Source organism: Oceanimonas marisflavi (assembly GCF_003049725.1).
Lineage (GTDB): Bacteria > Pseudomonadota > Gammaproteobacteria > Enterobacterales > Aeromonadaceae > Oceanimonas > Oceanimonas marisflavi.
The window spans coordinates 1-57,671 of record NZ_QAGM01000006.1 but is presented as its reverse complement, the minus strand read 5'-3'; the positions used below and the strand labels follow the sequence as shown (position 1 = coordinate 57,671).

General features: G+C 55.9%; 51 protein-coding genes (1 of these 51 running past the window's edge). 35 read left to right on the top strand and 16 right to left on the bottom strand.

The genetic code is table 11. The features are described 5' to 3' along the window. Positions 1-467 carry the 5' portion of a CvfB family protein gene (locus tag DA373_RS05560; RefSeq protein WP_107851343.1) on the bottom strand. The gene continues 367 nt to the left of window position 1, outside the view, so 467 of the gene's 834 nt are visible here — the first part of the coding sequence; the start codon lies at positions 465-467; its stop codon lies beyond the left edge, outside the window. Between the two features lie 250 nt (positions 468-717). Between DA373_RS05560 and DA373_RS05555 the strand changes: the two genes are divergently transcribed. Together DA373_RS05555 and DA373_RS05550 are read left to right on the top strand one after the other, a co-directional pair. Next, positions 718-2,598: an SLC13 family permease gene (locus tag DA373_RS05555; RefSeq protein ID WP_107851342.1), complete on the top strand. Its 1,881-nt coding sequence runs from the start codon at positions 718-720 to the stop codon at positions 2,596-2,598. A gap of 14 nt (positions 2,599-2,612) precedes the next feature. Next, the gene (locus DA373_RS05550; protein WP_107851341.1) at positions 2,613-2,879 is read left to right on the top strand and encodes a DUF3081 domain-containing protein; all 267 of its coding nucleotides are present in this window, start codon (positions 2,613-2,615) and stop codon (positions 2,877-2,879) included. Between the two features lie 164 nt (positions 2,880-3,043). Here the strand turns inward: DA373_RS05550 and dbpA are convergent, their stop codons facing one another. From dbpA to glnD, 3 genes are all read right to left on the bottom strand, one after another. Continuing rightward, positions 3,044-4,423 (bottom strand): ATP-dependent RNA helicase DbpA, encoded by a 1,380-nt coding sequence (dbpA, locus tag DA373_RS05545; RefSeq protein ID WP_107851340.1) that lies wholly within the window; start codon positions 4,421-4,423, stop codon positions 3,044-3,046. Positions 4,424-4,586: 163 nt separating this feature from the next. Continuing rightward, the gene (gene dapD, locus DA373_RS05540) at positions 4,587-5,618 is read right to left on the bottom strand and encodes a 2,3,4,5-tetrahydropyridine-2,6-dicarboxylate N-succinyltransferase (RefSeq protein WP_107851339.1); all 1,032 of its coding nucleotides are present in this window, start codon (positions 5,616-5,618) and stop codon (positions 4,587-4,589) included. A gap of 52 nt (positions 5,619-5,670) precedes the next feature. Next, positions 5,671-8,301, bottom strand: a complete 2,631-nt coding sequence (gene glnD, locus DA373_RS05535) for a bifunctional uridylyltransferase/uridylyl-removing protein GlnD (protein ID WP_107851338.1) — start codon at positions 8,299-8,301, stop codon at positions 5,671-5,673. A gap of 116 nt (positions 8,302-8,417) precedes the next feature. On the opposite strand from glnD, the gene DA373_RS05530 reads away from it, so the two are divergent. Continuing rightward, positions 8,418-9,011 carry a YqaA family protein gene (locus DA373_RS05530; RefSeq protein WP_107851337.1) on the top strand — a complete coding sequence of 198 codons (594 nt, stop codon included), beginning with the start codon at positions 8,418-8,420 and terminating at the stop codon, positions 9,009-9,011. Positions 9,012-9,446: 435 nt separating this feature from the next. On the opposite strand, the gene cspD is transcribed toward DA373_RS05530, so the two are convergent. Then, positions 9,447-9,662: a cold shock domain-containing protein CspD gene (gene cspD / locus DA373_RS05525; protein WP_107851336.1), complete on the bottom strand. Its 216-nt coding sequence runs from the start codon at positions 9,660-9,662 to the stop codon at positions 9,447-9,449. Between the two features lie 328 nt (positions 9,663-9,990). Here cspD and clpS point away from each other — a divergent pair, with 328 nt between their 5' ends. Both clpS and clpA read left to right on the top strand, forming a co-directional pair. Beyond that, a complete protein-coding gene (clpS, locus tag DA373_RS05520) occupies positions 9,991-10,308 on the top strand; it encodes an ATP-dependent Clp protease adapter ClpS (protein WP_019934184.1) in 318 nt (105 codons plus the stop codon). A gap of 48 nt (positions 10,309-10,356) precedes the next feature. Then, on the top strand, positions 10,357-12,609 hold the full coding sequence (gene clpA / locus DA373_RS05515) for an ATP-dependent Clp protease ATP-binding subunit ClpA (protein WP_107851335.1): 2,253 nt from the start codon (positions 10,357-10,359) through the stop codon (positions 12,607-12,609). A 243-nt stretch (positions 12,610-12,852) separates the two neighbouring features. Here the strand turns inward: clpA and infA are convergent, their stop codons facing one another. The 4 genes from infA to DA373_RS05495 form a co-directional block, all read right to left on the bottom strand. Continuing rightward, positions 12,853-13,071, bottom strand: coding sequence for a translation initiation factor IF-1 (gene infA / locus DA373_RS05510; protein ID WP_014291892.1), 219 nt, complete (start codon positions 13,069-13,071; stop codon positions 12,853-12,855). Positions 13,072-13,140: 69 nt separating this feature from the next. Next, positions 13,141-13,851: an arginyltransferase gene (locus DA373_RS05505; RefSeq protein WP_107851334.1), complete on the bottom strand. Its 711-nt coding sequence runs from the start codon at positions 13,849-13,851 to the stop codon at positions 13,141-13,143. Further along, positions 13,848-14,546, bottom strand: coding sequence for a leucyl/phenylalanyl-tRNA--protein transferase (aat, locus tag DA373_RS05500; RefSeq protein WP_107851333.1), 699 nt, complete (start codon positions 14,544-14,546; stop codon positions 13,848-13,850). The genes DA373_RS05505 and aat overlap by 4 nt, the downstream gene beginning before the upstream one ends. A 14-nt stretch (positions 14,547-14,560) precedes the next feature. Next, positions 14,561-14,731 carry a CopG family transcriptional regulator gene (locus tag DA373_RS05495; protein ID WP_107851332.1) on the bottom strand — a complete coding sequence of 57 codons (171 nt, stop codon included), beginning with the start codon at positions 14,729-14,731 and terminating at the stop codon, positions 14,561-14,563. Between the two features lie 107 nt (positions 14,732-14,838). On the opposite strand from DA373_RS05495, the gene dauA reads away from it, so the two are divergent. Then, positions 14,839-16,578, top strand: coding sequence for a C4-dicarboxylic acid transporter DauA (dauA, locus tag DA373_RS05490; RefSeq protein ID WP_107851331.1), 1,740 nt, complete (start codon positions 14,839-14,841; stop codon positions 16,576-16,578). A 153-nt stretch (positions 16,579-16,731) separates the two neighbouring features. On the opposite strand, the gene trxB is transcribed toward dauA, so the two are convergent. Then, a complete protein-coding gene (trxB, locus tag DA373_RS05485) occupies positions 16,732-17,685 on the bottom strand; it encodes a thioredoxin-disulfide reductase (protein ID WP_107851330.1) in 954 nt (317 codons plus the stop codon). Between the two features lie 601 nt (positions 17,686-18,286). On the opposite strand from trxB, the gene lrp reads away from it, so the two are divergent. From lrp to purF, 7 genes are all read left to right on the top strand, one after another. Continuing rightward, the gene (gene lrp, locus DA373_RS05480; protein ID WP_019935522.1) at positions 18,287-18,790 is read left to right on the top strand and encodes a leucine-responsive transcriptional regulator Lrp; all 504 of its coding nucleotides are present in this window, start codon (positions 18,287-18,289) and stop codon (positions 18,788-18,790) included. Positions 18,791-18,936: 146 nt separating this feature from the next. Next, positions 18,937-21,501 (top strand): DNA translocase FtsK, encoded by a 2,565-nt coding sequence (locus DA373_RS05475; protein ID WP_107851329.1) that lies wholly within the window; start codon positions 18,937-18,939, stop codon positions 21,499-21,501. A 3-nt stretch (positions 21,502-21,504) separates the two neighbouring features. Further along, positions 21,505-22,113 carry an outer membrane lipoprotein chaperone LolA gene (gene lolA / locus DA373_RS05470; protein ID WP_107851328.1) on the top strand — a complete coding sequence of 203 codons (609 nt, stop codon included), beginning with the start codon at positions 21,505-21,507 and terminating at the stop codon, positions 22,111-22,113. A gap of 123 nt (positions 22,114-22,236) precedes the next feature. Beyond that, positions 22,237-23,568, top strand: a complete 1,332-nt coding sequence (locus DA373_RS05465) for a replication-associated recombination protein A (RefSeq protein WP_107851327.1) — start codon at positions 22,237-22,239, stop codon at positions 23,566-23,568. A gap of 110 nt (positions 23,569-23,678) precedes the next feature. Beyond that, complete coding sequence (gene serS / locus DA373_RS05460; RefSeq protein WP_107851326.1) at positions 23,679-24,977, top strand: serine--tRNA ligase; 1,299 nt, start codon at positions 23,679-23,681, stop codon at positions 24,975-24,977. 283 nt (positions 24,978-25,260) lie between these two features. Next, positions 25,261-25,749: a CvpA family protein gene (locus tag DA373_RS05455; protein WP_107851432.1), complete on the top strand. Its 489-nt coding sequence runs from the start codon at positions 25,261-25,263 to the stop codon at positions 25,747-25,749. A gap of 20 nt (positions 25,750-25,769) precedes the next feature. Beyond that, positions 25,770-27,290 (top strand): amidophosphoribosyltransferase, encoded by a 1,521-nt coding sequence (gene purF / locus DA373_RS05450; protein ID WP_107851325.1) that lies wholly within the window; start codon positions 25,770-25,772, stop codon positions 27,288-27,290. Positions 27,291-27,447: 157 nt separating this feature from the next. Here the strand turns inward: purF and DA373_RS05445 are convergent, their stop codons facing one another. Beyond that, positions 27,448-28,047 carry a Yip1 family protein gene (locus tag DA373_RS05445; RefSeq protein WP_107851324.1) on the bottom strand — a complete coding sequence of 200 codons (600 nt, stop codon included), beginning with the start codon at positions 28,045-28,047 and terminating at the stop codon, positions 27,448-27,450. A 280-nt stretch (positions 28,048-28,327) separates the two neighbouring features. Here DA373_RS05445 and DA373_RS05440 point away from each other — a divergent pair, with 280 nt between their 5' ends. After that, the gene (locus tag DA373_RS05440; protein ID WP_107851323.1) at positions 28,328-30,592 is read left to right on the top strand and encodes a putative bifunctional diguanylate cyclase/phosphodiesterase; all 2,265 of its coding nucleotides are present in this window, start codon (positions 28,328-28,330) and stop codon (positions 30,590-30,592) included. A 197-nt stretch (positions 30,593-30,789) separates the two neighbouring features. Here the strand turns inward: DA373_RS05440 and DA373_RS05435 are convergent, their stop codons facing one another. Further along, entirely contained in the window at positions 30,790-31,398 is a 609-nt protein-coding gene (locus tag DA373_RS05435) for an REP-associated tyrosine transposase (RefSeq protein ID WP_198650242.1), read from the bottom strand. Positions 31,399-31,720: 322 nt separating this feature from the next. Here DA373_RS05435 and DA373_RS05430 point away from each other — a divergent pair, with 322 nt between their 5' ends. Further along, the gene (locus tag DA373_RS05430; protein ID WP_107851322.1) at positions 31,721-33,433 is read left to right on the top strand and encodes a proline--tRNA ligase; all 1,713 of its coding nucleotides are present in this window, start codon (positions 31,721-31,723) and stop codon (positions 33,431-33,433) included. Positions 33,434-33,513: 80 nt separating this feature from the next. Here the strand turns inward: DA373_RS05430 and DA373_RS05425 are convergent, their stop codons facing one another. From DA373_RS05425 to rcsF, 3 genes are all read right to left on the bottom strand, one after another. Next, the gene (locus tag DA373_RS05425) at positions 33,514-33,873 is read right to left on the bottom strand and encodes a four helix bundle protein (protein WP_107851321.1); all 360 of its coding nucleotides are present in this window, start codon (positions 33,871-33,873) and stop codon (positions 33,514-33,516) included. 93 nt (positions 33,874-33,966) lie between these two features. Further along, positions 33,967-34,671, bottom strand: coding sequence for a tRNA (N6-threonylcarbamoyladenosine(37)-N6)-methyltransferase TrmO (gene tsaA / locus DA373_RS05420; protein WP_107851320.1), 705 nt, complete (start codon positions 34,669-34,671; stop codon positions 33,967-33,969). Positions 34,672-34,926: 255 nt separating this feature from the next. Further along, positions 34,927-35,295, bottom strand: a complete 369-nt coding sequence (rcsF, locus tag DA373_RS05415; protein WP_232821201.1) for an Rcs stress response system protein RcsF — start codon at positions 35,293-35,295, stop codon at positions 34,927-34,929. 402 nt (positions 35,296-35,697) lie between these two features. Here rcsF and DA373_RS05410 point away from each other — a divergent pair, with 402 nt between their 5' ends. From DA373_RS05410 to DA373_RS05320, 20 genes are all read left to right on the top strand, one after another. Further along, the gene (locus tag DA373_RS05410) at positions 35,698-36,489 is read left to right on the top strand and encodes a Wzz/FepE/Etk N-terminal domain-containing protein (RefSeq protein WP_107851319.1); all 792 of its coding nucleotides are present in this window, start codon (positions 35,698-35,700) and stop codon (positions 36,487-36,489) included. Positions 36,490-36,522: 33 nt separating this feature from the next. Next, positions 36,523-37,773 (top strand): MATE family efflux transporter, encoded by a 1,251-nt coding sequence (locus DA373_RS05405; RefSeq protein WP_157953687.1) that lies wholly within the window; start codon positions 36,523-36,525, stop codon positions 37,771-37,773. An 18-nt stretch (positions 37,774-37,791) separates the two neighbouring features. Further along, entirely contained in the window at positions 37,792-38,982 is a 1,191-nt protein-coding gene (locus DA373_RS05400) for a UDP-N-acetylglucosamine 4,6-dehydratase (RefSeq protein ID WP_107851317.1), read from the top strand. A 7-nt stretch (positions 38,983-38,989) separates the two neighbouring features. After that, positions 38,990-40,135, top strand: coding sequence for a LegC family aminotransferase (locus DA373_RS05395; RefSeq protein WP_107851316.1), 1,146 nt, complete (start codon positions 38,990-38,992; stop codon positions 40,133-40,135). A 1-nt stretch (position 40,136) separates the two neighbouring features. Next, positions 40,137-41,291 carry a UDP-N-acetylglucosamine 2-epimerase gene (neuC, locus tag DA373_RS05390; RefSeq protein WP_107851315.1) on the top strand — a complete coding sequence of 385 codons (1,155 nt, stop codon included), beginning with the start codon at positions 40,137-40,139 and terminating at the stop codon, positions 41,289-41,291. Further along, positions 41,288-42,361: an N-acetylneuraminate synthase gene (gene neuB, locus DA373_RS05385; RefSeq protein WP_107851314.1), complete on the top strand. Its 1,074-nt coding sequence runs from the start codon at positions 41,288-41,290 to the stop codon at positions 42,359-42,361. The genes neuC and neuB overlap by 4 nt, the downstream gene beginning before the upstream one ends. Beyond that, on the top strand, positions 42,354-42,992 hold the full coding sequence (locus DA373_RS05380; protein ID WP_107851313.1) for an acetyltransferase: 639 nt from the start codon (positions 42,354-42,356) through the stop codon (positions 42,990-42,992). Before neuB ends, DA373_RS05380 begins: the two co-directional genes overlap by 8 nt. Positions 42,993-43,001: 9 nt before the next feature. Next, positions 43,002-44,051 carry a nucleotidyltransferase family protein gene (locus DA373_RS05375; protein ID WP_107851312.1) on the top strand — a complete coding sequence of 350 codons (1,050 nt, stop codon included), beginning with the start codon at positions 43,002-43,004 and terminating at the stop codon, positions 44,049-44,051. 9 nt (positions 44,052-44,060) lie between these two features. Next, positions 44,061-45,035 carry a Gfo/Idh/MocA family protein gene (locus DA373_RS05370; RefSeq protein WP_107851311.1) on the top strand — a complete coding sequence of 325 codons (975 nt, stop codon included), beginning with the start codon at positions 44,061-44,063 and terminating at the stop codon, positions 45,033-45,035. A 4-nt stretch (positions 45,036-45,039) separates the two neighbouring features. Further along, entirely contained in the window at positions 45,040-45,726 is a 687-nt protein-coding gene (locus DA373_RS05365) for an acylneuraminate cytidylyltransferase family protein (RefSeq protein ID WP_107851310.1), read from the top strand. Positions 45,727-45,733: 7 nt separating this feature from the next. Next, positions 45,734-46,498, top strand: coding sequence for an oxidoreductase (locus DA373_RS05360; protein WP_107851309.1), 765 nt, complete (start codon positions 45,734-45,736; stop codon positions 46,496-46,498). Positions 46,499-46,545: 47 nt separating this feature from the next. After that, positions 46,546-47,655: an N-acetyl sugar amidotransferase gene (locus tag DA373_RS05355; protein ID WP_107851308.1), complete on the top strand. Its 1,110-nt coding sequence runs from the start codon at positions 46,546-46,548 to the stop codon at positions 47,653-47,655. 62 nt (positions 47,656-47,717) lie between these two features. Next, on the top strand, positions 47,718-48,977 hold the full coding sequence (locus DA373_RS16280) for a hypothetical protein (RefSeq protein WP_157953686.1): 1,260 nt from the start codon (positions 47,718-47,720) through the stop codon (positions 48,975-48,977). A 12-nt stretch (positions 48,978-48,989) separates the two neighbouring features. Further along, positions 48,990-50,528 carry a hypothetical protein gene (locus tag DA373_RS16275; protein ID WP_157953685.1) on the top strand — a complete coding sequence of 513 codons (1,539 nt, stop codon included), beginning with the start codon at positions 48,990-48,992 and terminating at the stop codon, positions 50,526-50,528. Positions 50,529-50,574: 46 nt separating this feature from the next. Beyond that, a complete protein-coding gene (locus tag DA373_RS05345) occupies positions 50,575-51,609 on the top strand; it encodes a polysaccharide biosynthesis protein (protein ID WP_107851306.1) in 1,035 nt (344 codons plus the stop codon). Between the two features lie 2 nt (positions 51,610-51,611). Continuing rightward, the gene (gene wbjC / locus DA373_RS05340; RefSeq protein WP_107851305.1) at positions 51,612-52,730 is read left to right on the top strand and encodes a UDP-2-acetamido-2,6-beta-L-arabino-hexul-4-ose reductase; all 1,119 of its coding nucleotides are present in this window, start codon (positions 51,612-51,614) and stop codon (positions 52,728-52,730) included. Positions 52,731-52,752: 22 nt separating this feature from the next. After that, the gene (gene wecB, locus DA373_RS05335) at positions 52,753-53,883 is read left to right on the top strand and encodes a non-hydrolyzing UDP-N-acetylglucosamine 2-epimerase (RefSeq protein WP_107851304.1); all 1,131 of its coding nucleotides are present in this window, start codon (positions 52,753-52,755) and stop codon (positions 53,881-53,883) included. Further along, positions 53,883-55,046 carry a glycosyltransferase gene (locus DA373_RS05330; protein ID WP_107851303.1) on the top strand — a complete coding sequence of 388 codons (1,164 nt, stop codon included), beginning with the start codon at positions 53,883-53,885 and terminating at the stop codon, positions 55,044-55,046. Before wecB ends, DA373_RS05330 begins: the two co-directional genes overlap by 1 nt. A gap of 1 nt (position 55,047) precedes the next feature. Continuing rightward, the gene (locus DA373_RS05325; RefSeq protein WP_107851302.1) at positions 55,048-55,992 is read left to right on the top strand and encodes a UDP-glucose 4-epimerase family protein; all 945 of its coding nucleotides are present in this window, start codon (positions 55,048-55,050) and stop codon (positions 55,990-55,992) included. After that, positions 55,976-56,524 carry a sugar transferase gene (locus DA373_RS05320; protein WP_107851301.1) on the top strand — a complete coding sequence of 183 codons (549 nt, stop codon included), beginning with the start codon at positions 55,976-55,978 and terminating at the stop codon, positions 56,522-56,524. Before DA373_RS05325 ends, DA373_RS05320 begins: the two co-directional genes overlap by 17 nt. 94 nt (positions 56,525-56,618) lie before the next feature. Here DA373_RS05320 and DA373_RS05315 read toward each other — a convergent pair. Further along, positions 56,619-57,671 (bottom strand): IS3 family transposase (locus DA373_RS05315; protein WP_157953684.1); only part of this gene is annotated, 1,053 nt, incomplete at its 5' end.

The window sequence follows — 57,671 nt, the reverse complement described above, 5'->3', positions numbered from 1 at the left end:
GTGCCGGCCACGATCAGCAGGCTGACCTCATCGCCGGCCCGGTAGCGGGGAGTGTCCTTGTCAAGAAAGGGCTCCAGCTTGCTGGTGGCCACCATGCGGCCCTCGTGATCCAGCGACAGGCGCACCACATAGTGCCGGCCTACCTGCATGGGCTGGGCCTGATTGCGGGCGGGCACAAAAATGTCTTTCTTCATGCCCCAGTCGAGAAAGGCCCCCAGACGGTTGACCGTGACCACTTTCAGTGAAGCAAACTGGTTCACCCGGGCCTTGGGGCGGCTGGTGGTGATCACCGGCTCCAGATCGGCATCCAGGTAGACGAACACCTCCACCTCGCCACCGGGACGACAGCCGGCGGGCAACTGGCTTTTGGGCAGAAACAGCTCACCGAAGTCGCCGCCGTCCAGCCAGCCGCCCTTGTCGTCGAGCCGCAGCAGGGGCAGGGAATTGTTGTCACCAAGCTTGATCATGAGGTCACCGTCATCGTCAAAAACAGCGATCTTAGCCTGCCCGTGTCACAAACACCACGACGATGGCAACCGCGATTACGTTAATCCGTTTTACGCCTTTATATTCAAGCTATTATCATTTTTCTGTTGTCAGCCGCCGGGGCCGGGCTGCTACACTCGGGCAAAATCTGTCGGTGTTCCGGTTCCGGTTAAAGGGAAGGTTCCGGTCGCCATGGTGGCACGGGATGTGCCCATTTCAGGAGCGGAAATCATGGATCAGGCGCAGATCACCATTCTTGCCATTCTGGTCGCCACCGTGGGCATGTTTTTGTGGGGACGCTGGCGGCACGATATGGTGGCCGCCGGCGCGCTGCTGGCCTGTATTCTCACCGGCCTGGTGCCCGCCGAGGTGGCCTTTGAGGGACTGTCTCATCCGGCGGTGATCACCGTGGCCTGTGTGCTGGTGCTGAGCAAGGGGCTGCAAAGCTCGGGGGCGGTGGATGTGCTGGCGCGTACCTTTCTGCCCAGTCAGTCCGGCCCCGTGCTGGCCATGGTGGCCCTGACCGGGCTGGGGGCTGTGCTGTCGGCCTTTATGAACAATGTGGGGGCGCTGGCGCTGCTGATGCCGGTGGCCCTGCAAATGGCCCGTCGGCAGCAGTTGCCGCCGGGCCGTATTCTGATGCCCCTGGCCTTTGGCACCATACTGGGGGGCATGACCACCCTGATCGGTACCCCGCCCAATCTGATTGTCTCCGGTTTTCGCCAGGCCAGCGGCGCCGAAGGTTTTGGCATGTTCGATTACACGCCGGTGGGGCTGGCGGTGGCCGCTCTGGGGGTGGCCTTTGTGACGCTGGTGGGCTGGCGGCTGGTGCCCGAGCGCAAGCAGGCGGGCATCGAAGGCTTTGAGTCCGGCGCCTACATTACCGAGGCCCGGGTGCCGGTGGGCTGCAAGGCGGAAGGACTTACGCTGCGGGAGCTGGAGCTGGCGCTGGTGGAGGCCGATGCCCAGGTACTGGGGCTGGTGCGTAACGAGGTGCGGGTCATGACACCCAGCCCGCGCCGGCGCATCCGGGCCGGCGATATTCTGATGCTGGAAGCCGAGGCCGACACCCTGTCCCATGCCCTGTCCAGCCTGGGGCTGAAGCTGGAAGAAGCCCAGGCCACCAAGGAAGAACGACAAAAGGAAAAAGAGAAAGAGAAAGAAAAGGACAGCGCCGGTGCTGATACGGCTGTCGAAAACAACAGCGAAGAAAAGCCCCAAAAAGACAGGAAGGAAAAAAAGGACGACGGCTCCGACGAAGTGATGCTGATGGAGCTGGTGATCCTGCCCAGCTCCGAGCTGCTGGGGCGCACCGCCCGGGGCATTCAGCTGCGTTCCCGCTTTGGCGTCAACCTGCTGGCAGTATCCCGTCAGGGCCAGCGCTCCTTCAAGCGGCTGCGGGCACTGGCCTTTCGCGCCGGGGATCTGCTGCTGATGCAGGGTTCGCCCGAGCTGATTGCCGAATTTGCTTCGGCCACCGGCTGTGTGCCCCTGGCGGAGCGGGATCTGCGTATTCCCGACAAGAAAAAGGCGCTGACCGCGGCCGGCATCATGGCGGCCTCGGTCACGGTGGCGGCCCTGGGCTGGCTGCCGGCGGCGGTGTCTTTTGCCGCCGGGGTGCTGGCGTCCATGGTGTTTCGCACCGTGCCACCCCGCTCGGTATACAACGCGGTCGACTGGCCGGTGGTGGTGCTGCTGGGAGCGCTGATCCCGGTGGCGGATGTGATGGAGACCAGCGGTACTGCCCGTCTTATCGCCTCCCTGTTGCTTGATGGCATTGCCCAGGGCAGTGCGCTGGTGGCCCTGGTGCTGATCCTGGTGGTGACCATGACGCTGTCGGATCTGATGAACAACGCCGCCACGGCCGCGGTCATGTGCCCCATTGCGCTGGGGGCCGCCAACCAGCTGGCGGTCAGCCCGGATCCCTTTTTAATGGCGGTGGCCATTGGCGGCTCCTGTGCTTTTCTTACCCCCATCGGCCATCAGAACAATACACTTATTCTGGGACCAGGTGGTTTTCGCTTTGGTGATTACTGGCGGCTGGGGCTGCCCCTGGAGCTGCTGGTGGTGGCTGTCAGCGTGCCCATGTTATTGTGGGTATGGCCGCTTTAAACAAGGAGAAACAGATGCAGAACGAACTGGACAACCGCGTTATTCTGGAAGTGTTCGACAAAATCCGCCGCTTTGGCGAGCCCTATGAAGACGGCCATATGCTGGAAGGCATAGTGGCCAAAAGCGACTTCGACGGTTACAGCGTGGTGCTGGAAGGCAGCGGCGTGACCCTGCAGCTCAATTTTCACCAGAGCTACCACTTCGACTACGCCACCAATGGCCTGAAGGAGCAGTTTATGGCCAAGGTAGACTATATTCACCGCAACTTTAACGAGTCATAACGCCCCCCGGCGTTAAACCAGACCCTTGAGGTCTTTTGTAGCTGCCGCTTTAGCCGGCAGGGCCTGTGCAACAGGCCTTGAATACACCGTTGTTTGCGAATTTGCGCCGGCTAAAGCGGCGCCTACAGGCCCGGCAGGCAATAAGTGCATGATTAACCCGGCGGTCAGCCCAGGCGGCTGGCCCGCACGCTGCGGCCCTTTATTTTGCCCTGCTGCAAATGCCGCAGCGCCTGCCGGGCCACGCTTTTGTGTACCGCCACGTAAGACTGCATTTCGGTGATGTCGATCTTGCCCACCTGATCACCGGCAATGCCGGCATCCCGGGTGAGGGCGCCGAGAATGTCGCCGGCGCGGATCTTGCTCTTGCGGCCGCCGGCAATATTCAGGGTGACCATCTCCGGCTGGCGCGGCGCGGCCCGGTCATTCAGGGCGTCCAGTGATCCCTGCGCCATGGGCGCCTGCTGATATTCCTCGATCATATTGACCCGAAAGGCTTCCTGCGGGCTGTACAGGCTCAGCGCCAGTCCCTGCTCACCGGCGCGGCCGGTGCGGCCAATGCGATGCACATGCACTTCGGGATCCTGGGTGATGTCGTAGTTGATCACCGCCGCCAGCTCCTTGATGTCCAGGCCACGGGCGGCCACGTCGGTGGCCACCAGAATATTGGCGCTGCCGTTGGCAAAGCGCACCAGCACCTGATCCCGCTCCCGTTGCTCCAGATCCCCGTTCAGCGCCAGGGCGGCAAAGCCCAGGCCGTTAAGGTGATCGGCCACTTCCTGACAGGCCCGCTTGGTATTGCAGAACACCACCGCCGAGGCAGGGGCGTAATGAGCCAGCAGGGTGGCCAGCGCGGCCTTGCGCTGCTCAAGGGTGGTTTCAAACAGCAGCTCCACGATATTGTCGCGGTTGTGCTCATCGGCCACCGTTATGGTGTGTGGCTGACGCTGCAGGCCCCGGCTCAGTTCGGCAATGCCCTCGGGGTAGGTGGCGGAAAACAGCAGGGTCTGGCGTTCGGCGGGGGCAAAGGCCACCACCTTGCGGATATCGTCGGCAAAGCCCATGTCGAGCATGCGATCCGCCTCGTCCAGCACCAGGGTGTGGAGGGCATCCAGGTTCAGGCTGCCCTGTTGCAGGTGCTTGAGCATGCGTCCCGGGGTGCCCACCACGATATGCGCACCAAACCCCAGAGTGGCGGTCTGGGCCGCGGTGGGCGAGCCGCCGCACAGCGACACCAGCTTGACGTTGGCCATGGCCCGGGCCAGCTTGCGCAGCTCCCGCGCGACCTGATCCGCCAGCTCCCGGGTGGGGCACAGCACCATGGCCTGCACCTGGTTCAGGCTGACGTCCAGCCGTGACAGCAGGCCCAGACCAAAGGTCAGGGTCTTGCCGCTGCCGGTGCTGGCCTGGGCGATCACATCCTGGCCACTCAGCACCAGAGGCAGGCCTTGAGCCTGAATGGGGGTCATGCGGGTGTATTCCAGGCTGGTCAGGTTATCGAGCAGGGTCGGCCCCAGGGGCAGGGTGGAAAAATCGGTATTGGTCACGGAAGGCTTCGCTGTATCAGGAAATAAATAGTGCCGGAATGGCGGGCGCGCATCATAGCAGAAAAGTGCGGCGAGTGGTGGTTTTGTGGGCGGCGAAGACAAAAACGGCGCCGTACCAGACAGCGCCGTTTGTTCCGTTACCCTTGCGCTCCGGAAACGGGGATCAGTTATGCTTGTGCAGCTCGGCGTTCAGCTCGATGGCGGACTTGTTGGTCTTCACCTCAATGCGGCCGGTCTGGGAGTTGCGACGGAACAGCAGATCCGGCTTGCCGGCCAGATCGGCGGCCTTCACGGTCTGCACTTCATTGTTCTGATCGTCCAGCACGGTCACCTTGGCGCCGGCGGTGATATACAGACCGGACTCGATGGTGCAGCGATCACCCAGCGGAATGCCCAGGCCGGCATTGGCGCCCAGCAGGCTGCCTTCACCCACGGAAATGACGATATTGCCGCCACCGGACAGGGTGCCCATGGTGGAGCAGCCGCCACCCAGATCGGAACCGTTGCCCACTACCACACCGGCGGAGATACGGCCTTCCACCATGCTCACACCCAGAGTACCGGCGTTGAAGTTGATAAAGCCTTCGTGCATCACGGTGGTGCCTTCACCCACGTGGGCGCCCAGACGAATGCGGGAAGCATCGCCGATGCGTACGCCGGCGGGGACCACGTAGTCGGTCATCTTGGGGAACTTGTCCACGGAGTTCACGCTGATGGTGCGGCCCTGAGCACGGGCCTGCAGCTGGCGCTGGGCCAGCTCGTCCACGGCAATGGCGCCTTCGCTGGTCCAGGCCACGTTGGGCAGCAGACCGAACATGCCGGACAGATCCAGACCGTGGGGCTTGACCAGACGGTGCGACAGCAGCGCCAGCTTGAGGTAGACCTCGGCGGTGCTGGCGGGAGCGGCGTCGGTTTCCAGAATGGTAACCACCAGCGGCTGGCTGGTGCCTTCCAGGGTGTCGGCGATACTGGCCTGCTGTTCGGCGCCGGCAGCGCGGAAGGCCGCGGCCAGGTCGCTCAGCTGAGCGGCATCGAGTTCGATGGCGGCATTGCCACCCTGGTAGCCGGTCTTTCCGGCAACGGCCTTGATCAGTGCCTCGCTGGCGTTCAGCAGCGGCTGGTTATAATAAACCTCCAGCCATTCTCCCTTGGCGGACTTGGTGCCCACGCCCAGACCGAAAGCAAAGTTTGCCATGGTGTTCACTCCGTTAATTTTGTTGCTTTTCCTGAAATTGATGCACCTTTTATCACATTTTGTCCTCGTGGTTGAGCTCATCCACCAACTTTTCTCGCAATTGCGCCTGCTCCTGTTCAGTTAATGGCCGATCCTCGCTGTTGGTGAGACTGAAAAAGTCTTCCACCCGTTCGCCGATGGTGGTGATCTTGGCGGCGTGAAGGTTCAGCCCCAGGTGACTGAATACGGAGCCAATACGGGCCAGCAGGCCGGGGGTGTCGAGGGCAATCAGCTCCATCAGGGTGCGTTTGCTGGGGCGGGCCGGCTCCAGAAAATGCACCCGGGTGGGCACATGAAACTCCCGGTGGCGGCGTGATGGCGGGCGAATGCGCACCACGGGGGCGGTGTTGCTGTCCAGTGCCAGCGCCAGATCCTGGCACAGCTCGCTCAGCCGGTCGCCGCTCACCGGCTGGCCGTCGGGCTCCAGCACAATAAAGGTATCCAGCGCAAAACCGTCTTTTGAGGTCATGATCTGGGCATCGTGAATATTGAGGTTCTTCTGGCCCAGCGCCGCCGCTACCCGGCCAAACAGGTTGGGAGAGTCGGGGCTGTAGATAAACAGCTCACTGCCGCCCCGGCCCGGCTGCTGGCTGATCTGCACCAGCGGCAGGCGGCTGTCGCCATGGGCCAGAATATGCCGGCTGTGCCAGGCGATCTGCTCCGGACTGTGACGCAGAAAATAATCGGCGGGAAAGCGGGTCCACAGCGGCTTGACCTGCTCATAGGGGGTGTCCAGATGATCCAGCAGCCGGCGGGCCTGCTGCTGGTTTTCGCGAATGCGCAGGCGCAGATCCGGCGGGTTTTCCAGCCCCCGGCGCAGGGCCTTCTGGGTGGCAAAATACAGTTCCCGCAGCAGGCTGCCCTTCCAGTCGTTCCACAGGGTGTCGTTGGTGGCGCAGATATCGGCCACGGTCAGGCAGTAGAGAAAGTCCAGATGCAGCTCGTCCCGTACCTGAGTGGCAAACTCGCGGATCACCTCCGGGTCGTGAATGTCCCGGCGCTGGGCGGTGACCGACATCAGCAAATGCTGGCGCACCAGCCAGGACACCAGGCGGGCGTCGGAGCGGTCGAGATCGTGCTGCAGGCAAAAGGCCAGCGCATCGTCGGCGCCCAGATCGGAATGATCGCCGCCCCGGCCCTTGGCAATATCGTGAAACAGACCCGCCAGCAGCAGCAGCTCGGGCCGGCGCAAGCGGTTGCTGATCTCATGGCAAAGGGGATGGCTGCGCCTGCGATCCGCATCGCGGAACCGGCCGATGTTCTTCAGCACCCGGTGGGTGTGCTCGTCCACCGGGTAGGCGTGAAACATGTCGAACTGCATCTGGCCGACAATCTTGTTCCACTGGGGAAAATAGGCCGCCAGCACGCCGTAGCGGTGCATCAGGGTCAGCGCCAGCCGGCCGCTGCCGGGGTGGCGGAGCAGCATCATGAACAACCGGCGGCAATCGGCCCGCTCGCACAGATAACCGCTCAGGCCGCGGCGGGCCTCGCGCAGCTGACGCAGGCTGGTGGAATAGATGCCGGTGATCTGGGAGTGGACGGCCATCTGGTAAAACAGCCGCAAAATGGCCGCCGGCTCCCGCAGAAACAATTCGGGATCGGCCACGTCAATCAGTCGCCCGCGCAGCCGGAACTCCGGGGTCAGGCTTTTCACATCCATGGCAATGTGGCCGAGAATGGCCTCGTCAAACAGCTGCAGCAGCAGCTCGTTGAGTTCGGCCACCCGGCGCACCGTCTGGTAATAGCGCTTCATCATGCGCTCAATGGGCTCATTGCCCTCGCCGGCATAGCCCAGGGCGGTGGCCACGGCGCGCTGACGATCGAACAGCAGCCGGTTGTCGGGCCGGCGGATCACGGTATGCAGGGCAAAGCGCAGCTTCCACAAAAAGGTCTGGCAGTCCTGCAGCTCCTCGTATTCCGCCTCGCTGAGAAAGCCGTGGCTGACCATTTCTCCCAGGGTGGTGGCGCCAAAGTGACGGCGGGCCACCCAGCTGATGGTCTGAATGTCGCGCAGACCGCCGGGGCTGTTCTTGATGTCCGGCTCCAGCTTGTAGCTGGTGTCCCGGAACTGGCGATGGCGCTGCTCCTGCTCCTGGCGCTTGGCTTCAAAAAAGGCCTGGCTGGGCCAGAACCGCGCCGGCGCCGTGGCCTGGGTAAGCCCGGCAAAGGTGTCATAGCAACCGGTGATCAGCCTCGCCTCAATCAGGTTGGTGGCCACGGTAATGTCCTGCTCGCCCTGGGCCACGCACTCGGCTACCGAGCGTACGCTGTGGCCCACCTCCAGATGCAGATCCCACAGCTGGGTCACAAAGTCTCCGATGCGTTCGCTCAGGCCGTCGTTCAGCTCTTCACGGCTCAGGATCAGCAGATCGATATCGGAGCAGGGGTGCAGTTCGCCCCGGCCATAGCCGCCCACCGCCACCAGTGCCAGCTCCGGCTGCCGGTGCAGGCCATGGCGGGTCCACAGCCCGGTAAGCAGCTGATCCATATGCTGGGAGCGGGTGCACACCAGCTCGTTGATATCGTCGCCGGCATCAAAGCGCTGTTCCAGCCAGCTCTGCAGGCGGGCCAGAATGTCCTTGCAGCGGGACAGGGTCAGTTCATCGGGCGACAAAAGAGCGGGGGCGAGCAGGTTGGCTTCCATCGGGTGCATTCCATTGGGGGCGTGTCAGTCTTTAACTTAACAAAGCCCGGTAACGGGGAAAAGCGCGCCGGCATCTGGCACACTGGAAAACCTGATCCCATTGCGCTGGAGGGTGCTTGACCGAAGCTCATGAGCAACTGCCGACCTGGCTGAAAAAGGTGACCGGCTCGGGCTGGCTGCTGCCGGTGGTGTTTGTGGCCTCGTTGCTGGAAGCGCTGATCCTGCCCATACCGCTGGAGCTGCTGCTGATCCCGCTGATGCTGATTGAGCGGCAGCGCCTTTGGCGGCTGGCGGCGGCGGCTCTGGCCGGCTGCCTGTGCGGCGCCCTGCTGGGCTATGGCCTGGGCGCCTGGCTGTTTGACGGTCCGGGGCAGTGGCTGCTGCACAGGGTGAATGGTCAGGAAACGTTTGAAACCTTCAGTGAGGAGCTGGCAGGCAACGGCTTTATGGCCATTGTCATGGTGGGCATCACGCCGGTGCCGTTTCAGGTGGCCATGCTGGCCGCCGGCGCCGTGAGCTATTCCCTGGTGCTGTTTATGCTGGCCTCGGCCATTGGCCGGGGCATTCGCTATTTCGGACTGGCGCTGCTGGTGCGCCTGACCGGCGAGCGGGCATTGCAACTATGGCGGCATCATGCCCAAAAAGTGGGTTTTGCCCTGCTGGGGCTGGCCTTGCTGGGCTATGGCCTCAGCCACTGGCTCGGCACCTGAGACAAATTGCAGAAAACGATCGCCATGCGAAGCGGCAGCGCGGTTGCGCTCCGCCGACACGCTTCCAGCCCATCCATGGGACGCTCGGCAAATGCCATCCCTGGCATTTGACGGTCGGCTACGGCAATCCCCGCTGCCACTTCGAGCAACATCGGCGCTGCCTGTATGCGGTCAGTCAGTTCCGAGTATCCGAAGGAGGGCAAAGGGTGTCTGCTTCGCCGTGCCCTCTGCGCCAGGGATGGCGCAGCGGAGCCCCCATGGATGGGTTCACGGCGTGCCGGAGAAGCAGTGCGCTTTGGCCGACGAAAGTGCACAGTACAGCAAACGGCAAGAACTTGTGGCCAGAAGAGTGGCTCGGCACCTGAAGTGCAACAACGAAGAAGGGGCGCCGGAGCGCCCCTTGCTTACTGGGAATGATTGTCTTCCCGTGCTTTATTATGCAGGCTGTGCCTCGGGGATAATGCTGACCGCATGATTCCCCTTGGGGCCTTTTTCTATTTGGTAGCGAACGACCTGCCCCGCCTTCAGAGTCCGGTATCCCTCCATCTGAATGGTGGAAAAGTGAGCGAATACATCTTCGCCACCTTCTGCGGGGCAGATAAAACCAAATCCCTTGGCATTGTTAAACCACTTAACCGTTCCGGTTGTCATACTCGTGCATCCTTTTACTCAAACATCCTAAACAACATTGAGAAAGTGGCAGTGGCCAATTATAACTACAGCGATTTTCGCCGGATGCGGCCATTCAGAAAGCTTCATACGAAGCTTTCTGACTGCCAGTTAACCACTCTAGAGCAACCGGTGGGGGAGTCAAGTGCTGCGTCTGTGAAGCGCTGACTGCAAGCACAAAAGCCGTCTGCTCCCCCTGGCTGCAGTTGACAGCAAGGTTACAGGCGGTAGGGTGGAATCAGGAATGCGACAGAGCGACCGCGAGTCTGCTTTGGTAGCAGGATTCAATAGTGTGATTTAGAGTAAATATATGGGCAGGAGAACACAGCATACCCTTGATGACAAACTGAAGGAGGCGGAAGAAACCGCGCTGCAACCCCCTCCTATGTACAAGGTCATCTTGAATAATGATGACTACACCCCCATGGATTTTGTTGTGGAAGTGCTGCAGAAGTTTTTTTCCATGGACATGGACAAGGCCACCGAAGTGATGTTGTCGGTTCACTATCAGGGAAAGGGGGTCTGTGGCGAATTTACCGCAGAAATTGCGGAAACCAAGGTAGCGCAAGTGAACAAGTTTGCCCGTACGCACGAACATCCGCTGTTGTGCACCATGGAGCAGGCGTGAAAATAACCCGAAACACGGGGTTATCGACGTTTTTTAGGGGAGGTGCCTATGTTGAACAAAGATCTTGAGAGCACGCTGAACGACGCCTTCAACGAAGCCCGTCGCTCTCGTCACGAGTTCATGACGGTGGAGCACCTGTTGCTGGCCCTGCTCGACAATCCGGCGGCCAGGGAAGCGCTGCAGGCCTGTGGTGCCGATATGGATCAGCTGCGCCGTGAAACCCACAGCTTTATTGAACAGACCACGCCGTTGATCCCCGTGGGGGACGATGAAATCGAAACCCAGCCTACCCTGGGTTTTCAGCGGGTGCTGCAACGGGCGGTGTTTCATGTGCAGTCTTCCGGCAACGCCGAAGTCACCGGCGCCAATGTGCTGGTGGCCATCTTCAGTGAGCAGGAGTCCCAGGCGGCGTATCTGCTGAAAAAGGTCGGCGTGGGCCGGCTCGATGTGGTCAATTTTCTGTCTCACGGCATTCGCAAGGACGGCGAGCAGGAAGAATCCTCTTCCTCCCAGAAGGAAGAGCAAAGTGACGAGGCCGCCAGCAACCAGACCGAAGGTTTTGTCATCAACCTGAATCAGTGGGTGAAGGAAGGCCGCATCGATCCGCTGATCGGCCGTGATCAGGAGCTCAACCGCACCATTCAGGTATTGTGCCGCCGGCGCAAGAACAACCCCTTGCTGGTGGGAGAAGCCGGGGTGGGTAAAACCGCCATTGCCGAAGGCCTGGCCTACCGCATTGTGCATAACGATGTGCCGGAGATCATCGCCGGCAGCACCATCTACTCCCTCGACATGGGCTCGCTGCTGGCGGGCACCAAATACCGGGGGGATTTTGAAAAACGCTTCAAGGCGGTGCTCAAGCAATTTGAAAAGCAAAAGGGCGCCATTCTGTTTATCGACGAGATCCACACCATTATCGGTGCCGGCGCCGCCTCCGGCGGTCAGCTCGACGCGGCCAACCTGCTCAAGCCGTTGCTGTCCAGCGGGCAAATCCGCTGTGTGGGCTCCACCACCTATCAGGAATACAGCCAGATCTTCGAGAAAGACAGGGCCCTGGCCCGGCGTTTTCAGAAGATCGACATTCTGGAGCCGTCCGTCGATGATACCGCCAAGATACTGCAGGGGCTGAAAACCCGGTACGAATCCCACCACGATGTGCGCTACACCAGCAAGGCGCTGCGGGCGGCGGCGGAGTTGTCGGCCAAGTACATCAACGACCGGCACCTGCCCGACAAGGCCATTGACGTGATCGACGAGGCCGGCGCCCAGGTGCGCATGCTGCCGCCGTCCAAGCGCAAGAAGACCATAGGGGTGGGCGACATCGAGGCCATTGTGGCCAAGATTGCCCGTATTCCGGAAAAGTCCGTGTCCAGCTCCGACAAGGAGGCCCTGAAAAACCTGGAGCCCAACCTGAAAATGGTGGTGTTTGGCCAGGACAAGGCCATTTCCGTGCTCACCGACTCCATCCGCCTGACCCGGGCCGGCCTGGGTAACGAAAAACGTCCCATCGGCTCTTTCCTGTTTGCCGGCCCCACCGGGGTGGGTAAAACGGAAGTCACCCAGCAGCTGGCGCGCATTCTCGGCATTGAGCTGATCCGTTTTGACATGTCCGAATACATGGAAGCGCACACGGTATCACGGCTGATTGGCGCCCCTCCGGGCTATGTGGGCTTTGATCAGGGCGGCCTGCTCACCGATGCGGTGATCAAGCACCCTCATGCGGTGCTGCTGCTCGACGAGATTGAAAAGGCGCACCCGGATGTGTTCAACATTCTGCTGCAGGTGATGGACAACGGCACCCTCACCGACAACAACGGCCGCAAGGCGGACTTCCGCAATGTGATCCTGGTGATGACCACCAACGCCGGGGTGCAGGAAACCGTGCGCAAGTCCATCGGCTTCCAGCAGCAGGATCACAGTCATGACGCCATGACCGAAATCAACCGCACCTTTGCGCCCGAGTTCCGCAACCGGCTCGACCATATCATCTGGTTCAACCACCTCAATATGGACGTGATCCACCGGGTGGTAGACAAGTTTATTGTGGAGCTGCAGGCCCAGCTGGACGCCAAGGGCGTGTCGCTGGAAGTGAGCGAGCCGGCCCGCCACTGGCTGGCGGAAAAAGGCTACGACAAGTCAATGGGCGCCCGCCCCATGGGCCGGGTGATCCAGGAGCAGCTGAAAAAGCCGCTGGCCAACGAACTGCTGTTTGGTGAACTGGTCGGCGGGGGATCGGTGCGGGTGACCCTGGAAGGGGACGAGCTGCACTTCGAGTTTCAGTCGGAAGCATCCATGGCGTAATACCAATGACATTACGTAAATGATGTGGTTTCGGCCCGGCTGTAGCTGCCACTTTAGTCGGCAGGGCCTGTGCAACAGGCCTTGAAGACACAATGGTCTTCAGGTTTGCGCCAGCTAAAGCGGCGCCTACAGGCGCCGGGCATTTTTTCTTCCAGCGTAAACAAAACGTTGCCTGGCGATACAGGGCGATGGATCGCCCCTGGCTGTTTAAGCCTGTGCCTTAACCGAAACGGGGGGAGTGGTTCAGCGGGAGCGGAAGACGATGCGGCCCTTGGACAGGTCGTAGGGAGTCAGCTGGACAGTGACCTTGTCACCGGTCAGGATACGGATGTAGTTTTTGCGCATCTTGCCGGAGATGTGAGCGGTGACCACATGGCCGTTTTCCAGCTCAACGCGAAACATGGTGTTGGGCAGGGTTTCCAGAATGGTCCCCTGCATTTCGATACTGTCTTCTTTAGCCATTGAGTCCTCTTGTTAACGCAGGCAATAAAACGGCTGGGATCATGCCGGATTTCGCATTCAGTGTAAAGTTTATGCTCCGTCTTTCATCGTTTGCCACTGGCCATGGATCAGCCTTTGATGGGGTCGGAAATGTTGTTTGTAATTCATTTTCCGGCAGCCATCTACCTGGTAGCCCAGATAGAGCCAGTGCTTGTTCAGATTTTTAGTCAGCTGGATCTGGCTGAGAATGGCAAAGGTGCCCAGAGAGCGGTGCTCTTCGTCCGGGTCATAAAAGGTATACATGGCGCTGAGCGAGTCGCTCAGCAAATCGGTAACCGCCACCGCAATCAGGCGGTTGCCGGCGCGAAACTCCATAAACACGGGGGGCAGCCAGTGGCACAGCAGAAAACCTTCATACTGCTGGCGGCTGGCAGGATACATGCTGCCATCCTGATGGCGCTGATTAATATAGTGCCGGTACAGCTCGAAATACTCGGGTTTGTCGTGCTCGCTGAGCACCATGCGCAAATCCCGGTTTTTGCGCAAGATGCGTTTCTGACTGCGCCCGGGCACAAAATCGGCCACCGCAATGCGCAACGACTCGCAGGCCTGGCAGGCCTGGCAGCGGGGCCGGTAAATATCGGAGCCGCTGCGGCGAAACCCTGCGGTTAACAGTTGCTCATAGCCCTGCGGGCAAAGCAGCTCCCGGTCGAGCAGCACCAGCAGTTGCTCCAGCCGCCCCGGCAGGTAACTGCAGGGGTGTTTGGGGGTGAGCCCCACTTTCAGATTCACTTCCCTCATAGGCTCAGTTCACTCGGTTGCCAGCAGCGGGCAGAAATGGGCGCGTGTTGCAGCTCTTTGAGTTTATGCAGAAAGCGGGATCTGGGCCAGCTTGTCACTCCCAGGCTCTGCAGGTGCGGATTGGGCAGCTGGCAGTCGACAAGCTCACCGCCGTGAGCGGCAAAGTGCCGGCACAGCCCCAGCATGGCCAGCTTGGAGCCGTTGCTCACCCGATGAAACATGGACTCGCCGCAGAACAGCCGGCCCAGGCCAATGCCATAGAGCCCGGCCACCAGCCGCTGCCCGTCCCATACTTCAACGGAATGGGCATGACCCATGTGATGCAGCCGGCAGTAATTGCGTTCAATATCGGGAGTGATCCAGGTGCCGGGGCCGGCTTCGCGCAGCTCCCGGCAATAGTGGATCACTTCCTCAAAGGCGTGGTTTACCGTCAGCCGGTAGCGCTGCCGGCGCGCCAGTTTGGCCAGACTGCGGCTCACGTGAAGCTCACCGGGCACCAGCACGGCCCGCGGGCTGGGTGACCACCACAGCGGCGGCTGGGATTCGTCAAACCAGGGAAAAATGCCCATGCGGTAGGCCAGCAGCAAGCGCTCGGGGCGCAGATCGCCGCCCACGGCGAGCAGGCCTTCGGGATCATCCAGCGCCGTGCTGGGGTCGGGAAACCACAGCCGTTCATCCAGTTGCGTCAGATACATATGCACTCACAGTCTCAGGAGGACGACTTCTGCCACTCTTCGCCGGTTTTCTGCTCGATATATTCGCGAATAAACTGGCGCACCTTCTGGGACGGCGTCACGTCTTCCTCGGCACAGAGCCGTTCAAACTGCGCCTTTTTACGGGGATCGATCAGCAGGGTCAGGCGGGCGGTACGTTGTTCCATACAAACTCCATTATCATCATATGTTAATCACATTAACATTGAATGCGCCAGTGATGGGAATACAATCATGGTTAATGCCTGCACCAACTCATTTTCCGGAGTCAGCCATGTCCCACCGTGCTCATCTGTTTTCCCTTCGCCCGGGCCACGCCATCAGCGCAAGCTGCCTGAATGAGCCCTATGGCCGGCGGCACTTTGTCAGGGACCTGCTGGCCGGGATCACGGTGGGCATTATCGCCATTCCGCTGGCCATGGCCCTGGCCATTGCCAGCGGTGTGGCGCCCCAGTATGGCCTGTATACCGCCATTGTCGGCGGCTTTGTCATCGCCCTTGCCGGCGGCTCCCGGCTCAGTATTTCCGGTCCCACGGCGGCCTTTGTGGTGATCCTCTATCCCATTGCTCAGAGCTATGGACTGGGCGGCCTGCTGCTGGCCACCCTGATGGCCGGCGCCATGCTGGTGGTGATGGCGCTGCTGCGGCTGGGCCGGCTGGTGGAATACATTCCCGAGCCGGTGGTGCTGGGCTTTACCGGTGGCATCGCGGTGGTGATTGCCGGGCTGCAGCTGAAGGATGTGTTCGGCCTGACGCCGGCCAGCCTGCCCGAGGGCTTTTTGCCCCGGCTGGGCACACTGGCGCTGCATTTGCCACAGCTGCACTGGCCAAGCCTGCTGGTGGCTGCCCTTACTCTGGCCATCATGCTGCTCTGGCCCCGGCTGAAAACCGGCATACCGCCCCACCTGCCGGCGGTACTGCTGGCCAGTCTGGCGGCAGTCTGGCTTAACCGGCAGGGGCTGGATATTGATACCATCAGCAGCCGCTTCAGTTATGTGCTGGCCGATGGCAGCCAGGGCGCCGGCATTCCGCCTGTGCTGCCGGCCTTTATCTGGCCCTGGCAACAGCCCGGGCCGGACGGCAGCGCCATCGGGCTGAACTGGCAGCTGGTGCGGGATCTGCTGCCGGGCGCCTTTGCCATCGCCATGCTGGGAGCGATTGAATCTCTGCTGTGCGCCGTGGTGCTGGACGGCATGACCGGCCAGCGCCACAGTGCCAACAGCGAGCTGCTGGGGCAGGGCATCGGCAACCTGGTGGCGCCGTTTTTTGGCGGCATTCCCGCCACCGCCGCCATTGCCCGCTCGGCGGCCAACTTCCGGGCCGGGGCAGTATCACCGGTGGCCGCCATGGTGCATGCCCTGGTGGTGCTGGCCGGGCTGGTGCTGCTGGCTGCCTGGCTGGCGTATTTACCCATGCCGGCCATGGCGGCGCTGCTGCTGGTGGTGGCCTGGAACATGAGCGAGGCCCCCAAGGCGGTGCACTTTTTTAAAACCGCCCCCAGAGGCGATGTACTGGTGTTTCTCACCTGTTTTTCACTCACCATTGCCTTTGACATGGTGATCGCCATTACCGCCGGCATGTTGATGGCCATGGTGCTGTTTGTGAAAAATATCGCCGACATGACCCGGGTGATCGACATTTCCCGGCATGAAAGAATGGTGCCCGGTGAGCTGCCGGCGGGCTGGGTGGTTTACAAGATCAACGGGCCGCTGTTTTTCGCCGCCGCCGACAGCGTGTTCAGCGAGCTGGCGCTGCTGACCCGGGAGCACAGGGGAGTGGCGCTCTATATGGATGCGGTGCCGGTGCTGGATGCCGGCGGTCTGTCGGCGATGAATCGCTTTATTGAGGCCTGCCGGGCTCAGGGCACGGAAGTGGTGATGGCCGATCTGCAGTTTCAGCCGCTGAAAACCCTGGCCCGGGCCGGCATGGCGCCGGTAACAGGCGAGCTGTCCTTTTATTCCACCCTGCAGCAAGCGCTGGAATACGTGCAGCAACCCCGCTCGGCAGTGGCCTGAGCAGAAACTGCGCAGCAGCAGTAGGTTGCAATACCTCGCTCCCACGCTCCCGCGTGGGAGTGTATATCGGATTAGCTGACGTTTTTGCTTGTCTTACCGGTATGCATTCCCACGCAGAGCGTGGGAACGAGTTGGACCTACGGGCTTTCAGCTTTACAGCTGGGCGTCCAGGTAGCGCTCGGCGTCGAGGGCGGCCATGCAGCCGGTGCCGGCGGAGGTAATGGCCTGGCGATACACGTGATCCATCACGTCGCCGGCGGCAAACACGCCTTCAATGCTGGTCTGGGTGGCGTTGCCGTGCAGACCGGACTGCACCTTGAGGTAGCCGTTTTCCATCTCCAGCTGACCTTCAAAAATGCCGGTGTTGGGCTGGTGGCCGATGGCGATAAAGACGCCGGCCACATCCAGCTCTTCGGTGGCATCGGACTGAGTGTCCTTCAGGCGCACGCCGGTCACACCCATGTCGTCGCCCAGTACTTCGTCCAGGGTGCGGTCGGTGTGCAGCACAATATTGCCATTTTCAACCTTGTCCATCAGCCGGTCGATCAGGATCTTCTCGGAGCGGAACTGGTCGCGGCGGTGAACCAGGTGCACCTCGGCGGCGATGTTGGACAGATACAGCGCCTCTTCCACGGCGGTGTTGCCGCCGCCCACCACGGCCACCTTCTGGTTGCGGTAGAAAAAGCCGTCACAGGTGGCGCAGGCCGATACGCCGCGACCCTGAAAGGCTTCTTCCGACGGCAGACCCAGATACTTGGCAGACGCACCGGTGGCGATGATCAGGGCATCACAGGTGTATTCGCCGGTATCGCCCTTCAGGCGGAACGGGCGCTGGGTCAGCTCCACGCTGTTGATATGGTCAAATACGATTTCGGTTTCAAAACGCTCGGCATGCTCTTTCATGCGCTCCATCAGCGCCGGGCCGGTCAGTCCTTCCGCATCGCCGGGCCAGTTTTCCACTTCGGTGGTGGTGGTCAGCTGGCCACCCTGCTGAATGCCGGTCACCAGCACCGGGCTGAGGTTGGCCCGGGCGGCATACACGGCGGCGGTGTAGCCGGCGGGGCCCGAGCCCAGAATAAGCAGTTTGGCGTGTTTGGCTTGACTCATAATTTCTCCAACCTTGGCAAATGGGCGACGATTTTGGTCCCAGATTGTAGGGGATAGAGAAAATGGAATAAAGCACTGTGCAAGCGTGCTGCCGGCGCTGGCGACGCCCCGGAAGGGAAAATGGATTATAACGAATAGTTATGCAGTATAACTCCATTTTATTTGGTGTGACGGAGGGCGATAAAAAACCGGTATAAAATACTGCCCACTACTCGGTTATCAGGGGTTTATCAGAAAGGGGCTTTGGGTATATGCTGGCTTTCAGCAGTATCAGCCAACTGTCTTTAAGTGGAAGTTTCAAGATGGCTTGCAGGGGAAATAGCTGTGAGCATCGATATAATCTGGAATTTGGCACTTTTTTGCTGTTTTCAACAAACACTTGTGCTACCGGTTTCCCATTTATCATGTTAAGCTTCTGTTTGCTGCTCTTCTGTATATGTAATCAATAAATTCATATTTTTATTTTATTGTCGCAGCCTGTCGTGGCATGAAGCAACGACAACCAAGCCTGAGCAGGCGGAAGGCGAGCCCCCGGGGCATGGCCCGATGCCGACCAAGTCCAGTATCAAATAAGTGGAATGTACCTAAAATGAGCCAAAGGATGGATGAAGTGTTGGATGCAAACAATCGGCCCCTCAAGGAGCTCGATCGCATCGACCGCAACATACTCAACGAGCTGCAGCAGGACGGCCGTATTTCCAACGTGGAGCTGTCCAAGCGCGTAGGCCTCAGCCCCACCCCCTGTCTTGAGCGGGTGCGCCGGCTGGAGCGCCAGGGGTATATCGAAGGCTACACCGCCATTCTCAATCCCCAGTTTCTTGATGCCTCGCTGCTGGTGTTTGTGGAAATCACCCTGAACCGCGGCACCCCGGACGTGTTTGACGAGTTCAACGATGCGGTGCAGAAGCTGGAAGAGATCCAGGAATGTCACCTGGTGTCCGGTGATTTCGACTACCTGCTGAAAACCCGGGTGGCCGACATGTCCGCCTACCGCAAGCTGCTGGGGGAGACCCTGCTGCGCCTGCCCGGGGTGAACGACACCCGCACCTATGTGGTGATGGAAGAGGTCAAGCAGAGCAACCGTCTGGTGATCAACACCCGTTAAGCTGTGCTATTTTGTCCGGCTCTGGTATTTTTATGCCGGCGGGACTTGAGATCACACTTCCAGCGAGCGGCCCCGGCCGCTCGTTTGTCGTTTACGGGGCGACCCCTGATAAACTGAACACAATCATAATAACGAGGAGCGGACGTTTGGCGGAGAAAAAGCTGTTTACTCCCATGTCTGGTTTGCAGCGTCTTTTTGAGGCCGGGCTGATAGCCATCATTGTACTGGCCGTGTTCATGATGCTGTCACTGCTGTCATATCATCCGTCGGATCCGGGCTGGTCACAAACCGCCTGGGGCGGCGACATCAGCAATGCCGCCGGGCCGGCGGGGGCCTGGCTGGCGGATATTCTGCTGTTTATATTCGGATTTTCCGCCTACCTGCTGCCGCCCTTTATGGTGCTGACGGGCTGGGTGACCCTGTGGCGGCCCAAGGGGCTTATTGATATATGCTACCTCACCCTCAGCCTGCGCATTATCGGCTTTCTGATGGTGCTGCTCAGTCTGCTGGCGCTGGCCAGCATGAACATAGACGACATTTACTACTTCTCTGCCGGCGGCCTGATTGGCGACATGCTGGCCGGCACCTTTAATCCGCTGTTTGGCAATCTGGGCACCACCCTGCTGCTGCTGTGCTGTTTCGCCACCGGCATCACCTTCTTTACCGGCTGGTCCTGGCTGCTGATCGTGGAACGCCTGGGCGCCCTGGTGATGGAAGCGCCGGCCTGGCTGGCGGCGCTGCCGGGGCGCATTGCCGACTGGCAGACCCGTCGTCATACCGGTGAGCAGCCGGTGGCCGTGGCCAGCGAGCCGGCTCCCGTGCCGGCAGCGGAAGCGCCGGCAAGGGAAGCGGGCTTTGCCGGCTGGCGCCGGTTCCGTGATCGTCTCGGCCAGCAGGCGCCCCGGGCCGATTTTGATGAAGGCGACGATGAAGAAGATGCTCTGCTCGAGCCGGTGCCGGAAGAGTCAGTACGTCGCCCGGCGCCCCGGAAAAAAGTGCCGCCGGCCCGGCGGGAGCCGGTGCTCAGTGCGCCCTCCGAAGATGACGATGAGCCCCAGCCGGCCCCGCAGCGCGTGGCGAATGACTGGAGCCTGGACGACGACGATGATGATGATCTGGATCTGCCCTGGGCCGGTGACGACGAAGCCGACGAGACGCCGCCCGCCCGGCCGGCGACGCCTGCGGCTCCCGCAGCCAGGGCCCGCAGCAGTCAGCTGAGCCCGGTGCCGGAAGTGACCCTGCTGGATCCGCCCAAGCCCCGCCAGCACGCGGTGAGCGAAGACGAGCTGGATCGCATTGCCCGGCTGGTGGAAGCCAAGCTGGCCGACTATAACGTGCAGGCCAGTGTGGTGGGTGTGTATCCGGGGCCGGTGATCACCCGCTTTGAGCTGGATCTGGCCCCCGGGGTCAAGGTCAGCAAAATTACCAACCTGGCCCGGGATCTGGCCCGCTCCCTGTCCGCCATCAGCGTGCGGGTGGTGGAAGTCATTCCCGGCAAGCCCTATGTGGGACTGGAGCTGCCCAACACCCGGCGCGAGACCGTGTATCTGCGCGAGGTGATCGACACCGAGCTGTTCCACCACAGTCAGCACCCGCTGACCATGGTGCTGGGTCAGGACATTGCCGGCGAGCCGGTGGTGGTGAACCTGGCCAAGATGCCTCACGTGCTGGTGGCCGGCACCACCGGCTCGGGCAAGTCGGTGGGGGTGAACGTGATGATTTTGTCGATGCTGTTCAAGGCCACCCCGGAAGAGGTGCGCTTTATCATGATCGACCCCAAAATGCTGGAACTGTCGGTGTATGAAGGCATTCCCCACCTGCTCACCGAAGTGGTTACCGACATGAAGGAGGCGGCCAATGCCCTGCGCTGGTGCGTGGGCGAGATGGAGCGCCGCTACAAGCTGATGTCGGCCATGGGGGTGCGCAACCTCAAGGGCTTCAACACCAAGGTGCAGGAAGCCATCGACGCCGGCGAGCCGCTGCGGGATCCGTTGTGGCAGCCCACTCAGTCCATGGACACCTATCCGCCGGCGCTGGAAAAACTGCCTCATATTGTGGTGGTGATCGACGAATTCGCCGACATGATGATGATCGTCGGCAAAAAGGTGGAAGAGCTGATCGCCCGTATCGCCCAGAAGGCCCGGGCCGCCGGCATTCATTTGATTCTGGCGACCCAGCGGCCGTCGGTGGACGTGATCACCGGCCTTATCAAGGCCAACATTCCCACCCGCATGTCGTTCCAGGTGTCGAGCAAAATTGACTCCCGCACCATTCTCGACCAGCAGGGCGCCGAATCGCTGCTGGGCATGGGCGACATGCTTTACCTGCCTGCCGGCGACAGCAACCCCACCCGGGTGCACGGCGCCTTTGTGGACGACCACGAGGTGCACAAGGTGGTGGCGGCCTGGAAGGAGCGGGGCGAGCCCGATTACATTGAAGACATTCTCAGTGGCGACGTGGGCGCCGACGGCCTGCTGCCGGGTGAGGCGCCGGAAGGGGCCGACGGCGAGCTCGACGAGCTGTTCGACCATGCGGTGGCTTTTGTCGCGGAGACGCGCCGTGGCTCTACCTCCAGTGTGCAGCGCAAGTTCAAGATAGGCTACAACAGGGCTGCCCGTATCATCGACCAGATGGAAGCCCAGGGCATCGTCAGCCCGGCGGGCAGCAACGGTCAACGGGAAGTGCTGGCGCCACCGCCGGCGAGAGGATAAACCATGAAAAAATTGATAACAGCAGGACTGATGTTGTGGGCCACCAGCACCCAGGTGCTGGCCGATGCGGCGAGCGATCTGCAGCAAAAGCTGTCGGCCCTGGGGCGGTTTTCCGCCGACTTCAGCCAGCAGGTCTATGACGAAAGCGGCGCCCCCATGCAGACTGCCGAGGGCAGCATGCAGCTGGCCCGGCCCGACCGCTTTCGCTGGCACACCATCTCGCCCGACGAGAGCCTGATCGTCTCCGACGGCACCGATGTGTGGATGTATGACCCCTTTGTGGAGCAGGTAAGCATAGTGCCCCTGGCCGAGGCGGTGCGAAACACGCCGTTTCTGCTGATCTCCGGCGGCGACCAGTCCCGCTGGCAGAATTACCGGGTCAGCCAGCAGGGCAGCAGCTATGTGGTGGCCAGCAAGGATCCGGCGGAGCTGATACAGCGCTTTAGCCTGCGCTTTGATGCCCGGGGCCGCTTGTCACGCTTTACCGTGGTGGAGTCCGGCGGCCAGCGCAGCGAGTTTACCCTGAGCCGGTTCAACACCAGCCCGGAGCTTGCCGCCAGTGCCTTTCGCTTTACCCCGCCGCCGGGAGTCATGGTGGACGATCAGCGGTAAGAAACGAAGTAGGTTGTGAATGAGTACCGCGAATTCCAACACCCAGCCGGCTGCGACATGTTGCGATTCGCGGTGCTCATCGGCAACCTACGGTCAACAGAGTGTCCAACGAGATGAGATAACATGAGTACCCTGAGCCTGGACTTTGAACAGGACGACTTTCGCCCGCTGGCGGCGCGCATGCGCCCGGAACGCATAGAGCAATATCTGGGCCAGCAGCATATTCTGGGGCCGGGCAAGCCGCTGCGCCGGGCGCTTGAAAGCGGTCACTGCCATTCCATGATTTTGTGGGGGCCGCCGGGCACCGGCAAGACCACCCTGGCGGAGCTGGCGGCTCACTACTGCGACGCCCAGGTGGAGCGGGTGTCGGCGGTCACTTCCGGGGTGAAGGAGATTCGCGCCGCCATCGAGCGGGCCCGGGAGCACAAGCTGGCCGGCCGACGCACCATTCTGTTTGTGGACGAGGTGCACCGCTTCAACAAGTCCCAGCAGGATGCCTTTCTGCCCCATATCGAGGACGGCACCGTCACCTTTATCGGTGCCACTACCGAAAACCCGTCCTTTGAACTGAACAACGCCCTGCTGTCCCGGGCCCGGGTCTACCTGCTCAAGCGCCTCGAAACCGCTGATGTGGAAGCCATGATCGAACAGGCCCTCAACGACGAGCGCGGTCTGGCGGGGCAGGGCATTGAGCTGGCCGAGGGCGTACAGCGGGCCTTGGCCGAGTTGGTGGACGGCGATGGCCGCAAGGCGCTCAACTACCTCGAGCTGCTGGCGGACATGGCCGAGGAGCACAACGGCGTCCGCCGTATCGACAAATCCCTGCTGGCGGAAGTGACCGGGGAGCGGCTGGCCCGCTTCGATAATCAGGGTGACCTTTATTACGACCTGATCTCCGCCATTCACAAGTCCATTCGTGGCTCCAGCCCCGATGCCGGCCTTTACTGGTATGCGCGCATGATCACCGCCGGCTGTGATCCCCTCTATATTGCCCGCCGGCTGCTGGCCATTGCCTCGGAAGACATCGGCCTGGCCGACCCAAAAGCCATGGACGTGGCCCTGGCGGCCTGGGACTGCTTTACCCGGGTGGGCCCGGCGGAAGGGGAGCGGGCCATTGCCCAGGCCATTGTCTATCTGGCCTGCGCGCCCAAGAGCAACGCCCTGTACACCGCCTGGAAGGCGGCGCTGAAGGACGCCCGAGAGCTGCCCGACTTCGAGGTGCCGGTGCACCTGCGCAACGCCCCCACCAAACTGATGAAAGAGCTGGGCCACGGCGCCGAGTATCGTTACGCTCACAACGAGCCCGGCGCCTACGCCGCCGGCGAGACCTATCTGCCCGAGGCCATGGCCGGGCGGCGTTATTACGTCCCCAATGAGCGCGGCTTTGAGCAGAAGATCCAGGCCAAGCTCGACTACCTCAACAAGCTGGACCAGCAGGCCGGCAACAAGCGGTAGCCAGACCGGCCCGCTCGCCTTGGCCCGCCGGCGAGGATGCTGATAAACTGTGGCCCGAACCGACTTTAATCTCTCGCGTGCAAACGCATCACACGAATTTAAGGTAACTCATGCTGGATCCCAAATACCTGCGCAGCGACATTGACGACACGGCCGCGCGGCTGGCAAGCCGTGGCTTCACCCTCGACACCGAACTGTTCAACGGCCTGGAAGAGCGCCGCAAAACCCTGCAGGCCCGCACTCAGGAGCTGCAGGCCGAGCGCAACGCCCGCTCCAAGGCCATTGGTCAGGCCGCCCGCAATGGTGAAGACATTGCTCCCCTGAAGGCGGCGGTCACCGCCATCAATGAAGAGCTGGACGGCTGCAAGGTGGAGCTGGATCAGCTGCTGAACGACATTCAGGCCTTTTGCGCCGCCATTCCCAACCTGCCCCACGAGTCGGTGCCGGTGGGCAGGGACGAGAACGATAACGTCACCGTGCGCAGCTGGGGTGAGCCTACCCAGCTCGGCTTTGAGCCGAAGGATCATGTGGCCCTGGGCGAGAATCTGGCCGGCCTCGACTTTGAAGGCGCGGTCAAGCTGTCCGGCTCCCGTTTTGTGATCATGCAGGGCCAGATCGCCCGCATGCACCGGGCCCTGGCCCAGTTTATGCTGGACCTGCACACCACAGAGCACGGCTACACCGAGTGCTATGTGCCCTATCTGGTGAACAGCGACAGCCTGTACGGCACCGGCCAGCTGCCCAAGTTTTCCGCCGATCTGTTCCATACCGCCATTGAAGGCGAGGGTGAGGAAGAGGGCAAGGTGCGCCGCTTCTCCCTGATCCCCACCTCCGAAGTGCCCCTGACCAACATCGGCCGGGACGAGATCTTCGAGCCGGCTCAGCTGCCCATGAAGCTCACCGCCCACACGCCCTGCTTCCGCTCCGAGGCCGGCTCCTACGGTCGCGACACCCGCGGGCTTATCCGCATGCACCAGTTCGACAAGGTGGAAATGGTACAGCTGGTGCACCCCGACACTTCATGGGATGCGCTGGAAGAAATGGTCGGTCACGCCGAGAAGGTGCTGCAGCGCCTGGAGCTGCCCTACCGGGTGATGGCCCTGTGCACCGGCGACATGGGCTTTGGCGCCGCCAAAACCTACGATCTGGAAGTCTGGCTGCCGGCCCAGAACACCTACCGGGAGATCTCTTCCGTGTCCAACTGCGGTGACTTCCAGGCCCGCCGCATGCAGGCCCGCGTGCGCGGCGCCGACGGCAAGCCCCAGCTGCTGCACACCCTCAACGGCTCCGGCCTGGCAGTGGGCCGCACCCTGGTGGCGGTGCTGGAAAACTACCAGCAGGAAGACGGCCGTATTCGCGTGCCCGAGGTGCTCAAGCCCTATATGGGCGGCCTGGAGTTTATTGGCTGATATACCCTCTCGCCCTCGCTCCCACGCTCCGGCGTGGGAGCGAGTTGTAGCTGCCACTTTAGTCGGCAGGGCCTGCGCAGCAGGCCGTTAACATCAGCGCCGCCGGTTCAAATGTTGGGATTCGCTGCGCTCATCGCCAACCTACGCCGCTCCCTCATCCCTAATCCCTTCCTTTCGCCCCGATAATTTCACCTTGAATGAACTTTATCCGCTTTTTCTTCGCCTTTTGGCATGCGGGTTTGGTAGAATGCGCGGCAATCAGGAGGGCTCCGGCACTAACATGATGGTTTGGATAGATTACGTAATACTCGGCATTATCGGCCTGTCGGCGCTCATCAGCCTGGTCCGGGGCTTCGTCAAGGAAGCCATGTCGCTCGCCACCTGGGTGGCCGCCTTCTTTGTTGCCAGCCGTTTCTACGCCGATCTGGCGGTGTTTCTCGAACTCTCCGACCCGCTGTTCCGCAATGGCGCCGCCATTGCCATTCTGTTTGTGCTCACCCTTATCCTGGGCGCCCTGGTCAACTACATCATCGGCGAGCTGGTCACCCGCACCGGCCTGTCGGGTACCGACCGGGTGCTGGGCGTCTGTTTTGGCGCCGTGCGTGGCGTGTTTATCGTCGCTGCGCTGCTGCTGTTCACCGATACCATGACCGCTTTTTCACACAGCCTGTGGTGGAAAGAGTCGGTGCTCATTCCCGAGTTCGGAATCGTGATACAGTGGTTTTTTAATATGCTGCAGAATTCATCCAGCTTTTTACCCCCCAAGCTATAGTAATTCGAGGAAATTTGGACATGTGTGGGATAGTCGGTATTCAAGGTACGACCCCGGTCAACCAGGCGCTGTACGACGCGCTTACGGTACTTCAGCACAGAGGACAGGATGCCGCCGGCATCGTCACCATTTCCGGTGACACCTTCCGTCAGCGCAAGGCCAACGGCCTGGTGCGGGATGTGTTTGAAGAGCGCCACATGGAGCGCCTTATCGGTAACGTCGGCATCGGCCACGTTCGCTATCCCACCGCCGGCAGCAGCAGTGTTGCCCAGGCCCAGCCCTTTTATGTGAACTCTCCCTTTGGTATTGCTCTGGCCCACAACGGCAACCTGACCAACGCCGACGAGCTGAAGGAAGAGCAGTTCCGGGTGGCCCGCCGCCATATCAACACCACCTCCGACTCGGAAGTGCTGATCAACGTGCTGGCCCACGAGCTGGATCAGCAGACCCAGAAACTGCACCTGGAGCCGGAGCATGTCTTCGCCGCCATTACCGAGGTGCACAAGAAGGTGCGCGGCGCCTATGCCGCCGTGGCGGTGATCATCGGCCACGGCATGGTGTCATTCCGCGATCCCAACGGCATTCGTCCGCTGGTGCTGGGCAAGCGTGATGCCGAAGACGGCAGCACCGAATATATGGTGGCGTCCGAGAGCGTGGCCCTGGATGCGGTAGGCTTTGAGCTCATTCGCGATGTGGCGCCGGGTGAAGCGGTTTACGTCACCGAGCAGGGCGAGCTGTTTACCCAGCAGTGTGCCGCCGAGCCTCAGCATCACTCCTGTATTTTTGAATACGTGTATTTTGCCCGCCCGGACTCCTTTATCGACAAGGTGTCTGTGTATGCCGCCCGTGTGCGCATGGGTCAGAAGCTGGGCGCCAAAATTGCCCGGGAGTGGGAAGATCTCAACATCGATGTGGTCATTCCCATTCCGGAAACCTCCTGCGACATCGCCCTGGAGATCGCCCACAACCTGCAGCTGCCTTACCGTCAGGGCTTTGTGAAGAACCGCTATATCGGCCGTACTTTCATCATGCCCGGCCAGCAGCAGCGCCGCCAGTCGGTGCGCCGCAAGCTCAACGCCATTCCGTCGGAGTTTGCCGGCAAGAACGTGTTGCTGGTGGACGATTCCATCGTGCGTGGCACCACCTCCGAGCAGATCATCGAAATGGCCCGGGATGCCGGCGCCAAAAAAGTGTATTTTGCTTCTGCCGCCCCGGAAATCCGTTTCCCCAACGTTTACGGCATCGACATGCCCTCGGCCAACGAGCTGATCGCCTACGGCCGTGAGTCGGAAGAGATCTGCAAGCTGATCGGCGCCGACGGCCTGATCTTCCAGGAGCTGGAAGATCTGGAAGACGCCGTGCGTCACTTCAACCCCGAGCTGCGCCGCTTTGAAACCTCGGTGTTCACCGGTGAGTACGTGACCAAGGATGTGAACCAGGAATACCTGGACGCGCTCAACTCCCAGCGCAACGACGCCGCCCGCCAGAAAGACAGCATCGACAACAGCCACCTGGAAATGTACAACGAAGGCCAGTCGTAACGAGCCAAGGCAAAGAGTAGGTTGTGATGAGCGGAGCGAATCGCAACAAACGCAGGCGACTGCGGAATGTTGGAATTCGCGATGCTCATTCCAACCTACAGCCCTCCATAAAAAAAGCCGGGGACATCCCCGGCTTTTTCACGTCTTGCGTTCCATGTTAATAGGTATACACCGGCCCTATGCCCCAGCTCCATACAATCACCGAGCCGACCATAATGCACACCAGCAGAATAAGCCCGCAGGTCACCACCGAGCTGGCATAAATAAAGCCGCGCTCTTCAGGAATGTGCATGATAATGGGCACGCCCGAATAGAGCAGGTAGACCGAATAGGCCAGGCCCGCCAGGCCCACCATCATCAGAAACACCGGCTCGGGGTAGAGCACCGCCAGTCCGGTCATAAACAGGGGGGTGGCGGTATAGGCGGCCAGCTCCATGCTCTGGGTAAAGGTGGGGCTGGCGCCAAAGGTCTTGGCCATCCAGAAGGTAAGGTAGGCGAGGGCAAACACGCCGCCAATCAGGGTGAAATACATGCCCACCGACATCACCAGCGCACTGCCCGTGGTCATCATGATGGTGTTCTGGGTACCAAAGGTCCAGCCGATCATGGTGGCCGAAATAAAGGTGCATACCGATGGAATAAGGGCGATAAACGCCAGATGCGTAAGGCTGTAAGACAGGCTTTCGTGGTGATCGTCTATGGTATGCCACTCATCCTTGGGGTGGGCATACAGACCCCAGATATGATTCAGAAGCATGGCTCTTTTCCCCCAAATGTTGCAAAGCCGGCCGGCTGCCAGCCGGTGTGAGTTGAAACGCGGTTGTTTGTTTCGCCTCTGATTAGTTATTGGTCACGCCTTGACTTGCGTCAAGTTTTTCTACGTATAAACCACAATAGTCTCGAACGGGACTTGTTACGCCTTGTTCCTCCCTCTGATACACTGGCCTTATTCAAATAACCCATAAATCCAACACAACGCGGGGCAGATAGGGCGGTGAATGAATAATATTTATTTCCCGCTACTCCTTTTTAAATTCATGCTGATTAGCGTTATTCAACAAGCCATTATTTTGCTGGCCATGAGCTGGGTGCTGACACTGAATGTCCGCAAGGGCTGGTATCATCCCCGGCTGCTTGTGGTGGCCTCCGGCTTTTGGTTTGGCCTGGCGGCCATTGTCTGCATGCTGTTCCCCTTTACCGTGGCTCCCGGCGTGCTGCTGGATATGCGCGACGGTGTGCTGTTTGTGGCCGGGTTGTTTGGCGGCCCGGTTGCCGGCGCTCTGGCCACTTTGCTGGCCGGGGCATTCCGGTTCTGGGTTGGCGGAGACGGTGCCCCGAGCGGTGTATTTAATATGATCCTTGCGCTGACCCTGGGGTTGGGCTTTCGCCATGGCATCAGCCGGGGCTGGTGGCAGCTGCGCCCATTGCATCTGCTGCCGGTGGTAGTGTTGATCTATGCTACCGGCCTGATATGGCTTGCGATGCTGATAACCCCGGCGGAACGAGTCATGATGCCCGACTTCAGCTGGCCTTACCTGCTGGTAGGGGTGCCGCTCACCCTGGGGCTGGCACAAATACTGAAGGATGCCGAGCAACGGCAGTACAACGAGACCGATCTGCGCATTGCGGCGGTGGCCTTTGAGGGCTTTGACGGCATACTGGTGACCGATGCCCAAAACCGGATTTTGCGGGTAAACCGGGCCTTTACCGATATTACCGGCTACAGCGCCGAGGAAGTGATCGGAAAAACCCCGGCATTGTTCAGCTCTGGTCAGCACGACGCGGCCTTTTACCGGCAAATGTGGCACTCCATCCGCGAGCAGGATCATTGGCAGGGGGAAATCTGCAACAGGCGCAAGTCCGGCCAGCTTTATCACCAGTGGATGTCCATCAGCGCGGTGCGTAATGAGCAGGGAAAAATAAGCCATTATGTGGCGTCCATGAGCGATATAACCCAGCGCAAGGAAGACGCCGAGCGCATCAATCATCTGGCCTTTTACGATGGCGTTACCGGTCTGCCCAACCGCCGCCAGCTTAACGAGTGCATTCGGCAGTATCAGATCAGTGAGAGCAATGCCGGCGCCGGCCTTGTCTTTATCGATCTCGACAATTTCAAGCACATTAACGACCTCTGGGGTCTGCAGACAGGTGACGAGCTGCTCACACAGGTTGCCCAGCGGCTGCAGCAGTCATTGCGGGAGCAGGACATGGTGGCCCGGCTGGGGGGCGATGAATTTGTGGTGCTGCTCACCGGCCTGCCGGCAGACCGCACCCGTGCCGCCGCCCGGCTGGAGCACACCAGCCAGCGCCTGCTGGCGTTGCTGGAAAAGCCTTACACTCATGAAGGCCGCGTTCTCCGGTGTGGCGCCAGCATGGGGCTGGTGCTGCTGGAAAATCGCGAGCTGTCGCCCGCCGAGCTGGTGCAGCAGGCCGAGCTGGCCATGTATGAGGCCAAAAAGAGCGGCAAGGGCAAACTGCGCTTTTTCGATCCGCATATGCAGGAAGCGGTGGCGCAGCGGTTGCGACTGGAAGAAGACATAGTGCGCGGCCTCGAGGCCGAAGAATTTCAGCCTTATTTTCAGCCCCAGTTCGACTACCGGGGCAATATGATCGGCGCCGAGGCGCTGGCGCGCTGGCACCATCCCGAGCGGGGCATACTGGCCCCCGGCGCCTTTATTGAGGTGGCCAGTGCCGCCGGCCTGATGAACCGCATCGATCGCATGATCCTGGCCTGCGCCTGCCGGCAAATGGCCGCCTGGGCGCGGCTGTCCGTTTTTCGTGATTTCAGCCTGTCCGTCAACATTGGCGCCACCCGCCTGTATCAGCCGGGATTTATCGAAGACGTGCTGGGAATATTTGAACAAACCGGTGTGGATCCGGCCTGCATCAAGCTGGAAATTACCGAGTCCATGCTGCTGAACGACATTTCCACGGCCATAGAGCGCATGCACATTCTCAAGCAGCACGGCGTGCGCTTCGCCATCGATGACTTTGGCACCGGCTATTCCTCCCTGCTGTATTTGCAGAAACTGCCCCTGGATCAGCTTAAAATTGACCAGTCCTTTGTGAGTGTTCTGCCAGACGACGGCAACAGCCTGAATATCATCAAGGCCATTGTGGCCATGGCCCGCAGCCTGAAACTGGAAGTGATAGCGGAAGGCGTGGAAACCGACGCCCAGCGACAACTGCTGCACCAGCACGGCTGCCAGCTTTATCAGGGTTACCTGCTGGCCCGCCCCGAGCCCGCCAGCAGCGTAGAGGCCATGTTTGAACATGGAGCGCAGGCTGCCAGCCTGCATTAGCGGCTGAAGGACGCTCAAAGGGGTTGCCGCTTCGCGTCAAAATGCGGGCAGGCTGTCCGCGCTCCAGCATTAGCGGCCGAAGGGCGCTCAAAGGGTTGGCGCTTCGCGCCAATAAGCGGGCAAGCTGCCCGCGCTCCAGAGGTGCAAGGTGCAGGTGGAGCGCAGGCTGCCAGCCTGCATTAGCGGCCGCAGGACGCTCAAGAGGGTTGCCGCTTCGCGCCAATAAGCGGGCAAGCTGCCCGCGCTCCATCTTCGTATGCACTGCTCCAACGCCAGTCTTTTTCATGAGCTACCAGACCGGCCTTAACCGGGTTCCGGTGAATATATTCCACCACCCGATCAAAATGCGCCTGATCCCGAATATATCGGTCCCAGTATTCCGGCTGCCAGATCCTTTCCCGGGGAGCTGCAGACGATTGCATGATATGAGCGCCAATGACCTGAGCGGTATATGACTTCCAGCCATGTACAATGCTGGAAAGGCGGAAGCCGGGAAAGACCCTGATCAGCACATGCACATGATTGGGCATGACCACATAAGCCAGTAACTGGTAGCGAACACCATCGAAATGACGCCAGTTGCCGATGACCATGGCTGCAATATCCGGCTTCGCCAGCCAGCACTGACCGTAACCACGATCCAGCTCTTGTTCAGTTATGCGCTTTCTGGTCGGCTGGTGTCGTTCTTGTCTGATCCGTTCAAGCACCTGCTGAGGTAGGGAATCGGCCAGCCGGTAGGTGATAGCCTGATATTCGGCACCTTCAAGGTGAGGCAGATAACCCCGGGAATGCTCACCAAAGCTCATTCCGGCCTCCGGGATGAGAATAAAAACAAAGAGTATAGAAGAGAAAGCAAGGTTGCCGCTTCGGTGTTAGTGGAGCGCAGGCTGCCAGCCTGCATAAGCGCCGTAGGCGCTCAAAGAGGGTTGCCGCTTCGCACCAAATTGCGGGCAGGCTGCCCGCGCTCCAGCATTAGCGCCGCAGGCGCTCAAAGGGTTGTCGCTTTGCGCCAATATGCGGGCAAGCTGCCCGCGCTCCAGGGTGCTCGGGCAACAAGACACTTCTGCCGGCTTCGCCCCCCTGCTACAATTCGGGCTTTCACGGATTTCAAGCTACAAGGTTCTGTTCATGCGTACCAGCCAATACCTGCTTTCCACCCTCAAAGAAACCCCGAGCGACGCCGAAGTCATCAGCCACCAGCTGATGCTGCGCGCGGGCATGATCCGCAAGCTGGCCTCGGGCCTCTACACCTGGCTGCCTAGCGGCCTGCGGGTATTGAACAAGGTCGCCGCCATTGTGCGGGAAGAAATGAACCGCGCCGGCGCCATTGAAATGCTGATGCCGGTGGTGCAGCCCGCCGATCTGTGGCAGGAAACCGGTCGCTGGGACAAGTTCGGCCCCGAGCTGCTGCGCATCAAGGACCGCCACGATCGCCCCTTTGTACTGGGCCCGACCCACGAGGAAGTGATCACCAACCTGGTGCGCAACGAGGTGGCGTCCTACAAGCAGCTGCCCCTGAACCTGTACCAGATCCAGACCAAATTCCGCGACGAAGTGCGTCCGCGCTTTGGCGTGATGCGCTCCCGCGAGTTTGTGATGAAGGACGCCTACTCCTTCCACACCACTCAGGAAAGCCTGCAGCAGACCTACGACGCCATGTATGAAGCCTACAGCCGCATCTTTGAGCGCATGGGTCTGGACTTCCGCGCCGTGCTGGCCGACACCGGCGCCATTGGCGGCAGTGCCTCTCACGAGTTCCACGTGCTGGCCCAGAGCGGTGAAGACGACATCGCCTTCTCCACTGAGTCCGATTACGCCGCCAATATTGAGATGGCCGAAGCGCTGGCGCCCAAGGCCGCCCCCGATGCGCCGACTCAGGAAATGACTCTGGTCGACACCCCGAACACCAAAACCATTGCCGATCTGGTGGAAAAATACGGCCTCAATATTGAGCAGACCGTAAAAACCCTGCTGGTGAAGGCCGCCGACGACGTGGACGCGCCCCTGGTAGCCCTGCTGGTGCGCGGCGATCACGAGCTCAACGAAGTGAAGGCGGAGAAGCTGCCTCAGGTGGCCAGCCCGCTGACCTTTGCCACCGAAGAAGAAGTGCGCGCCGCCGTGGGTGCCGGCCCGGGCTCTCTGGGCCCGCTGAACATGCCGGTGCCGGTGATTGTGGATCGCGCAGTGGCGGTAATGAGCGACTTTGGCGCCGGCGCCAACATCGACGACAAGCATTACTTCGGCATTAACTGGGGCCGGGACCTGCCGCTGCCGGAAGTGGCGGATCTGCGCAACGTGCGCGAAGGCGATCCCAGCCCCTGTGGCCAGGGCGTGCTGCAGATCAAGCGCGGCATTGAAGTGGGCCATATCTTCCAGCTGGGCAACAACTACTCCGAGAAGATGAACGCCACCGTGCTCAACGAAGGCGGCAAGGCCACCGTGCTGGAAATGGGCTGCTACGGCATTGGCGTATCCCGCATTGTGGCCGCTGCCATTGAGCAGAACCACGACGATCGCGGCATTATCTGGCCCGAGGCCCTGGCCCCGTTCCAGGTCGCCATTATTCCCATGAACATGCACAAGTCCCACCGTGTGCAGGAAGTGGCCGAAAAGCTCTACGCCGAGCTCACCGCCGCCGGCATTGAAGTGCTGTTTGATGACCGCAAGGAGCGCCCGGGCGTAATGTTTGCCGACATGGAGCTGCTGGGCGTGCCCCACAGCATCGTGATTGGCGAGCGCGGCCTGGACAACGAGGTGGTGGAATACAAGCACCGCCGCGGCGGCGACAAGCAGGAAGTGGCCATCACCGATATCGTCAGCAAGGTGCAAGGCCTGCTGTAAAGATTAAAGCGCCCGCAAGGGCGCTTTTGCTTTGGAGCGCAGGTGGGCCGCCTGCGGTGAGGAGACAGGTGTGAGGGGCTTCAGGAAGCAGTTTGTGACTTCAGGTAGTTAATCAGACCACCCAGGCGAGCGAACAACTGGCTTATGTCTTCACACAAAGGGTAAATATCGTCGGTAAAGTTCAGCTGGGCCGAGATTAAAAGCTGGGTTTCCAGTTCACTCAAGGAACCACGGGCAATGTAAAGAAAGCGCAGAAAGTCAGCATTGCTGCCTCGTGCTGCGCCTTCGGCGATGTTGCTGGGAACAGACACGGCACATCGCCGCATCTGGCTGATAAGCCCAAAACGCTCTGATTCAGGAAAATGAGAAGTCAGCTGATACACATCGGTAACCAACCGCATGGCACCTTTCCAGACATCCAGATTATGATGTTTGCGCATAGCAAACCCTGAGTGAGCAGCCGTTTAAAGCAACAGTATAGCCAGTTGCCGAAGCACTCGCTTAGCAGCGACGTTCTCCTCACTCCTCACTCCTCACTCCTCACGCTCCAGCCCAAGCACCCGCGTCAATTGCCCGAATACTTCATAGCGCACGTTATAGTCATACAGCTTTACCCCGTATTGCCGCCACTGTTGCTCGGTTTTCTTGTAGGCCGGGCGGGGGTCCTGCACCAGTACTTCGGTAATGAACTCCTTCAGCTCGGGAATCTCCGAGCGGGTGCAGGCCTGTTCGGCTTCGGGGGAGAATATCACCTCCATGCCCAGATCGGGGGGCTCGGGGGCAAAGCCGCCGTGGGCGTGGGGCACGGCGTCGGCCCAGGGCAAGTAGGGCTTGATATCCACAATGGGGGTGCCGTCCACCAGATCCACGCCGCCCAGCTCCAGCCACACTCTGCTGCCGCTTTTGCACATATCGCGCAGCTCCACCACCGACAGCCCAAGGGGATTGGGCCGAAAGGTAGAGCGGGTGGAAAACACGCCTACCCGCTCGTTGCCGCCCAGACGGGGAGGCCGCACCGTGGGCTTCCAGCCCTGCTCCATGGTCTGATGGAACACAAACACCAGCCACAAATGGCTGAACTCGCCCAGGCCGCGAAAGGCGCTGGGATCGTTATAGGGCGGCAGCATTTCCAGCTGCGCCCGGGCCCGGCTCACCAGCCCCGGCTGGCGCGGCACCGCGAACTTCTCTTTATAGGGCGAGCGAATAATGCCGATGGGGTCGAGGTTAATGGTGGTCATAAATCCTCACAAAGACAGCTGTAAGCTTTAGCTATCAGCTGTAAGTGGTAGAGATTGTAGGCGCCACAGCTATCAGCTGTAAGTGGTAGAGATTGTAGGCGCCACTTTAGTTGGCGCATACCGGCAGCGCCGGTAACTGTGGAGCGCAGGCTGCCAGCCTGCATTAGCGGCCGCAGGGCCGCTCAAAAGGGTTGGCGCTTCGCACCAAATTGCGGGCAGGCTGCCCGCGCTCCAATTCCCCTCACACCTCACACCTCACTCGTTCACCACCAGCGCCTGGCCGCTGCACAGCACCTGCTCAATGCAGCCGGGCATGTCGTCAAAGCGAATGCAGCGGTCCAGCAAAATGCCGTTGGCGCCCATATCGGCGGCGCGGCGGCGAAGGTCGGCGCGGGCATCGGCATCCTTGGGCGGCGCATCCTGAGCCTCAATCTGGCAGGCTTCGCCTTCCACCGTGCCCAGGGTAACGTAGTTCACGCCCTTGAGCTCATCACGGCCATAGAGCTTAACGTTGCTGCCCTTGTAATAATCCTTGATGCCGGCAGGAGACACATTGCTGTCGAACCCCATATTGGCGCAGCCGGAGAGGGTGAGGGCCACCAGGGCCATACCGAGAACACGCATGACAAATCCTTAGTATCAGAGTGAGTTACCATTATTCTGCACCGGGCCGGGCGGAACGTCGAATGAAATTGTGGAGTGCGAAGTGGAGCGCAGGCTGCCAGCCTGCATTAGCGCCCGCAGGGCGCTCAATAAGGTTGGCGCTTCTTGGTATCAGGTTGTGAGCCGCTTGCCTACTTGCTCAAAAATGACGCACCATCCCTTGTGTTCAACAGAAGCGCAAGACCTCTTGCCCCCTGCAGGTTCCACCACAGCCCCAAATCCCTTAGAATGTTGCGATTTTGCAAACCACTGGGTATTGCAAAATGCAAAATTACGCATCATCCGGCCGTGGGGGAAAGGCCAACACAACCCTTTGGGCGGTAGCGTGCCTTTAACAAATTCAAGCAAATCAGAAGAAGCAGAATGAGCCAGTTACCACAAACCACCGCACCTCACACCAACCTGCCACCTTATCCCTACCGGGATAATGAAATTTCCCTTGTCGACATTGCCAAAATCCTGATCAAACGCCGCCGGCTGATGGCACTGGTGTTTGTGCTCACCGTTGCTGCCGCTGCAACCTTTGCCTTCACATTGCCTCAAAAATACGAATACACCACCATTTACACCATTGCCCAGGCCGATGCCGAAAAACCGCTGGAAAGCGTCGCCGGCCTGCAAACCAAGGTAAACAGCCTTTACATCCCTGCCGTGGTGCGTGAGTTTTTACCGCGCCACCAGCTTGAAGCCGTACCTTTTGTGCTCAACGTCAGAAACCCACGGGATTCCGGTCTGATTACCATCACCAGCCAGACAACAGAAGATGCAGAGCCTTTGGTACGGGAACTGCACGGCGCCATAGCCGAACGGCTGAAGGCAGAGCAAGACGCCAACATTCACCACCGCACAGAGTTGCTGCAGCAACAGATTGATGCAGCCAGGGCGCAGATTGATCTGGTGAAAAACGCAGAACTGGCCAAAGCCGGCGAGCTGATTGCCAGCTACACCGCCACCATTAACAACCTGCAGGCCCAGGCCAACAGCTTTCAAACAGGCAGCATCTCTGCCATTGCCAACCAGAGCCTGCAACCCAAAGGCACCAGCAAAAAACTGGTGCTGGCTCTGGGCCTGGTGCTGGGCGCCATGCTGGCAGTAATGGCCGTGTTTGTGCGAGAGTTTATTGGCCAGCTGTGTGCAAGCTTAAAAGAAGACTAATGCACAACATTTATAAATATGACCTTTAATCTTATGGATAATAGTATTTTACGTTTAGTAAATGTAAGCATTCGCGGAATAACTTTATTATGCAAGTTCCTGTTAGTGTTTTCATTGGCGTTATATCTTGAGCCTGCTGAAGTTGGTTTGTATGGTCTTTTGGTCGCTACGATAGCATATTCAATGTATCCCCTTGGGCTGGATTTCTACACTTATACCACGCGTGAAATATTGAGAGTCAAGAATTGTGAGTGGGGGGGGATCCTTAAAAATCAAGGTGCATTGATTCTTTTTCTTTACTTTTTGGTGTTGCCACTTTTATTTTTTATTTTCTATTTTGATTTTTTACCGTTAGGTATAGCTGTTTGGTTTTATGTGGTTCTGGTGTTGGAGCATATAAATCAAGAGCTGATGAGACTGTTCATTGCCACATCTCGGCAATTGACTGCAACAGTAGCTTTGTTTTTTCGGCAGGGGCTATGGGTTGTTTTTGTGATTGTGTGGATGTTTTTTGATGTTAAATCAAGAAACTTAGAAACTGTTTTGTATGCTTGGTTATTTGGTGACTTGTTGTCATTGTCTTTATTTTTAGTGAGATTCAAGTCTCTTGATGTAACTGGGTGGACTTCAAAAATTAACTTTAAATGGATTTTTCGTGGTGTAAAGGTCGCTGTGCCGCTACTTGTATCGACATTGTCTTTGAGTGGCATGTTCACCTTTGATAAGTATTTTTTCGAGCTTTACAATGGTCTTGATGCATTAGGTGCATATGTACTCTTTTTTGGGGTGTCGGCAGCATTGATTTCTTTTTTGGATGCTGGCGTATTTTCATTCTTATATCCAAAAATGATAAAGGCATACAATAATAGTGATGTTGATTGCTTTAGGTCTACACTTTTTGAAATGATCAAGCAGGTTTGCTTTATCTCTCTTTTGTATGCAGTCGTCACAGCGATAACCTTATATCCGTTGTTGGTTTTTATTGGTAAGGATTTTTATCTTGAACATATATCCTTATATCCTGTTCTCTTCCTAGTGATGTTTTTTCAAGGTATTGGAACTGTTCCACAATATGCTCTTTATTCGCAGGGTAAAGATAAGTCTATAGTTTTAAGTAATATTTTTAGCGTTTTTGTTTTCGTTTTTTTAGTTTATGCGATTTCTTCTTCCTCAGTATATTACGCAGTTCCAATTGCTCTGTTGGTTTCTCAGTTTTTACTGGCTATTTTCAAGTTTTTGGCGTGTTACTATCAGGTTCCGAAGTTTTACATTCTAAAAGTATAATTTATATAGGTTGGTTTTATGGAGTCAATTCTTTACCTGATCGGTCGAAGTAAAAAGTTGTTCACCTCAGATGTTATGACTAATGATGAAGTGTTGTGTCAGGTTATTAACTCGTCACGCTTCCTCGTCCTCGGTGGCGCTGGCTCCATCGGTCAAGCCGTCGTTAAAGAAATTTTTAAGCGCAATCCCACCAAGCTGCATGTAGTAGACATTAGCGAAAATAACCTGGCCGAGCTGGTACGTGACATTCGCAGTAGCTTTGGATATATCAATGGTGACTTTAGCACCTTTGCACTGGATATTGGCTCGGTCGAGTACGATGCCTTCTTCAAGGCAGACGGCGAATATGACTATATTCTGAATCTGTCCGCGCTCAAGCATGTACGTAGTGAAAAAGATCCCTACACCCTGATGCGCATGATCGATGTCAACGTGTTCAATACCGATAAAACACTGCAGCAGGCTATTGATGCCGGGGTGAAAAAGTATTTTTGTGTATCCACTGATAAAGCAGCTAACCCGGTCAACATGATGGGGGCTTCCAAGCGTATTATGGAAATGTTCCTGATGCGTCGCAGTCTGGAAATTGATATTTCCACCGCCCGTTTTGCCAATGTTGCATTTTCCGACGGCTCTCTACTGCACAGCTTCAACCAGCGACTGGAAAAACGTCAGCCTATCGTGGCGCCGAACGACGTCCGTCGTTATTTTGTCACTCCGCAGGAGTCGGGGGAGCTGTGCCTGATGTCATGCATTTTTGGTGAAAACCGCGATATTTTCTTTCCCAAGCTCAGTGAAGAATTGCATTTGATCACCTTCGCCGATATTGCCACCAAATATCTGGAGCAGAAAGGGCTGGAACCGGTGCTCTGCAGTAGTGAGGAAGAGGCCCGCGAGCTGGCCAGAACCCTGCCGGAGCAGGGCAAATGGCCCTGTCTGTTTACCGGCAGTGATACCACTGGCGAGAAGGACTTTGAGGAGTTCTTCACCGATCAGGAAACTCTGGACATGGAGCGCTTCGTTAACCTGGGGATCATCAAGAACGAACCTGTGTTTGATGCTGATAGATTACAGGTGTTTGAGCGCCGCATCACAGAGATGAAAAAAAATCTGGCTTGGAATAAGAAAGAGCTGGTGGAACTGTTCTTTGAGATGATTCCCGATTTTGGCCACAAGGAAACCGGCAAATATCTCGACGGCAAAATGTGAGGCCAGAGTGAACCAGCAACTAATCGACTTTATTCGGGAAACCTACGCCACCAGCGACTTTATCCCGCTTCATGCTCCGACCTTTGCCGGTAATGAAAAGGCCTATCTGGTCGATACCATCGACAGCACTTTCGTTTCCAGCGTTGGCAAATTCGTTGATGAGTTTGAAACGAAAATACGTGAGTTTACACATTCGGGCCGGGCGGTGGCCACCGTTAATGGCACCGCCGCGCTGCATGCAGCCCTGCACCTGGCCGGGGTACGAGCGGGGGATCTGGTGATCACCCAGGCGCTGACCTTTGTCGCTACCTGCAATGCCCTGCATCATATGGGCGCCAGGCCAGTGTTTGTTGATATTGAGCCCGATGCCTTTGGACTCTGCCCGATGGCCACGGCAACTTGGCTAGCGGAACATGCCGAGCTGGATAATGCCGGTGTCTGTCGTCATATAAATAGTGGCGCCGCCATCAAGGCTGTTATGCCCATGCATACCTTTGGTCATCCGGCAAAGCTGGATGAATTGTTGGCTGTATGTCGGCAGTGGAACCTGTGTCTGATAGAGGATGCCGCCGAGAGTCTGGGTTCTTTCTACAAGGGGCAACATACCGGCACGCTGGGGCGGTTTGCTGCGCTCAGTTTTAATGGCAACAAGGTGATCACCACGGGCGGTGGTGGCATGCTGCTGTGCCAGGATACGGAAGACGGTGCCAGGGCCAAACATGTGACTACCACCGCCAAGGTTCCGCATCCCTATGAGTTCTATCACGACGAGCCTGGCTTCAACTATCGCATGCCCAACCTGAATGCGGCGCTGGGCTGTGCCCAGATGGAGCGGCTTGAACACATTCTGGCGAGCAAGCGAGAGCTGGCTGCGCGCTATGCCGACTTTTTTCAGGGCACGGATTACCGCTTTGTTGAAGAGCCGGCCTACGCCCGCTCCAACTATTGGCTGAATGCTGTGCTGTGTCCGGATGTGGCGAGCCGCAACACCTTGCTGGAAACCACCAATGCGCAAGGGGTGATGACCCGTCCGGTATGGCAGCTGATGCACCGGTTGCCGATGTTTGCCGAGGCACTGCGTGGAGACTTGACTCACTCCGAATGGGCCGAGGCTCACTTGGTGAATCTGCCCAGCTCACCAACGGAGGCCTGACATGCGAAAGATAGCGGTATTTACCGGCACCCGGGCCGAATATGGCTTGCTGTATTGGTTGCTGAAGGATATTCAGCAGGATCCAGAGCTGACATTACAGTTGCTGGTGGCCGGCATGCATTTCTCGCCAGAGTTCGGCATGACCTATCAACAAATAGAAGCAGACGGCTTTCGTATCGACGAAAAAGTCGAAATGCTGCTGTCTTCCGATTCGGCGGTCGGCACGGCAAAAAGCATTGGTCTGGGCGTGATTGGCTTTGCAGATGCGCTGAGCCGCATGGCACCCGATGCGTTGGTGATCCTCGGCGACCGGTTTGAGGCACTGGCGGCGGCCCAGGCGGCGATGATCCTGCGCATTCCCATTGTCCATATCCATGGGGGCGAGATCACCGAAGGCGCTTATGATGATGCCATCCGTCATGCCATTACCAAGCTGAGCCTGCTGCATTTCACTTCTACCGCCGAGCACCGGCAACGGGTGATCCAGCTGGGGGAGCATCCTGACCGAGTGTACAACGTTGGTGCCATTGGGCTTGACCATTTGCAGCGCAGCGACATGATGTCTGTGGCCGAGCTGTCAACGTCATTAGGCTTTGCGCTTGAGCGGCCCTATTTCCTGGTGACCTATCACCCGGTGACGCTGGCGTCCGAGCCTGCCAGGGCTTCCTTTGAGCAGTTACTACAGGCCCTGGATTCTTTTCCTGAGCATCAGGTGATTCTGACCTACCCCAATGCCGATGACGGTGGCCGTGACATTATTCCTCTGCTGGAGGCCTATGCCAGTGAGCAAGACAGCCGGGTACTGGCGATCCCCTCCCTAGGGCAACAGCGTTATCTGAGTGCGGTCAAGCACGCCGCCGCCGTGGTGGGGAATTCATCCAGTGGCCTGATTGAAGTGCCCTCATTTGGCGTGCCAACGGTCAATATTGGCGCCCGCCAGCGCGGTCGGCTGGCAGCAAACAGCGTGCTGCATTGCGACGCCATCACCCCTGCGATTGTTGACGCGCTGCAGGTGGCGCTGGCAGCAGATGTTAGTCAAGTACGAAACCCGTACGGTCAAGGCAATGCCAGTCAGTCTATTGTCAATACACTCAAGGCGGCGGAGTTGTCCGTGATTAAAACCTTCTACGATATCCACAAGGAAAGCTGCGCATGATCAAGATTATCGCGGAAGCGGGCGTTAACCATAACGGCAGTGCCGAGCTGGCTTTTAAACTGGTGGACGCGGCTCATGCTGCCGGTGCCGATATTGTCAAGTTTCAGACTTTCAAAGCTAAACATCTGGTCACCAAGACAGCACAGCAAGCAGAATACCAAACCCGGAATACCGGTGTAGCAGAGTCTCAGTTTGATATGCTCAGCCGGTTAGAACTGGGTTTCGATACTCATAAAGCATTAATCGCTCGTTGTAATGAGTTGGGCATCAAGTTCCTGTCCACGGCGTTTGACTCCGAAAGCCTGCTCTTTCTGGTTAAAGAGCTGGGTCTGACCACCCTGAAAATTCCGTCTGGTGAGTTGACCAACGCGCCTTTTGTGTTGGAGCATGCCCGCACTGGCTGTGATCTGATTGTCTCTACCGGCATGGCCAGTCTCGCCGAGGTGGAAGCCGCGTTGGGCGTTATCGCCTTTGGTCTTACAGTGGATGAAGAGACTGAGCCTGGTGAGCAGGCCTTCGCTGAAGCTTATGCCAGTGAAGCTGGCCGAGCGGCGCTGAAGGGCAAAGTCACCCTGCTGCACTGCACTACCGAATACCCGGCACCCATGAATGAAATCAACCTGCGGGCCATGCACACCATGGCCACCGCCTTTGGGTTGACGCCGGGCTACTCCGATCACAGCGCGGGGATCACCATTCCCATCGCTGCGGCTGCACTGGGCGCTCGCTTGATTGAAAAGCACTTCACACTCGACAAGAACATGGAGGGGCCGGATCACCAGGCCTCTCTGGAGCCCGGTGAGCTGGCCGCCATGGTGCAGGCTGTTCGCGATGTGGAGCTGGCCCTTGGCGATGGCATCAAGGGGCCTCAACCCTCTGAAGTCAAGAACAAGGCCGTGGCACGCAAGAGTCTGGTGGCCGCGGCCCCCATCCGCACCGGTGAGCTGTTTACAGAACGCAATCTAGCTGTTAAACGCCCCGGAGATGGTCTTTGTCCCTATGGCTACTGGACCTGGCTGGGGAAACCGGCGGGGCGCGATTATCAGGAAGGGGAGCTGATCCGTGACTAGGCCGCTGGTGATCCTGGGGGCTGGTGGACATGCGGCCGGTCTTGCAGAGATCCTGAAAAAACAGGGGCGCTCGTTGCTGGGGGTGGTGTCCCCTCATCCGCTGGCGCCTCGTGGTCCTCTGGCAGATGTGCCTTATATCGACGGTGATGAGCGCTTGCTGGCCCAGTTCGGCCCGGAGCAGGTGGAGCTGGTGAACGGTGTGGGGGCCCTGCCAGGCAAAGACCTGAACTGGACGCTGTTTCAGCGGTTTACCGGCCTGGGTTATCGTTTTGCTTCGGTGATATCACCTCATGCCATCCTTTCCGAGTATGTCACCCTGGGACAGGGCGTTCAGATTATGGCCGGAGCCATTGTCCAGACAGGGGTGCAGATCGGTGACAATACCTTGCTTAATACCGGCTGCGTTGTCGAACATGACTGTCGCCTGGGTGCCCACAATCATCTGGCCCCAGGGGCAACTCTGAGTGGCGGTGTCACCACGGGCCACCGTGTTCATGTCGGCACTGGTGCCACTATTATTCAGGGACTGACCATCGGTGAGCGAGCAGTGATTGGTGCCGGGACCACCATAGCCAGAGACGTGCCGGCTCACCAGACCCTTATCCCTGCCCGCAGCCGTATTCTCAGTTAAGGATTTGAAATGACAGAGTGGAGTAACGTCGTCCTGACAACAGGGGCGAGCATTCGAGACGCCATGCGTGTCATTGACCGGGCCGCCCTGCGTATTGCCCTGGTATGTGACGAGCAACAGCGTTTGCAAGGCACGGTAACGGACGGCGATATTCGCCGTGGCCTGCTGGTGGACTGCAATATGGATGACCCGGTCGCCCGGGTCATGAATTCCCAGCCCAAAACCGCCAGGATAACCGACTCACGCACCCAGTGTTTGAAGATCATGGATAAATATGATCTGCTAGCCCTACCGGTGGTGAACGAGTGGGGAGAGCTGTTGGGACTGGAAACCCTGCACCATGCCCTGCAACCTACAAAACGGGACAATCCAGTGTTCATCATGGCCGGTGGTTTTGGCACCCGGTTACGCCCGTTGACCGATCACTGCCCCAAGCCCATGCTGCCGGTAGGAGAAAAGCCCATGCTGGCGCACCTGATCGACCGTTTTATTCAGCTGGGTTTTCACCGGTTTTATATCTCTACCCACTATATGCCGGAGCAGATCCGCGACTACTTTGGTGATGGCAGTCAGCTGGACGTGAGCATCCGCTATGTTCATGAAGAGACTCCGCTGGGCACCGGCGGCGCCTTGGGGTTGTTGCCCAATGATCTACCCCAGTTGCCACTGATTATGATGAATGGCGATGTGCTGACCAAGGTCGATTTTACTCATTTGCTTGCTCACCATGAACAGCAAGGGTTCGATGCCACCATGTGTGTACGCGAGCTGGAGCATCAGGTGCCCTTTGGGGTGATAGAGAGCAAGGATTTGTTGATCACTGGTATGGTGGAAAAGCCGACTTATCGTTACCGCATCAATACGGGTATTTACGTGCTCAGCCCTGACTGTGTAGCCTCAGTTAAGACAGGTGTGCAAATCGACATGCCAACCCTGCTAGAGCTCCGAATGGAGCAGCAAAAAAAAGTTGGAATTTATACCAGTCATGATTACTGGCTTGATATCGGCCGAATGACTGATTATCAAAAAGCTCAGGCTGATATTCACAACTTCAATTGAAATTAAATTATGAGAAAAATTGCAGTAATTGGTTTAGGTAATATCACTGTAAGGCATAGAAAAAACATAAGATTACTGTTCCCTGAGGCAACTATCTATGCAATGTCCGCCAGCGGTCGAACCCCTAGTGAACATGTTTGTAATGCGAATAAAATTGTATCAAGAGTAGATGAGCTAGTAGCAGAAAAGATTGATTTCGCTATCGTGGCTTCGCCTGCACCACTTCATGTTGCTCATGCACTGCCGTTGATTAAGAATAATATTCCAGTGCTGATTGAGAAGCCTGTTGCAACTAATATTTATGATGTTGATGCTTTAATTGAAGCGTCAAAACAGTATGAAACACCCGTTGCTGTAGGTTACTGCATTCGCTACTTACCCTCTGCTCAGAAAATGCTTCATTTACTGAAAAATAAAAAGCTAGGAAAACTATATAATGCTTTTATTGAAGTAGGGCAATACTTACCATCTTGGCGGCCGTCAAAAAATTATATGGATAGCGTGTCAGCAAATGCTCATCTTGGAGGTGGAGCGTTATTTGAACTCAGTCATGAGCTGGATTACAGCCGCTGGATGCTAGGTGAGTTTGACGTTAAGGCTGCAATTCTTCGTTCATCCGACATATTAAAACTGGATGTTGAGGATAGTGTTGATGTGCTGGCAGTTTCAGAACAAGGTGTAGTAGCCAACTTCCATATGGATTTTCTTCAGCGAAAAGCTTATCGCCGTTGCCGTTTTATAGGGAGTGAGGGTGCGTTAGAGTGGGATGCTATTAATAACAGCATTACTCTGACTACAGAGGGTGGCACACAGTATTTATATAACGAACCTGAATGGGACAAAAATGGTATGTACCTTGACATGATTAGTGACTTTGTTTCCTTGGCTGAAGGTAAAATAAATCAGTGTATACCACTGGAAGATGCTAAAAAAACAGTGTCATTGATTGAAGATATTAAATCTAAGTATGTGTCAGGGTGTTGATGAAATGAGAAATTTCTGTTTTATCTTTGCACGAGGCGGCTCCAAGGGATTACCTAGGAAAAATATAAAGCTACTGAATGGTAAGCCCTTGCTTCAATATTCTATTGATACAGCGTTAGCTTGTTCGTCCATCGAGCAGGTTTTTGTATCTACTGATGATCCTGATATTGCTAGGGTCGCCAAAAATAGTGGAGCTTGTGTTATAAAAAGGCCATCTGAATTGGCTACAGATAGTAGCCCTGAATGGTTGTCGTGGCGGCATGGAATAGAATGGGCTCGTGAACACTTTGGTAATTTTGATCACTTTGTTAGTCTGCCTGCTACTAGTCCGCTTCGTAGTGTTGAAGATGTGGAATCAGCAATTAAACAACGTTTGCAACAACAAGCCGATATTTGCATTAGTGTAACACCTTCCAATCGTAGTCCTTTTTTTAATATGGTCAAAAAGGATGCTCAAGGATATCTGAGTCTTGTCAATCCGCCTGAAGGAGAAGTTAGCCGGCGGCAGGACGCACCTGATGTTTTTGATATTACAACCGTTGTATACGTAGCTAAGCCTGATTTTGTCATAAGTAATTATGGCATTTTCTCTGGTAAAGTGACCAGTATTGAAGTACCTAAAGTGCGAGCAATAGATATCGATGACATTTATGATTTTAAATTAGCCGAAGCTATTTTATCGGAGTGCTAACTAGGTTATGGAAAAGCTACTAAGTCATAAAAAAATACTGGTTGCAGGAGCTGGTGGTTTACTCGGTAGCCACTTAGTACCAGAGCTGTTAAAACAAGGTGCTGAAGTTATTGCTGCAGATGTGAATGTTGATACCATGTCAACGCGTTTACAGCAAAAAAATATAGAGTCAGGTAATATTGAGCTGGTTGAGTTGGATGTGACTAATGAGACTGATGTGAAAACATTTTTCTCTAAACGTAATAGTTTGACTGGCGCGGTGAATGCTACCTATCCCCGAAATCAGCAATATGGAGCACACTTCTTTGATGTGTCCATGGCTAGTTTTAATGAAAATTTATCACTGCATCTAGGTAGTTCTTTTTTATTTACACAACAATGTGCTGCCTATTTCAAGGAACGACAACAGCCATTTTCGTTAGTTAATGTGTCATCCGTTTATGGTGTGGTCGCGCCTAAGTTTGAAATTTATAAAAATACGTTAATGACCATGCCAGTTGAGTATGCCACGATCAAGTCAGCATTGCTTCACCTAAATAAATATGTTGTTAAGTATGTGAGTGATAGTCGTTTTCGTATTAATTGCATCAGTCCAGGCGGTATTTTTGATCACCAGCCAGAATCATTTCTTGAAGCTTACAAAACGAAAACTAATGGAACAGGGATGCTGGATGTTAATGATATGGTTGGCTCGGTGATTTTTTTACTTTCTGATGCGTCCCGTTATGTGACTGCTCAGAACATTGTTGTTGATGACGGTTTTAGTCTTTAACTTTTAGAGTGCTCTTTATTTAATTTCTTAGTGTGTTAGGAGTGGTTATGATTTATTGTAAGAAATGTGTAATGCCATCAACTAGACCGGGTATTTCTTTTGACTCGTCAGGTGTTTGCTCTGCTTGTAGAACTTATGAAGGCAGAGTAAATGTTGATTACAAAAAGCGGTGGGATGAACTTCATTCATTGTGTGATAAATATAGAGGGATGAATGGACCTGGTGGTTATGACTGTATGATCGCGGTGAGTGGAGGTAAAGACAGTCATTATCAGGTTCATGTAATGAAAGAGCTAATGGGAATGAATCCATTGTTAGTTTCTGTAGAAGATAACTTCCCGATGACAGAGGCTGGTAAGCATAATATTAAGAATATATCAGAAGAGTTTGGTTGTGATATTATTAGCATGAAGCCTAATATAAAGGCACAAAAAAAAGTGATGCGATATACTTTTGAAAAGTATGCTAAGCCGACATATTTTGTAGACAGGTATATTTACACTTATCCTCTTCATATGGCTGTTAAGTTTAATACACCTTTGTTGGTCTATGGAGAAAATGTTAGTTTTGAATATGGTGGAGAATATGCAGAAGAAACATATTCCGCTAAGAATCAGATAAAAAATGGTGTTGCTAGTGGTATTTCAAAGGAAGAGCTCATTGCTGCCGGAGTTACACCAAGTGAGTTAAACTTTTTCGATTCACCCTCTGAAGTTGAATTGGAGAAAATAGACCCCATATATTTGGGCTACTTTGTTGAATGGAATAGCGTCCGCAATTACAACTTTGCTAAAAGTAGAGGGTTTCATGATTTAACGCATGAATGGACCAGAACTAATCATGTTGAGAGTTATGATCAGGTGGATAGTCGAGCCTATCTTGTCCATCCATGGTTAAAGTATCCTAAGTTCGGACATGCTTTTGCGACTGACTATGCATCTAGGCTGGTCAGATATGGAGAAATAACAAGGGATGAAGCTATCTTATTGGTGAAAAGACATGATCATGCCATTGATCCTTTGGCAGTAAGAGACTTTTGTGAGTTCTTGGGTTACAGAGAGTCTGAGTTTTATAGTATCGTTGATGGATTTTATAACCTAGATTATTTTAAACGTGATGACAATGGATGCTGGAGTTTAATTTCTAGTATTGCATGACGTAAGATTGATTTGAGAGCCTTCTAAATGAAGGAGGCTCTTGAATACACTGAGATAGTCTTATGATTAAGATTTTTTTGTTATGTAGCGCAACAACGTTTATATCATTTTTGTTTGTTTTGCTTTTTCCCGCAGTACCAGTTATAGAAAATAAGATTTTCTTGTTTCTTTCTAATCTTGCTTTTTTATCTGTTGTGTTTTCTTTCTCTGTTCCTTCATATTTCTTTATGAAGTGTACTGCTCGAAGCAAGTTTAGTAGTGTTAACTGTGGTTCTGGAGTTATAGCATATCCGAGTGTTAAAGCTCCTATCTATTTAGGGTGGCTATCCCTCATTGGGCTTTTTTTTATAGCTTTTGATAGGGTTTACTTAAGAGGTATCGATTATACGCAAGAGTTACGGGCTGCTCGCTATGAATGGTTGGATAGTGTAGGAGGGGGGGGGATTGGTATCTTGGGGAATCTTTTAATTCCACTAGCTTATATTTCTGTTTTTTATATTGTTAGGAATTATGAGTATATAGGAAATAAAGCAACATCCTTCTTAATTTTGTCAAGTTTCTTTTCCATCTTGGGACATGCTTTTCTTAATGGTGGACGCAGCAATATACTTCTTCTTTTTTTAGTGGTTTATATATCCTTTGTTACAAAGGTTAATATTTTCAGTCGTGTTTCAAAAAAGGCACTACTGATATCATCGATAATATCGATAATATCCTTTTACTATGTTTCAGAAATTGTGGCATCAAGTGCAACTATAGGTGATGTTAATGTACAGGAGTTGCTCCGGCTTGGTGTATTGGAAATGTATGCTGTGCCAAATGATTACTTATTTGATGCCGAGCTTCCATCTTATCTTTCGGTTTTTCTTTATTGTGTTGCTTATCTTTTTCATGGTCAATGGACTGCTCAAGTTGTTTATGATTTACAAGTGAAAGAAGGTTTTCACTCTATTGTGTCTACACCGACTGTTTTGCTGGATAAGCTAGGCTTAATTGATTTGGGGTTGACGGAGAGGGCGTTCTCTGATACCGGGGTGTTTGTTGCTTTGCCAGGTTCTTTGTATTATGATTTTGGTTGGTTTGGATTTTTTTTATACTCCGCAGTTTTAGGTTTCATTTTCGGATTTTCAGTTTACTGGGTTAAGTCTGGATGTTATTTAAGTTGGTTTAAGGCTGTATTGATATTTTTATCATTCTCTATTGTTATTCTTTCGCCAATATTGCCAGCATATGGATTTAGCTACTTTTCTTTCATTATTTTTTCTTTTTTTCTTACGTTTATATTAAATAAACTTTTCATGAGAAGAAATATTTATTTTTGATTAGAGGTGAACATGAATATCGGATATGCAATGCTCTATCCTTACAGGGGTAGTGTTCATAATATGATTTACATTTCGAAGTTATTTGAAGCTGAAGGGCATGAGAATTTCTTTTTGAAATGTAACGCCTCGGTTCCTCATTGTTATAATCGACTTATAAAGGGGACCAGTAAGCTTCTTGAATGTTCCAAATGTTATCTTGGTGGCGTTGATACATTCCCTGTTAAAAATATATCTAGCATAGATCCAAAAGTAAGAAAAGAAATTGACAGTGATCTTTTTTATGAAATTGTTTCTTCAACTTCTTTTAGTTTACATAGGATAGAAACTGATGAAGATTGTCTGTCTTCAGAGGTGTTATATACTCAGCAGAAGTTGAAACCATTAGCCGAGATCGTTTATGAGAATGCTTGTAAGTGGATAGATGAAAATAAATTGGATCTTGTCTTTATTTTTAATGGTCGCTTGGATATGCCTAGGGCTGTACTTAAAGCGTGTGAGAGTAAAGGCGTAGATTTTGTTACGTTTGAGGCTTCTTATCCAGGTGTGGCTCTTGAAGTTAATGATGACTGTCGTTCATTGAAAACCTTGCACTCTATTGCAAGAAAATATAAAGATCTACCTCTTGCAGAACATCAAGCAGCATATGCTGGCGATATTGCTGTAAAAATGTTGAACAAAAAAAATCTTGTCTGGCGTTTGTATAATGAAAACCCTGAAGTTGCAAAGTGGCCTATTAATCGTAACTTGAAGGTTTTGATAGTTCCAAGTAGTAACCATGAATTCAAAGGTGTGGACGCTTGGACTCCTGAATGGAAGCACCCTCTTGATGGTGTTGAAAAGGTGATTGAGAGGCTTGGAGCATCCTTTGAAGATTGTGTAATTCGAGCCCACCCAAACTGGAATGAAAGTATTGGTGTGTCTAAAGATGGATATAAGTCTGAACGAGTTTATGAAAGTTGGGCCAAGGAAAAAGGCGCATATATAATACCAAGTAGCAGTATCTATAATACTAATGATCTGATGAGAGAGGCTGACTACATTATAGTTCAATACGGAACTGCAGGTATAGAGGGTGCACTTTTAGGGAAGAAAGTTATTGGTCTTTCTCCTTCTTGGTATAGTGAGTCTGATATTTCTATTCAGATTCATAGTGAAAGAGATCTTGATAAGTTAAATGGATTGGACGATTTCGACTCTGAGTTGGTGGTTAGAAATGCATTTAGGTTTCTGTATGTTTTTCATAAAAGATTTCCTCAATATGCAAGTAATATCCAACCCTTAAATATTTATGAGAACGAGTACCGAGTAGGCGCCAGCATTGAAAAGATATTGAGGGCCGTAAGTGAGAACAAGTTTGATGCCGATGACCAAAGCTTTGGTGAATCCACTTGTCATGAGTCTACACTTGTACAGCGGTTTATGGAAGGGGATGTGGCCTGTTTTAATCTTGCAGATGAAGCTGGCCACGAGAGTTTTAAGATTGAGAGGAAGTTTCATTATCGATGGATTGATGGCTTTAGACGCTTATTTAAAGGAGGGGATAGGTGATCTTTCAAGTTAACTTTTTGTATTTTCTAATTTGGTGTCTGACTCGATGTTTCATAAAAAAATCCTTTTAATTACTGGCGGCACAGGCTCCTTCGGCAATGCCGTTCTGAACGGCTTTCTGGATACCGATATATCCGAGATCCGCATTTTCAGCCGGGACGAGAAAAAGCAGGATGATATGCGTAAAAAATACGCTCATCCCAAGCTCAAGTTTTACATCGGCGATGTGCGGGATTATCAGAGTGTGTTGAACGCTACTCGTGGTGTTGATTACATTTTTCATGCAGCGGCGCTTAAGCAGGTGCCTTCCTGCGAATTTCACCCCATGGAAGCGGTTAAAACCAATGTGCTGGGCACCGAGAATGTGCTGGAAGCAGCCATTCAAAATGAAGTCAAGCGAGTGGTATGCCTGAGCACCGACAAGGCCGTTTATCCCATCAATGCCATGGGTATTTCCAAGGCGATGATGGAAAAGGTGATGGTGGCCAAGTCCCGTAACGTGGACAGCAGCAAAACCGTGATATGTGGTACCCGCTACGGCAACGTAATGGCATCGCGCGGCTCGGTTATTCCTCTGTTTGTTGACCAAATACGTGCCGGCAAGCCGCTGAGCATTACCGATCCCAACATGACCCGCTTTATGATGACTCTGGCGGATGCGGTGGATCTGGTGCTTTACGCCTTTGAGCATGGCAACAATGGCGATTTGTTTGTGCAGAAGGCGCCGGCGGCCACCATAGAGACCCTGGCCAGAGCCATTACCAGCCTGCTGGAGCAGCCGGATTATCCCATTCAGGTCATTGGCACCCGTCATGGCGAAAAGCTGTATGAGGCTCTGCTCAGCCGGGAAGAAATGGCCTGCGCCGAGGATCTGGGCGGCTATTACCGGGTTCCGCCCGATCTGCGCGACCTTAACTACGGCAAGTTTGTGGAGCAGGGCGAAGAAAAAATCTCTCACACCGAAGATTACAACTCCCACAACACCGAACGCTTGAATGTGGCCGGCATGCAGAAGCTGCTGCTCAAGCTGGAATTTATCCGTTCTCTGCAGCAGGGTGAATACATCAACCCGGAGGAATAAGCATGCGTGTGCTCATAACCGGCGCCAATGGCTTTGTGGGACAGAATCTGGTGGCTCACCTTGGTGAGCGGGACGATGTCACCCTGGTGCCCTTCACCCGTGAGCATCGGCTGGCCGACTTGCCGGCGTTGCTTGAAGGGGTGGACTTTGTGTTCCACCTGGCCGGCGTTAACCGGCCGCAGGATCCTGCCGAGTTTGCCAGCGGCAATGCCGATCTTACCCTCAGCCTGTGCCAGGCCATTCGTGAGACCGGCCGGCAAATACCGGTGCTTTATACGTCTTCCATTCAGGCCGGGCAGAATAACCCTTACGGTGAAAGCAAACGCCAGGCCGAGCAGGCGCTGCTGGAGCTGGCGGATCAGCATGGCTGCGCTGTGCACCTGTTCCGCCTGCCCAATGTATTCGGTAAATGGGCCAGGCCCAACTACAACTCGGCGGTAGCCACCTTCTGCCATAACATCAGCCGTGATCTGCCCATTCACATTAACGATCCCGCAGCCGAAATTCGGCTGGTGTATATCGATGATGTCATTCGCCATTTTGTGGCGGTAATGGAAGGACGACTGACCGGCAACCCCTTTATTGAGGTAGCACCGGAGTACCACATTACCGTGGGTGAACTGGCCACACAATTGCAGCGCTTTCGCGACAGCCGCGATACGCTGGTTACCGAACGAGTAGGCACTGGCCTGGTTAGGGCGCTCTACTCCACCTATCTCAGCTATTTACCACCAGAGAACTTCACCTATCCGGTGCCCAAATACGGTGATGAACGTGGCGTGTTTGTGGAGATGCTTAAAACTCCCGATGCCGGCCAGTTTTCGTTTTTTACCGCACACCCCGGCATTACCCGTGGTGGCCACTATCACCATTCCAAAACCGAGAAGTTTCTGGTGATCAAGGGCAAGGCTTGTTTTCGTTTCCGCCATATTATGAGCGGCGAGTTTTATGAGTTGTTCACCAGCGGTGAGCAGCCGGAAATTGTGGAAACCGTGCCGGGCTGGACTCACGACATTACCAATGTGGGTAACGATGAAATGGTGGTCATGCTGTGGGCCAATGAAATATTTGACCGCGAAAACCCGGACACCTATGCCTGTCCCGTAGGCACTCAGGCCTGAGTAAGTAAAACCAGGAATAATAATGAACAAGTTAAAAGTCATGACTGTAGTGGGCACCCGCCCCGAGATCATTCGTCTTTCCCGCGTGCTGGCGGCGTTGGATGAGCATTGTGAGCATATTCTGGTGCACACTGGTCAGAACTACGATTACGAGCTGAATGAAATCTTTTTCAATGACCTGGGTATTCGCAAGCCGGACCATTTTCTTAATGCGGCCGGTGCCAGCGGTGCCGAGACCATAGGCAACGTGATTATCGCGGTAGACAAGGTGCTGGCAGAAGTGCAGCCCCAGGCACTGCTGGTGCTGGGCGATACCAACAGCTGTATGGCGGTGATCCCGGCCAAGCGCCGCAAGATCCCCACCTTCCATATGGAGGCAGGCAACCGTTGTTTCGACATGCGGGTGCCGGAAGAGATCAACCGCCGGATTGTGGATCACACCGCCGACATTAACCTTACCTACAGCACCATTGCCCGCGACTATCTGCTGCGCGAAGGGCTGGAGCCGGACCGGGTGATCAAAACCGGCAGCCCCATGTTTGAAGTGTTGAATTATTACCGGGATGGCATAGAGGCTTCGGACGTGCTGGAGCGGCTGGAGCTGGAAGCTGACAAGTTCTTTGTAGTAAGTGCGCACCGGGAAGAGAACGTCGACTCCGATAAAAACTTTCTCAAGCTGGTGAACATCCTTAACACAGTAGCCGAGCAGTTTGGCTACCCGGTGATTGTGTCTACCCATCCGCGCACTCAAAAACGGGTAGATGCCATGAACGTTACGTTTCATGCCAATGTGCAGCTGCTCAAGCCGCTGGGCTTTAAGGATTACAACAAGTTGCAGCTCTCTGCCAAAGCAGTTCTGTCCGACAGTGGCACCATCAATGAGGAATCTTCCATTCTTAACTTTCCGGCGCTGAATATTCGTGAAGCCCACGAACGTCCGGAAGGCATGGAAGAAGCCGCCGCCATGATGGTGGGCCTGGAGCTGGACAGGGTGTTGCAGGGCCTGAAAATCCTGGAAAGCCAAAGCAGGGGAGAAACGCGCAGCCTGCGCCTGGTGGCCGACTACAGCATGCCCAACGTGGCCGATAAGGTGGTTCGGATCATCCACAGCTACCGGGATTATGTCATGCGTACCGTGTGGAAGCAGTACTGATGACCCGTAAGCCCGTTAAAGTGGCTGTTATTAATCGCAGCTTTTGGCCGGTATACCCTGTGATAGGCGAAGCCCTTTTACGATTTGCGGAAGGTGCGTCGACCAAGGGGCACTCTGTTTCTGTGATTATGCAGGATCATGCTGGCATCAAGGCCAGGCTGGCGAAAGAGAAGCGCGGTAAGGGGGTACGCTTTTACCCGGCCAAAGCCTTAACCACTTCGGCCAGTGGTGTTTTGCTCAGGGCATTTGATGCCGTTTTTTTCATGTTTTGGGTGCTGGCGGTGTTGCTTTGGATCAGGCCACAAAAAGTTTATGTCTCTACAGATCCGCCTGTTGTGGTTCCGTTTATAGTCATGCTTTACAGCCGCCTGTTTGGTGCTGAATATATTTACCATCTGCAGGATATTCATCCGGAAGCCGCGAACGTTGTTATACCGGTTAACAAGTGGGTGTATAAAACTCTGCTTAAAATGGACGCATTGACCATGCGCAAGGCAAAGTGCCTGATCACCATTACCGAGCAGATGGCAACCGAAATTCAAGCGCGCTCGGGAACAACTGTTCCCATACATATACTGGACAATCCGGCAGTCTCATTCGACGGCATTGATACAACCAAACCTAAAATCTCAGGGTTCTCCTTTTGTGGTAATGCCGGAAGATTGCAGCGAATACCTTTGGTACTGAATGCAATAGAGACGTACCTTGTCCGGGGAGGCCAGCTTGCATTCAGCTTTGCAGGTGGTGGCGTATATGCAGATCTCCTGAAAGCCTTTTCTGAAAGGTTCGAGCACTTTCATTACCATGGGCAGGTTACTCCCACAGAGGCAGCGCAGATTAATGCGGATTACTCCTGGGCCTTGCTGCCTATTGAAGATGATGTAACAAGGTTTGCTTTTCCCAGCAAGTCATCATCCTATGTTTTCTCAGGTGCAAATATACTGGCCGTTTGTGGTGAACATACGGGGGTGGCCCAATGGGTGAAGGAAAATCGCGTGGGCCTGGTTGTACAACCGGAAGTTGAAGCATTGGCTGGTATTTTCTCGGACATTGAAAGTGGTGTTGTGAATGAGGCCGGTGATCAAAATGCAAGAGAAATACTGAAGGCCAGGCTCAGGTTTGAAGTGTTTGTTGATGCGCTGGACAAGATAGTGCTGGAGTAACATGAATTTATTACTAACAGGCGCCACGGGCTTTCTGGGCTCCCGGCTTACTGAAGTACTGCATTCCAGGCCGGATATTAACCTGGCCGCAGCTGTGCGCCGCCATGCTGAAATACCGGCTTCTCGCATCGTGCAAGTGCCCGGCCTGAATGCCAACACCAACTGGTCTACAGCCCTGGCGGATCAACAAGTCATTATTCACGCCGCTGCCCGCGCTCATATTATGAAAGACGAAGTGGCCGATCCGCTGGCGGAATATCGCAAGGTGAATGTGGAGGGCACGCTTAACCTTGCCCGGCAGGCAGCCAAGGCCGGAGTGAAGCGCTTTATCTTTATCAGCTCCATCAAGGTGAATGGTGAGCAAACACCATTGGGTCAGCCCTTTACCGCAGAAGATGCGGCGGCACCGGAAGATGCCTATGGCATTTCCAAGCATGAAGCCGAACAGGGTCTGCAGCAACTGGCCGCCGAAACCGGCATGGAGGTGGTGATTATTCGCCCGCCGCTGGTTTATGGGCCGGGCGTTAAAGGCAATTTTGCCAGCATGGTCAAGCTGGTTGAAAAAGGCCTGCCTTTGCCACTGGGGGCCATTAATAACCAGCGCTCGCTGGTGGCGCTGGATAATCTGGTTGACCTTATTATCACCTGCATTGATCATCCTGCGGCGGCTAATCAGGTGTTTTTGGCCGGCGACGGAGAAGATTTGTCGACCACGGAGCTGTTGCGCGGGGTGGCCCAGGCGGCGGGCAAGCCGTGCCGGTTGCTGCCGGTGCCGGCGGGCTTGCTGCAGACTGGGGCCACTCTGCTGGGCAAAAAAGCCATGGCACAGCGGTTGCTGGGTTCGCTGCAGGTGGATATTTCCAAGGCTCGCGAGTTATTGGGCTGGACGCCGCCGCTGTCGGTGGAACAAGGATTAAAAAGGTGTTTTGATGATTCGGTTGTTTGATATTGTATTTTCACTGCTGGGGCTGGTGTGCGGCTTTCCGGTGCTGCTGTTGCTTACCGTTATCGGATTGTTTGATACCGGCTCGCCCATTTTCCGCCAGGTGCGGGTGGGGCGCCATCAACAGCCGTTTACCCTGGTGAAGTTTCGTACCATGAAGGTGGATACCGCTTCCGTGGCCAGTCATCTGGCGAGTGCCTCTTCCATTACCAGGTTTGGTCACTTTTTACGCCGTACCAAGCTGGATGAACTGCCCCAGCTATGGAATGTGCTGAAAGGCGACATGAGCTTGGTGGGACCACGCCCCGGCCTGTTTAACCAGGAAGAGCTCACAACCGCCCGTGCTGCTCACGGTGTGTATGACGTGCGCCCCGGCATTACCGGCCTGGCACAGGTAAACGAAATTGATATGTCCACCCCCGAGTTGCTGGCCGAAACCGATCAAAAAATGATCCAGTCACTTACCGTGAAAGATTATTTTCGTTATATCCTGATGACGGTGTCGGGCAAGGGCAGCGGCGACAGGGTCACTTGAGTGTTGAGTTTTTAGTGGTGAATGTTGAGTTTTATTAGTGTTGAGTTTTTAGTGGTGAACGGCGTTTTTCAAGGTAGTTGTCGCGTTCTTCATTTTACGCGGCTGCTTTTTGTGTTTCGTCCAATCGCTCTGGGTTGAGTGCCACATCTCCTGCCGGCGTCCAGTTGCGTGTTGTTCCTGACCACCGCTCTGGACGCCTCGCTTTAGCTCGTTGATACACGGCATGGCGTTCTTTCAGCAGGGCTATATCTTCTCCCTGATGACGCTGAACGGGCGTCACATACTGAATGCGGCTGTGCCGATGTTCATGGTTGTACCAGGCAACGAACTGCTGTATCCAGAGCCGGGTTTCATCCAGACTGCTAAACCCTGACGTTGGCCAGAGCGGGCGGTACTTCAGCGTTCGGAACAATGACTCTGAGTAAGGGTTATCGTCACTGACCCGCGGCCGGCTGCGTGAGGGTGTCACGCCAAGCTCTTCCAGTTTGGCCAGCATGGTCGATGACTTCATCGGACTACCGTTGTCCGAGTGCAGCACCAGCGGCTTTCGGAAGCACTGCTCGGCCATCACGGTCCGCTGCATCAGCTCGGCAGCATAGGCTCCACTCTCGCGGCCATGGACTTCCCAACCCACGATTTTACGGCTGTAAATGTCTTCTATCATGTACAGGTAATAGAACTGCCCACGCACGCTGGACGGACAGTAAGTAATATCCCATGACCAGACCTGCTTCGGAGCCGAGGCGATGTAAGTCGTTGGTCGAGCCAGCTTGCGAGGCGCTCGGGCTCGACCGCGACGATGCAGCTGATGATGCGCCTTCAACACGCGGTAGAAGGTCGGCTCGGAAGCCAGATAGATACCCTTGTCGGCCAGTCGCGGAACTATCTGCCCCGGAGGCAAGCTCGCGTATTCCGGCTGATTGCATACTTCCAGGATCTGTTGTTGTTCAGCTGTACTGAGCCGATTTGCTGGTGCCGGTCTGATGGCAGAAGGACGCCCATCGGCACACAACTCACCAGTTCGTGTCCAGCGTTGCAACGTACGGATACTGATCCCCAGCTCGCGACAGGCCATTTCTTTGCGTGCTCCGGCCCGCATCGCTTCCTCAATCAGCGCCACAGCGTGTTGGCGATCTGAGACGCTGAT

What these genes read in the sequence shown, in the direction of transcription:
- neuC (WP_107851315.1), top strand. Translation starts at nt 40,137, where the DNA reads ATGCGAAAGATAGCGGTATTTACCGGCACCCGGGCCGAATATGGCTTG.
- DA373_RS05445 (WP_107851324.1), bottom strand. Translation starts at nt 28,047, where the DNA reads ATGCTTCTGAATCATATCTGGGGTCTGTATGCCCACCCCAAGGATGAG.
- wbjC (WP_107851305.1), top strand. Translation starts at nt 51,612, where the DNA reads ATGCGTGTGCTCATAACCGGCGCCAATGGCTTTGTGGGACAGAATCTG.
- DA373_RS05405 (WP_157953687.1), top strand. Translation starts at nt 36,523, where the DNA reads ATGGATAATAGTATTTTACGTTTAGTAAATGTAAGCATTCGCGGAATA.
- DA373_RS05365 (WP_107851310.1), top strand. Translation starts at nt 45,040, where the DNA reads ATGAGAAATTTCTGTTTTATCTTTGCACGAGGCGGCTCCAAGGGATTA.
- DA373_RS05325 (WP_107851302.1), top strand. Translation starts at nt 55,048, where the DNA reads ATGAATTTATTACTAACAGGCGCCACGGGCTTTCTGGGCTCCCGGCTT.
- DA373_RS16280 (WP_157953686.1), top strand. Translation starts at nt 47,718, where the DNA reads ATGATTAAGATTTTTTTGTTATGTAGCGCAACAACGTTTATATCATTT.
- glnD (WP_107851338.1), bottom strand. Translation starts at nt 8,301, where the DNA reads ATGGAAGCCAACCTGCTCGCCCCCGCTCTTTTGTCGCCCGATGAACTG.
- DA373_RS16275 (WP_157953685.1), top strand. Translation starts at nt 48,990, where the DNA reads ATGAATATCGGATATGCAATGCTCTATCCTTACAGGGGTAGTGTTCAT.
- DA373_RS05370 (WP_107851311.1), top strand. Translation starts at nt 44,061, where the DNA reads ATGAGAAAAATTGCAGTAATTGGTTTAGGTAATATCACTGTAAGGCAT.
- DA373_RS05400 (WP_107851317.1), top strand. Translation starts at nt 37,792, where the DNA reads ATGGAGTCAATTCTTTACCTGATCGGTCGAAGTAAAAAGTTGTTCACC.
- serS (WP_107851326.1), top strand. Translation starts at nt 23,679, where the DNA reads ATGCTGGATCCCAAATACCTGCGCAGCGACATTGACGACACGGCCGCG.
- dauA (WP_107851331.1), top strand. Translation starts at nt 14,839, where the DNA reads ATGTCCCACCGTGCTCATCTGTTTTCCCTTCGCCCGGGCCACGCCATC.
- DA373_RS05435 (WP_198650242.1), bottom strand. Translation starts at nt 31,398, where the DNA reads ATGAGCTTTGGTGAGCATTCCCGGGGTTATCTGCCTCACCTTGAAGGT.
- DA373_RS05555 (WP_107851342.1), top strand. Translation starts at nt 718, where the DNA reads ATGGATCAGGCGCAGATCACCATTCTTGCCATTCTGGTCGCCACCGTG.
- infA (WP_014291892.1), bottom strand. Translation starts at nt 13,071, where the DNA reads ATGGCTAAAGAAGACAGTATCGAAATGCAGGGGACCATTCTGGAAACC.
- DA373_RS05465 (WP_107851327.1), top strand. Translation starts at nt 22,237, where the DNA reads ATGAGTACCCTGAGCCTGGACTTTGAACAGGACGACTTTCGCCCGCTG.
- clpS (WP_019934184.1), top strand. Translation starts at nt 9,991, where the DNA reads ATGGGCAGGAGAACACAGCATACCCTTGATGACAAACTGAAGGAGGCG.
- cspD (WP_107851336.1), bottom strand. Translation starts at nt 9,662, where the DNA reads ATGACAACCGGAACGGTTAAGTGGTTTAACAATGCCAAGGGATTTGGT.
- DA373_RS05360 (WP_107851309.1), top strand. Translation starts at nt 45,734, where the DNA reads ATGGAAAAGCTACTAAGTCATAAAAAAATACTGGTTGCAGGAGCTGGT.
- aat (WP_107851333.1), bottom strand. Translation starts at nt 14,546, where the DNA reads ATGTATCTGACGCAACTGGATGAACGGCTGTGGTTTCCCGACCCCAGC.
- DA373_RS05320 (WP_107851301.1), top strand. Translation starts at nt 55,976, where the DNA reads ATGATTCGGTTGTTTGATATTGTATTTTCACTGCTGGGGCTGGTGTGC.
- purF (WP_107851325.1), top strand. Translation starts at nt 25,770, where the DNA reads ATGTGTGGGATAGTCGGTATTCAAGGTACGACCCCGGTCAACCAGGCG.
- DA373_RS05430 (WP_107851322.1), top strand. Translation starts at nt 31,721, where the DNA reads ATGCGTACCAGCCAATACCTGCTTTCCACCCTCAAAGAAACCCCGAGC.
- DA373_RS05355 (WP_107851308.1), top strand. Translation starts at nt 46,546, where the DNA reads ATGATTTATTGTAAGAAATGTGTAATGCCATCAACTAGACCGGGTATT.
- trxB (WP_107851330.1), bottom strand. Translation starts at nt 17,685, where the DNA reads ATGAGTCAAGCCAAACACGCCAAACTGCTTATTCTGGGCTCGGGCCCC.
- rcsF (WP_232821201.1), bottom strand. Translation starts at nt 35,295, where the DNA reads ATGCGTGTTCTCGGTATGGCCCTGGTGGCCCTCACCCTCTCCGGCTGC.
- DA373_RS05330 (WP_107851303.1), top strand. Translation starts at nt 53,883, where the DNA reads ATGACCCGTAAGCCCGTTAAAGTGGCTGTTATTAATCGCAGCTTTTGG.
- lrp (WP_019935522.1), top strand. Translation starts at nt 18,287, where the DNA reads ATGGATGAAGTGTTGGATGCAAACAATCGGCCCCTCAAGGAGCTCGAT.
- DA373_RS05440 (WP_107851323.1), top strand. Translation starts at nt 28,328, where the DNA reads ATGCTGATTAGCGTTATTCAACAAGCCATTATTTTGCTGGCCATGAGC.
- neuB (WP_107851314.1), top strand. Translation starts at nt 41,288, where the DNA reads ATGATCAAGATTATCGCGGAAGCGGGCGTTAACCATAACGGCAGTGCC.
- DA373_RS05410 (WP_107851319.1), top strand. Translation starts at nt 35,698, where the DNA reads ATGAGCCAGTTACCACAAACCACCGCACCTCACACCAACCTGCCACCT.
- tsaA (WP_107851320.1), bottom strand. Translation starts at nt 34,671, where the DNA reads ATGACCACCATTAACCTCGACCCCATCGGCATTATTCGCTCGCCCTAT.
- DA373_RS05550 (WP_107851341.1), top strand. Translation starts at nt 2,613, where the DNA reads ATGCAGAACGAACTGGACAACCGCGTTATTCTGGAAGTGTTCGACAAA.
- DA373_RS05345 (WP_107851306.1), top strand. Translation starts at nt 50,575, where the DNA reads ATGTTTCATAAAAAAATCCTTTTAATTACTGGCGGCACAGGCTCCTTC.
- DA373_RS05375 (WP_107851312.1), top strand. Translation starts at nt 43,002, where the DNA reads ATGACAGAGTGGAGTAACGTCGTCCTGACAACAGGGGCGAGCATTCGA.
- DA373_RS05495 (WP_107851332.1), bottom strand. Translation starts at nt 14,731, where the DNA reads ATGGAACAACGTACCGCCCGCCTGACCCTGCTGATCGATCCCCGTAAA.
- wecB (WP_107851304.1), top strand. Translation starts at nt 52,753, where the DNA reads ATGAACAAGTTAAAAGTCATGACTGTAGTGGGCACCCGCCCCGAGATC.
- DA373_RS05505 (WP_107851334.1), bottom strand. Translation starts at nt 13,851, where the DNA reads ATGAGGGAAGTGAATCTGAAAGTGGGGCTCACCCCCAAACACCCCTGC.
- dapD (WP_107851339.1), bottom strand. Translation starts at nt 5,618, where the DNA reads ATGGCAAACTTTGCTTTCGGTCTGGGCGTGGGCACCAAGTCCGCCAAG.
- DA373_RS05455 (WP_107851432.1), top strand. Translation starts at nt 25,261, where the DNA reads ATGGTTTGGATAGATTACGTAATACTCGGCATTATCGGCCTGTCGGCG.
- clpA (WP_107851335.1), top strand. Translation starts at nt 10,357, where the DNA reads ATGTTGAACAAAGATCTTGAGAGCACGCTGAACGACGCCTTCAACGAA.
- lolA (WP_107851328.1), top strand. Translation starts at nt 21,505, where the DNA reads ATGAAAAAATTGATAACAGCAGGACTGATGTTGTGGGCCACCAGCACC.
- DA373_RS05425 (WP_107851321.1), bottom strand. Translation starts at nt 33,873, where the DNA reads ATGCGCAAACATCATAATCTGGATGTCTGGAAAGGTGCCATGCGGTTG.